A 55,790-nucleotide genomic window follows, 5' to 3' on the forward strand; every position below is an offset into this window, starting at 1 on the left:
TGCCCTCATGGTTCGAACACTACAACACCCTTCACCCGCATAAGGCATTGGGGTATTGCTCGCCTCGTGAGTTCTTAAACCGTCAAACCGAAACCTGATCCTGTCCGGTTTTTAAGGGGCAACTCCATCATCTTCTTCTTCAAAGTAAATAAGATCTGCCAAAGCGTCTAAGGCCTCTTTCTCAGAACTTTCGAAGGTGTCATCACCTTCGGCTTCGAGAAGCTTTATGTAAGCCTCCTTATTTAGAACCTTTGTCTTTTGTGCATTGAGCGTTAGCCCTTCTGACAGAAGGGTTTCGGCCACTAAAGAAAGAGCACGGTAAGGACTTTCGCCATTCTTGACGTAGATACGAATATCGTCCACGAAACGCGAAAAATGGTATTCTTCTGCTTCCATGGAATGGTCAAAATCAGAAAGTATTGCTTCAGCAATAAGTCTGGATGCAGTGCCACCAACAGGAATTCCGTATGACTGTTTTGCCCTAATTTTTTTAATTATTCCCTCGATAAGTCTCACCAACGGCTTCTTGGAAGTTGAGGATCGCAACATGGTTTTCGATCCGATGGAAATAAATCCGCTGATAAAAATCTGCGATATCAGTAAAAATCACCTCGTCGAATTCTTCGCTCTCCGCATATGTTGACTGAGCGCCAAGCCAATCGCGATAGGTACGTCCTTCAAGAAAAATCGAGCCTGCCTCTTTTTTCTCATACCGATAAGCGAACGCTCCTAGAGATGTCACAGGGCCTTTAATGTTTTCCAGATCCTCAGCGATCGCTATCACCGCCGCAGTAAACATAAGACAGTCAAGAAACATAAGTTGATTGGCGATGCGGAAGCCATATCGGCTCTTGGGCGCAAGCGCTTCTACAGAGTGAGAAGGCTTGAAGTTATTTACATCATAAGTGGAAATAGTTCCCACCACTTCCGTCTTTTTTTCGGAAAGAAACGCCAATTCTATCAAATGTGGAAATATATCAGTGTCACCGTATCGAGTAATGTGAAGGATTGCCTGCTCGATGCACTCAGCCTCAATATATTCAGCCATCATATTAACCCCTTGCAGATGACACTCTGTCACTTTTTACTTCTATAAAAACGACATCTGGCCACGTTGTAAAAACATGGACAGTCATTCGAAAACAGACTCCGAGGACCGCGTGGTATAAGAATCTCGAAACCGAAGTGATGGCGCTCAAAAATCAAGCCAAGATCGCATCAAAACATGGAAGCGCAATCAAGGATGTTGTCGCGGCTATCGCATCCGTTGCTCTCTGGTGTGTGCATATTTCTCCCCGCCTTCGATATCAATAATACTCAATCACCGTATCGCTCAGCACAACCCGCACCACCCGGTAGAGATAAAAGAACCCGGCAATGCCGAAGGTGATGAGGATCAGGATGCCCCAGATTATCACGTGGCCGATCGAGGAGATCAGGTCGAAATTGCAACGCAGCTTGCCGATCGGGCGGCCCTGCTGGTCGAGCACTTCGGTGCGGTTCAGCACCGCCCGGTTGAGGTAATAGGGAAAGACCAGCAGCGCGAGGCCGAAGGTGACGAGCGTCAGGATGACCCAGACGACGACATGGCCGATGGACTGGCCGATCGAAAATTCGCAGCGCAGACGCGCCGCCCGCGACCCGGTTTGAGCCGCCTGCAATACCTGGTTCATTCTGTCCTGTCCCCCGACACGATGATGCTTGCCCGTGGCCACAGTGACAGAACATGACAGAGTGTCAATTGCGGCGAGATTTACTTGCTTGAGATAGGGCCTGCTTCAACGGTAGATGTGAAACCCGGCGGCGTAACAACTTCCCCTCATTCCTGTGCCTGTCACAGGAATCCAGCCACGGCGCGTCCGCGCCGTGAATGAATCACGTCTCAAGGAGTCTTACGCGCCATGGACATGGCGCTGCTGGATCCCTGTGATGAGCACGGGGATGAGGGGAGCATGCCGCACGCGCAACGGACACACGCCCCTTTTCTGTGGACGTTCCTAGCGCTCTCATTCAGTAAATCCAACGGCTTGCACGAAACTCCGTCCCCTTTCATCCCCGCCCTCCACACCCATGCCTACAATCTCCCCGTTCCGTCACGGATACACCGGCAGGCGTGCCGGCGAGGCGGGATCGGCGCTGGTGGTGAAGGGACGACGTAAATCTCCACCACCGGGGTCCGCGGAAAATGGTCTCCCTCCGGCGACACGGGGGAAGCGGCAAGGTTTTCGGACCGGCCTGCCGCTTCTGATACCCGAACGGCGCGTCGGACGTGCCTGTGCGGCACACATGGTGGCCTAAAGGATGGTTTCGCCGGGCATTCAAGTCCGCTCGTGAAAGCGGGAAACCCGGCGGCGGCGACATGGAGGGTTGGCGATAAGTCGTTTCGCCCGTTTTCCATCAAGCCAGACGAACACCATCCGGCAAGGCAACGGCAGAGGGATCGGAGTCGCGGATAAAAACTGCCGAACGGGGCGCTGAGAGGTGTCACCTATAGATTAAACTCAAGAGGCAGCTTTCAGCGCCCCGTCCGTTCAAGCCTCTTCGAGTTGATCCTCGAGAGGAAAACAAGGATCGCCAAGGGGGAAAAATGTCTGACAGCAAGCCGCCATTAGATGCCCATCTTGCCATGTGCACCGCCGATGTCATGGCCATGCCGCAGATGGTCTGCCGCCGCCATAGCTGCCGTCGCGGCCAGCGTTGTCGCTGGTATTTCGAGACAAGCCGCGAACCCTGCTGCCTGCGCAATCTCGATCCCGGTCAGCGGGCGATCTTCGACCAGATCTATCAGGCGGCGCATTTCGCAAAAGGGTTTCTCGGCAGCGACGGTCCGTTCTTCGAGGCGCTGAGTGGGCCGGAGCGGCTTTCCAACGATCTGTCGATCGCAATCGCCCGCAATGTGGCGCATCGCTGGATGGTGGAGCGATGGGATAAAGCCAGGCGTGCCCGCGAAAAACGGATAGCGGCCGCCGATCGGCTGAGGGATGCGGAGGAATGAAGCAATGCGACGGGAGTTTCCACAAGACTTCCGGCCTGCGCCCTGCCCTCGCCGCCTGTCCTCATCCCCGCCTCATCCCCGCTTGCGGAAGGTCGGCACGCGGCGGATGCCGGACAGGACCTCTACTTCGCCCGCACTTTTCGGCTTGCCGAGCAGAAAACCCTGCAGCTGCTCGATGCCTTCCTCGATCACCATGCGGTGCTGGCCGAATGTCTCGATGCCTTCGGCGACGACCGGCAGGTCGAGGCTTTTGCCGAGCCCGATGATCGCCTTGACGATGGCGCGGGCGCTTTCATCCTCCTCCATCTGCCAGATGAAGCTGCGGTCGATCTTGATCTTGTCGAAGGGAAAGGCCTGCAGGTTGCCGAGCGATGAATATCCGGTGCCGAAATCGTCGATGACGATCATCACGCCGAGAGCGCGCAGTTTTTGCAGCATGGCAAGCACCGTCTCGCGGTTTTCGATCAGCGAGGTTTCGGTGATTTCCAGCTCCAGCCGGTGCGGTTCGAGCCCGCTGTCGGTGAGCGCCGATGCGACCGTATCGACCAGATCGGGGAAACGGAACTGTACGGCCGAAACATTGACCGCCACCGCCAGGCCATCATCCCAGGAGGCAGCGGTGCGGCAAGCCTCGCGCAGCGCCCATTCGCCGAGCGTGACGATGATGCCGGTTTCTTCGGCGACCGGGATGAAGGTTGCCGGCGAGACCTGGCCGAGGTCCGGGTGGTGCCAGCGCATTAGCGCCTCATATCCGGTGCAGGTGCCGTTGGAGGCATCGAACAGCGGCTGGAAGACGAGCGACAGCTGGTCGCGCAGAGCCGCGTGGCGCAGCTCGCTTTCGACGAGACGGCGCTGGCGCAGGTCGGCATCCATGTCGGCGGAATAGAAGGCGGCGGTGCCGCGGCCGTTGAACTTGGCGTTGTAGAGCGCCATGTCGGCGGCATTGCGCAGCTCGTCGGCGGTGCGGCCGTCCTCCGGGAAGATCGAAACGCCGATCGAGACGCCGACCGCCTTGGGGTCGAAATTGACGTTCATCTCCTGGCGGAACGTGTCGAGGATACGGTCGGCCAGGAGATAGGCGGCGGTCGGCTGCTCCAGGCCGGGCTGGAGGATGATGAATTCGTCGCCGCCGATGCGGGCCGGCGTGTCGGTCACTCCGACGCAGCGGCGCAGGATATCGGCGACCCTGATCAGCACCCGGTCGCCCTCGGCATGGCCGAACACGTCGTTGACGGCCTTGAAGCGGTCGAGATCGAGCGCCAGCACCGCCAGCCTTTCGCCAGTGCCGCCCGCGGCTTCGATCGCGGTGTCGAGCTTCTCGTTGAACAGCGAACGGTTCGGCAGATCGGTCAATGCGTCGTGGCGGGCCATGTGCTCGATCTTGAGTTCGGCGACGCGCTTTTCGGTCAGATCGCGGACCGCAAGCACCTGGCACTGGCGGCCGCGATATTCGATCGTGTGGACTGCAACTTCGAGAAAGGCCTCCTTGCCGAGCTTTAACGGTCCCGCCTTCAGGGGGGCTGCCTCGACCGCGCGGGTGCGCTCGACATCGATCAGCGAAATCCCGTCGGCGGCCACCATCAGCGCATCGGGCGAGCGGCCGATGACGTCGCGATCACGCAGGCCGAGCATGGCGGAGAAACGGGCGTTGGCCTCGATGATGACACCCTCGCGCACGACCGCGAGGCCTTCGAGCGTCGCATTGGCGAAACCGCGCAGGTCGGTGAGATAACGATCGAGGAAGCTCGCGATCGTGCCTGCCAACACGATCATGCCGACGACGACGGAGACCGCCCAGACCATCCAGATCCGGCCGACATCACCATCCAGAGACACCTCCTGCAGCGACGGATCTGGGACCAACGTGGTGGCCGACATGGCGGAGAAATGCAGGAGGCAGATCGACAACACGCTTGCCCCGACAGCTGCCCAGAGGCCGCGGCGCCCCTTGCGGCGCATCGACATTCGGAAGGCGAAGGTCACGAGGCCGACCGAAAGCAGGGCAGCGACCGGGATCATGCCGATATCGTGACGGATCGTCGCCGCGGCGCGGATCGATGCCGTGCCGGTGAAATGCATTGCCGCAACCGTCAGCGTCGCGGCAATGCCGGCAGCAATCTCGCTCTTCAGCGTGCCGCCCTCGGCGATCCTGAGGCTTGCCCAGAAACCGACAGCGGCGATGACGGCGGAAAGGATGGTGCGGAACAGTTCGAATTCGATGGCGACCGTGCCCTCATAAGCGAGCATGGCGACGAAATGGGTGGCCCAAACCGAAAGCCCGCCGGTGACGGCCGCAACGAGCAGCCAGATTTTTCTGCGTTTCTCGCTGCATTCGACTGCCCGGCGATGGATGAGAAAGAACGCCAGCATGCCGACGACGCAGATGCCGGCTGCCAGAGCCACCAGCGCGTGATCGTGCTGGACCGCGACGCATTCCAGAACCTTGAACATCATACACTACCAGATCCACGCGGTGATTGATTTCACCGTCACTGGGCTGGAACATTACGAGTACGCTATTTAAGAAATGTCTAATACGAAACAACGCAGGGCTGTTGCATTCTGACACATGCACCAATACCCATAAATTATTGGGGGTCTATCCCGCGATTCGTTCCGGCTCACGCTCAGCGTTGCCGGAAAGATCGACGGCGGCGAAGGCTGCCGTGATGATTTCCGTACCCACACCGGGTTTTGTCGCCTCGGACGACAGGATCTGGCGGAAACGCCGGGCACCGGCATAGCCCTGAAATAGGCCTACCATGTGGCGAGTGACATGATGCAGGCGTCCGCCGGAGGCGATGACCTCATCGGCATAGGCAATCATCGTGTCGCGCAGGCCCATCCAGTCAGTCTCACGGGTTCGAGCCCCGGCAGGTCCCGAACCATCCAGCATGGCATCCACCCCCGCCAGCAAACCGGTGTTCTGATAGGCGGCGCGGCCGAGCATGACGCCATCCATAACAGAAAGGTGGCTTTCAGCCTGCTCAAGAGTGGAGATGCCGCCATTGATACCGACAAACACGTTGGGGTTCTCGCTCTTCATGCGGTGGACGAGATCGTAGTCGAGCGGCGGGATCTCGCGGTTTTCCTTCGGTGACAGGCCCTGCAGCCAGGCCTTGCGGGCGTGGATCCAGATTGCATCCGCCCCTGCCCCGATCATGCGGGCCAGAAAGTCAGGCAGGACATCGCGCGGCTCCTGGTCATCGATACCGATGCGGCATTTCACCGTAACCGGAACGGGAGACACTTTCTTCATTGCAGCGATCAGATCGGCAACATGGCCGGGATCGCGCATCAGACAGGCGCCGAAAGTGCCCGACTGGACACGATCGGACGGACAGCCGACATTGAGCCCGATTTCGTCATAACCGTAATCGGAGGCTATACGGATCGCTTCGCAGAGCTTGCCTGCATCCGAACCGCCGAGTTGCAGTGCCACGGGATGTTCCTGCGCGGAAAACGACAGGAGACGTTCGCGCGGACCGTGAATGATTGCGTCAGCCACGACCATTTCGGTGTAAAGCAGAGCATCTGACGAAAGCTGCCGATGGAGAAAACGGCAGTGTCGGTCGGTCCAGTCGATCATCGGCGCGACGGCGAAGATTTTTTGGCCCGTTTCCAGCGCTGTCTCGTAAAAGCTCACGTCTTTTTCTCCGCGTGGGTGACACAATACTATGCCACACCCTTTCGCCTCGGGGATAAACCGGAGTTCATGACCCGATCTCCAGGCCGGGGCTTATCCGGGAAACCGCTCAGACCTTTAGAGCTGACCAGATGGCGGTGCTATACAGGCGATCGGCAGGGAAAGAAAGGTTCGAGGCCGTGCAAAGATATCAACGAGCAAGGAACAGTATCACGCGCTGACCGTTCATCATCACGTCAACGCCAACCGAGGACTATCAATGCACCGCGATCTGTCTAACGATATCGACCGCCTGACAACCCAGCTCGCAGATTTGCGTGCTGCCTTGGCAAAACAGGCCAGTGCTTCGGCAGACGACGCTTCGAGCTATATAATGCCGCGTGCTCGCCAAGCTGTACGTCAGCTTCGCCATGAAGGTTATCAGCTTTCAAATACAGCTCGGCAGAACCCGGGAGCAACGACCGGGGCAATTGTCGGAGCGCTGGCGCTGATCGCCGGCTTTGCATTTTTATTATCAAAGGGCGGTTCGGATCGCGGTTGAACGACGACAGCCCAGAGGCCTGAAGACTGCGGATCTATCGTCTGCAGTCTTGAGCGCAGACTCAATGTACTGAGGGGGTATCATCCTCTTCCAGAAAACTCTTCAGCCCGTCGCGCTCAGCCGTTGCCAGGAATTCTTCCCACGCCGCCTGATCGGTTTCGAAGTCTTCTTCCCAGGTGGTGACGATCTCCGTCTGGCTGATGACTTCCAGCGTCCAGTCACCATTGGTGCCGGCTTCCCGAAAAATATCAACCAGAACAGTGACGCCTTCATCCTCGAACTCGCCTGCAAATTCGGAGTGCTCAAGTTGAGGCTCCTTCGATTGTTTCGACTTCGGCTGGTTCGGTTTAGGCGGTTTCGACATTGGGTACTGACCTTCTAGTCCTGTTTTAGTCCACAATAGTCATTGGCCGGAAACGCGAGCCAGTGCAAGCAGCCTTCTGAACAACTGATCAACGGCTGATGGCCGTTGCTGTGCAGCATTCTCCCCGGCGATAAGACTTACGGGCTCGAAACACGCTTATCGTTTTCGACAAGTCCCTCATTCCCGTGTCACGGTCCGGGAATTTGCGGATCACTCATTCAGGCGCCGACCGCAATTCAGGTACCCAAGTCACACTGACACCCAAGACCACGCCCCCTCACAGACCAAAACAAAATAAACAACAGCTAACAATTTAATAAAAATGACAATTAAATTAATCATCCGAATAACATTCGGACACCAACCCCAAATAATACTGTAACAAACAACTAAATAATCATCTTAAACGCGCTTCACTGGAAGGTGTTCTGTGGGTTTTTCTCATTTCAAGCGAACTATTGCGCCCGTCGTCTACACAATTGCCGAACAGATTGGCTATTATCGGAACTGGTCGCGAGATGAGAGGCGCTTCAGCAGACACGAAGCTGTGAATTTTTCGGGCGAGATACCGCCGATGGCGGGCACGGAATTCAACCAGTACCGGCTGAAATACGATATTCCACGTAACGTGATCGGCAGTGCGTCGAATGTCATTTACACCGCAAAGGGCATGGGCTGGGTAAATGGCCGGCTTGAACGGCGCCTAAGCTTCCAGGAAGTAAATCTCAAACATCTTCTGGACAAGCCATCCAGACCGGCGCGGCGACTTGAACGCGGTACGATACTGCAGGCGCAAACGCCGAAGACATTTGGCGACTGGATGTCAGAACACGTATCGTCGCTTGCGATCGCCCTCAATCGATTGGGAACGCTCGATCCTCTGATCCTGCCGAGCCACTGGCTGGCGAAACCCTATGTAAAAAGAGATCTGGCACGACTGGGTATCGAGGCAATCGCAATCGATGAACCGGTCGAGATTGCGCAAGCAACCGTTCTGAGCAAGACACGTCCGGGACATTACTGGACCGCAGCGGAGACCGACAATCTTCGTAAAGCCCTGAAGGTGGCACCCAAGCCCGCCCGCCCCGGCAGCGCCATCTATCTCTCGCGACTGGGGGAAAAAGGCGAAGGGCCGCAACGGCAGATGAACAACATGCTGATCGAGGCAGCAATGACGGCTGCCGGCGTCTCCATCATCAGGACAGCGGGCCGTTCTCTGGAAGAATATCTCGCCGCAGCCGGAAATGCCGAGACGGTTTTTGCCGATCACGGAAGCGCCATGTACAATCTCGTCTATTGGCAGACCAAGCGGGTGGTGGAACTGCATTCGCCCGATTATTGGGACGGCTCGTTTCTGATGTTTGCCGATGGCCTGGGTATTCATGACTATCATGTCTGGATGGTTGGCGAGACGATGACTGTCGACGCCCTGAGAGACCGTGCCCTGTACCTGCTGGAAAAGCCGATCGACCACAATCAGGCACCGATCATGCTGGCAGGTTGATAACGCGGGCATCTGCTGACATGTGCTGCGCGTGGCCAGCCGGATACGGTCATTTCGGCCGTATCCATCTGACCGCATGTGAATTTATTTTCCTTCATCTCTAGGATTACCGGGCGAATTGATGGACAAAGGCCCAGCGTTTTTCCAGTGATGTAAGGATACCCCAGATGCGCGCTACAGTGATCCCTGCCCCCGAATCCGTGCTTCTCGATGTGGTCGGTGTAACCGAACAGTTTCCGGTGCGCCGGGTCTATTGCGTCGGCCGCAACTATGCCGACCATGCGATCGAGATGGGGCATGACCCTTCCCGCGAAGCGCCGTTCTTTTTCCAGAAAAATGCCGACAACGCCTATAACGGCGAAAGCTTTCCCTATCCGCCGCTCTCCTCCAACGTGCATTTCGAGGTGGAGCTGGTGATGGCGCTTTCGGGCGGCGGTGCGGATATTACCGCCGAAGACGCGCTGTCCAAGGTCTACGGTTATGGCGTCGGCATCGACTTTACGCGTCGCGACCTTCAGGACCAGATGAAGAAGATGGGCCGTTCCTGGGAGGTGGCAAAGGCATTTGAAAAGTCGGCTCCGGTTTCGGCACTCGTGCCGGCCTCGAAGATCGGCCATCCGCAGGAAGGCGCAATCTGGCTCGACGTCAACGGCTCCCGCAAGCAGGACGGTAACCTGAACCAGATGATCTGGAAGCTGCCGGAGATCATCGCAGAACTGTCCAAACAGTTCGTTCTGGCGCCGGGTGACATCATCATGACCGGCACACCGGCCGGGGTCGGCGCCATCGTCAAGGGTGACAAGGTCACCTGCGGCGTGGCCGGGGTCGGCGAGCTTTCGCTGTCCGTCATCTGACGGAAACACTCGGGGAGTGACGTGATGCCGATCTATGCGCTCGGAGACTTCCGGCCTTCGCTTCCCGCCCCCGACCGTTACTGGGTGGCGCCGGATGCCAATGTCATAGGCAAGGTCATTCTTCATGAGGATGTCGGCATCTGGTTCGGCGCGACCCTGCGCGGCGACAACGAGCCGATCACCATCGGCGCACGTTCCAATATTCAGGAAGGCGTGACGGTGCATACCGATCCCGCCTTCCCGGTCTCCATCGGTTCCGACTGCACGATCGGGCATCATGCCATCATCCATGGCTGCACGATCGGCGACAATTCGCTGGTCGGCATGGGGGCGACGATCCTCAACGGCGCGAAGATCGGCAGGAACTGTCTTGTCGGCGCAAATGCGCTCGTCACCGAGGGCAAGGAATTTCCCGACAATTCTCTGATCGTCGGATCGCCCGCCAAGGCGATCCGCGTGCTGGACGATGAATCTGCCGCCAAGCTCAAGGCCTCGGCTGCGCGTTACGTGGCAAACTGGAAGCGGTTTTCGCGGGATCTCAAAGAAATAAAGCCCTAATCAGGCCGCGCATTTTTCGCAAAGGCCGCGAATTTCGATCGTCGTCTTGGACGGCTTGAACCCTTTCGACTTGGCCCAGTCGCCGAGTTGATGATCGACCTTGTGATCGTGGAATTCGATCACCTGATTGCAGCTTTCACAGATGGCGAAGGCGACCGTGCCGTGGCCGTGCCCCTGGGCGCCGCCGCAGCACTCATGCTCGCGGTGGGCGCAGGCGACGAAGGCGTTGAGGCTTTCCAGCCGGTGAACCATGCCGAATTCGGTCAGCTTGTCGAGCGCGCGATAAACCTGAAGCGGCGCGCGAAAGCCGTGGTCGCGCAGCTTGTCGAGGATCGTATAGGCGCTCATCGGGCCTTCGGCGCGGTTCAACGCATCGAAGACCAAGGCCTGGTTTTTTGTCAGGGCCGGATTGACGATCGGGGCGTTCATCCTTGCACTCCCTTGTTTGCAGGCCGTTCGGCAGCGGTGCGACCGAAGGCAGGAATCAGACTTAATATGAAAAGTAGGAGTGCCGCGACCACGATGGAAGGGCCGGACGGCGTATCATAGGTGAGCGATCCGAAAAGACCGCCGACGACAGCAGCCGATCCGATGAGAGACGCGAACACCGCCATCCATTCCGGGCTTGCCGAAAAGCGGCGCGCGGTGGCGGCCGGGATGATCAACAGCGAGGTTATCAGCATGATGCCGACAATCTTCATGGCAATGGCGATGACAAGCGCCATCAGGAGCATGAAGAAGAGTTTCGTGCGCGCCGGGTTCATGCCTTCGGCCTCCGCCACATCCTCGCTGACGGTGGAGGCGACGAGCGGGCGCCAGAGATAGACGATCGCCGCGACGACAACGGCGCCGCCGCCCCAGATGAGGGCGATATCGGACGGCGTGACGGCGAGAATATCGCCGAAGAGGAAGGCGATAAGGTCGATCCTTACCCAGGTCATGAAGGCGACGAGAACGAGGCCGATCGCCAGTGCCGAATGGGAGAGGATGCCGAGAAGCGCATCGGCCGAAAGCGACTGGCGTCGCTGCAGCAAGAGCAGCACGGCGGAGACAAGGATGGCAACGCCGAAAACGGCAATCAAAAGGTTGACTTCGAAGAACAGCGACAACGCCACACCGAGCAGTGCCGAATGGGCCATCGTATCGCCGAAATAGGCCATGCGCCGCCAGACGACGAAACAACCGAGCGGACCGGCAGTCAGCGCCACACCGATGCCGGCGATCAGCGCGCGGATGAAGAAGTCGTCAAGCATGGCGGGTGCCCTCACCTTTCTGCGTGTCTTGGTGATGGGCATGATCGCCGTGGGCGTGATCATGAGAATGGCCGTGGTCGCGGCCTGAATGATCGTGGTGGTGGCCGTCTTCGGGATGGCAGTGTTCGGTGATCGAGCCGTCCGCATGACGCACCCGGCCATCTGGAAGATGGGTATGATCGTGATGGTGGTTATAGACGGCGAGCGAGCGGGCATTGCCGCCGAAGAGCTTCATGTAATCGGAACTCTGACTGACCGCTTCCGGCGTGCCGCGGCAGCAGACATGGCCGTTGAGGCAGATCACCGTATCGGTGCCGGCCATGACCATATGGAGATCGTGTGAGATCATCAGGATGCCGCAGCCGGTGGCATTGCGGATCGTGCGGATCAGATCGTAAAGGGCTGCCTCGCCGGCGAAATCCACGCCCTGGACGGGTTCATCGAGCACCATGAGATCCGGCTTGCGGGCAATGGCGCGGGCCAGCAGTGCGCGCTGGAATTCGCCGCCCGAGAGGTGGCGGACTTCGGAATTGGCGAGATGCGAAATGCCGGTGGCATCAAGAGCGGTCGCGATCTCAGCGTCCTTCAGCGGGCCGGTCAGTGTCATCAGGCGGCGGACTGAAAGCGGCATGGTCCAGTCGATGGCGAGTTTTTGCGGGACATAACCGATACGCAGATCGCGCTTGCGGGTGACGGAGCCTTCATCGGCCTTCAAAACGCCGATCGCCATCTTGGCGGTGGTCGATTTTCCGGCGCCGTTCGGGCCAATAAGGGTGACGACCTCGCCTCGAGCAATATCGAATTCGACGCCGCGTACAAGCCAGCGGCCATCGCGGCGGATGCCGGCATTGGAAAGAGAAACCAGCGTTTCTTTCGATTTCGGGCGGTTGTCTGCGGCCGGGGCGGCCCGCTTGCTCATCAGCATCTTGGTTCAAAATTCCTGTTACCGGCCCTCTTGCCGACCGTCTTGGCACACGTTATAGCATAACGCAATTGATGTAATAACATTACATCTCTAAACAAGGAAGAATGCCATGAAATTTGCCGCCGCCCTGCTTCTTTCATCTGCTGCGATGATAAGCGCACCCGGTGCCTTTGCCGCTACGCCGGACGTCGTCGTATCGATCAAGCCGATCCATTCGCTGGTCGCCTCGGTGATGAAGGGTGTTGCCGAGCCGAAGCTGATCGTCGAGGGCGCGGCCTCCCCGCATACCTACAACATGCGTCCGTCGAATGCGGCGGCACTACAGAATGCCGACCTGATCTTCTGGGTTGGCCATGGCATGGAGGCATTTCTGGAAAAGCCGCTCGAGGCGCTGGGCTCGAAGGCAAGCGTGGTGACGCTGGAAGATGCGCCGGGGCTGACGAAACTTAAATTCCGCGAAGGCGGCGTGTTCGAGCCGGAAGCAGAAGAGGAAGGCCATGACCACGGGCATAGCCATGGCGCCGCGCAAGAACATGCCGATGGCGAGGATGACGGCGATCACGACCATGAAGGCAATGACGTACACCTTTGGCTCGACCCGATGAATGCCAAGGCGATGGCGGCCGAGATCGAGAAGCAGCTGGTTCAGGCCGATGCGGAACATGCCGCCACCTATCAGAAGAATGCTGCCGAACTGATGGGCAAGCTCGACGCACTGGATGCGGAACTGAAAGCGGAGCTGTCGCCGATCAAGGACAAGCCGTTCATCGTCTTCCACGACGCCTATCAGTATTTCGAGCATCGCTATGGCGTGAAGGTGGCTGGTTCGATCACGGTCAGCCCCGAGACCATGCCAGGTGCCGAGCGGGTCAAGGAGATCCATCAGAAGGTCGAGGATCTGGGCGCCACCTGCGTCTTTGCCGAACCGCAGTTCGAGCCAAAGCTGGTGAAGGTGGTGACGGAGGGCAGCAAGGCGAAATCCGGCGTGCTGGATCCGGAGGCCGGCGCCCTGAAGGAAGGGCCGGAGCTTTATTTCGACATGATGCGGGGTCTTGCGACCTCGTTGAAGACCTGCCTGTCGCAGTGATGTGACGGACCGGGCAAGAGTTTCCCCTCACGACCGGTCTTCAGGCAGACGACCGGCGGGTGCTTAACGACACACCCGCCGGTCTCCTATTTTTGCTCTTAGCGAGCAGCGATGATGCTGGAGATGACGCCGGTGGCGATGCCGATCATCAGGTAGTCGTTATCGACCTTCACCCACTTGTAACCGCGCGGCGGAGCCGACAGGCGGTAGCGGCGGTAGTCGCGAACATCAGCCATACGGCGGCGTTCGGCTGCAGTCGCACGATGGCCCTTCGACCAACGCTGCTTGTGGATGACGACCTTCTTGTCGACATGAACGCGCTTGTCCACCCGCTTGTCGACGTGACGCTCGACCTGGCGGCTGCGGTCGTTGCGCCAGTCCTGCGCCTGGGCTGCGGTGGCGATCGGGCCGGCCAGAACGGTGGCGGCAACCAGTGCGACAATGAACTTCTTCATGACTAAATCCTCGCGTTGAACACACTCAAGATTTAGGGCTCAAGCGATGAATGACTTATGAATGCAAGATTAAATATGCGTAATGAAAATATGGACTTGCGGTAACGTTCTCACGACGGAAATTAACGATTTTGCAAGCCCTCCACCAGATCAGCAGAGAATCGCTTCGTAGGAGAAACGGCTGAAATCGGCGGGTTTCGCCCTTCCCGACGTATCGAAGGCGAACATGCCGGCAAAGGCACCGGTAAAGGAACCGTGCTCACCACGGCCGCCCTCATCCGAGATGACGCTGGCATCCAGTGTCGGGCCAATCTCCTGCCAGTCATTGGTTCCGCCTGAGCGCCAAGAAAATTGCAGGTCGTTATCGCGGATTTCCATGGCGAGTTCCACCGGGCCATCGGGGATGGCAACGCCGCTGCCGGCCGGGAACTGCATGCGGCCATGGGGAAAATCGCCGGGGCATGAAAAGATCGTCACCACGCGGCCAAGCTTTTCATGCAGGGTGACGACGAGAGCGTGGAACTTGTGGCGATTATAATAATGGGTCAGGCCGCAGGCCTGCTGGTAGGTGCCGGGATCGAAGGTCTCGACTGTGGTTTCCGCCCGGAACCGGTGATGCTCTTGGCCGCGGGCAACAAGCGCCTGCTCGAACCATGAGCCGATGCTTTCGCGGCCGATCAGGCGCAGATGGCCGGGATTTGCCGTGAGGCTGAAGATGCGATCCGGCTCGGGCGTGCGCAGCCACTGAAAGTCGATCGGCAGCGTCTCTCCGTCAAAGGCGTAGTCGATGCGGGCTGGTTTGGCGACCGGCTCGGCGTCGGTCGGGGCAGGCACTTCGACATCAGGAACCACGCCGCCCTGGGCGAGATAGAGCCAGTCGTCATCGCTCCAGACGCATTTCTGCAGGCCGGTTTCGCGGCCGAGCGGTGAGCGGCGGTTGGGCGCCAAGGGACGGCTGCAGAGATGGGTATGATAGACGTCACCATCCGGTGTCTCGACATATTGGCCGTGGCCGGAGCGCTGCAGGACGGCCTCGGTATTGTCCTTCGAGGTCAGGAGATGGGTGTTGGGATGAAGCTGATACTGACCGTCTATGGTGCGCGAGCGGGCCATTGTCACCGCATGGTCGTAACCGGTGCCACCTTCTGCCGTCGTCAGATAATACCAGCCATTGCGCTTGAAGAGATGCGGGGCCTCGACGAGGCCGAGCGGACTGCCGGGAAAGATGTTGGTGATCGGGCCTTTCAGCTCCTTCGCGTGAGTATCCCATTCCTGCAGCAGGATGCCATCGAAGGCCGGATGTTTCGGCGCACCGCCATAGCTCTCTGTGCGGTGGTTCCACTGCATGTTGACGAACCATTTGCGGCCATCGTCATCGTGAAAGAGTGACGGGTCGAAACCGGAGGAATTGGCATAGGCCGGATCGGACCACTCGCCTTCGATCGTTGGTGATGTGATGATGTAATTATGGGCATCCTTGAAGTTGCCGTCGTAGCGTTTGACGTCGGTATAGACGAGCCAGAACAGGCCGTCGGCGTAGCTCAAGCATGGCGCCCAGACGCCGCAACTGTCGGGATTTCCGCGCATGTCAAGCTGGGATTTTCGCTCTAGCGGGCGACGGACCAAGGTCCAGTTCACCAGATCGCGAGAATGGTGGATCTGCACACCGGGATACCATTCGAAGGTGGAGGTAGCGATGTAGTAATCCTCGCCGACACGGCAGATGGACGGATCGGCATTGAAGCCCGGCAGGATCGGGTTGCGGATCATGATCGTGTCTCCTCCCAGAGAATGTGTGAGGCGGCTCCTCAACCGCATGATGTTTTTTTGTCGGTGATTGGGGCCTGCCCCTCATCCGCCTGCCGGCACCTTCTCCCCGCTCGCGGGGAGAAGGACGCTAGCCGCACTCTCCCAGCCCCAATCTAGGCACGTCCCCTCTCCCCGTTTACGGGGAGAGGGTTAGGGTGAGGGGCAGATGCTTGCTCCAACGTGACGGGGCAATGCCCGCGCGGGAACGGCGGCTTACTTGGTTCGCGCCGGCCCCTGACGCTCGGCCGAGGCCGCCCAGATGTTGATGTCGGCCTCCTTGGCGAACTTGTCGATCTCGGCCAGCTCTTCCGCCGTGAAATCGCGCTTTTCGAGAGCCTTGACGCAATCCTCGACCTGTTCGGGGCGGCTGGCACCGATCAATGCCGTCGTGACGCGGTTGCCGCGCAGGACCCAGGCGAGCGCCATCTGCGCCAACGTCTGGCCGCGGCGTTCGGCGATTGCGTTGAGACCCTTCAGGTTCTCGATGTTCTTGTCGTTGAGGAAAGCCGGGCGCAGCGACTTGCCCTGGGCGGCGCGGCTGTCTTCCGGGATGCCGCCGAGATATTTCGAAGTCAGCATGCCTTGCGCCAGCGGCGAGAAGACGATCGAGCCGATGCCCAGATCCTCCAGCGTATCGAGCAGGCCGTCTTCCTCGACCCAGCGGTTGATCATCGAATAGCTCGGCTGATGGATGAGAACGGGCGTTCCCATCTGCTTCAAGATTTCGACCGCTTCGCGGGTGCGCTTGGAATTGTAGGACGAGAGACCGACGTAAAGCGCCCTGCCCGAGCGGACGATGTGATCCAGCGCGCCACAGGTTTCTTCAAGCGGCGTATCCGGATCGAAACGATGCGAATAGAAGATGTCGACGTAGTCGAGACCCATGCGCTTCAGGCTCTGGTCGCACGACGCGATCAGATATTTGCGACTGCCCCATTCACCGTAAGGACCCGGCCACATGTTGTAACCGGCTTTCGACGAGATGATCAGTTCGTCGCGCAGGCCGGAAAACTCCTCGCGCAGGATCTGGCCGAAGGCAAGTTCGGCGCTGCCGGGCTTCGGGCCATAGTTGTTGGCGAGATCGAAATGGGTGATGCCGAGATCGAAAGCCTTTTTGCAGATATCGACCTTGCGCTGATGCGGGGTGTCGTCACCGAAATTGTGCCAGAGGCCGAGCGAGATTGCCGGCAGCTTGAGGCCGGATTTGCCGCAGCGATTATAGGTCATGCTTTCGTAGCGGTTTTCCGCCGGGAGCCAAGCCATATGAAAAGTCCTCCAAATGAAACCGGCGCCGAACCTCATTCCCGGCGCCGGTTGCTGTTTTAACCGGTCAGGCGAGAAGCGCCAGTGCCTCATCTATGCCAAGTGCCGCAGGTTTGGTGCAGGTTGTCGTGGTGGCGACGAAATTGCCCTCGGCACCGGATTTCAGGATCGAGGTCATGACATCGACACCGTGAAGCGCGCGATCGATCGAGCAGCGGATATCTCGCCCTTCGATCAGCGCCATCGCCATATCGGCCAGACCCGCCGTGCGGTAGTTGGCGCGCGGGCCGTTCGGATGCTCCTGATTGGCCTTGCCGAAGGGATGGTCCCAATCCTTCAGCGGCTGGATATCCTTGTTCCGGCCGCTCGCCTCGACTACGCCGCCGAAGAAGTTCGGGTCGGGCACGTAGATCGAGCCTTCCGTGCCGTAGAGTTCCATATTGGCGTGGCGGTGAGACCAGACATCCCAACTGGCCGAGAGCGTGATCGTCGCGCCTTCCGCGAACTCCAGCAGCGCATGGATGTTGGTCGGGGTTTCGACCGGGATGATCGTGCCGTTCAACGGTTCGCTGGTGACGGTGCGGGTCTTGTTCGCCATCGAGGTTAAAGCCGCGACACGCTTTACCGGGCCGAGGAAGTTGATCAGGTTGGCGATGTAGTAGGGTCCGAGATCGAGGATCGGGCCGCCGCCATTGAGGAAGAAGAAGCCCGGATTGGGGTGCCACATTTCCATGCCGGGGCTCATGACGTGGCAGGTGCCGGAGGTGATGCGCCCTACCCCACCGCCATCGATATAGGCACGGGCCAACTGGTGCGCGCCGCCGAGAAACGTGTCTGGCGCGCAGCCGACAGCCAGACCCTTCGACTTCGCCAGCGCCTGTAGTTGCTTGCCCTCTTCCAGCGTCACGGTCAGCGGCTTTTCGGAATAGACATGCTTGCCAGCTTCGAGGATCGCCTTTGACACGGGGAAATGCGCATCCGGGATGGTCAGATTGACGATCAGGTCGATCTCGCTATTGGCGAGAAGCTCTTCGACCGTTTGCGCCTTGACGCCATATTCCTTGGCTTTCGCCTCGGCAGCGGCCGGGTTCAGGTCGGCGCAGGCCAGAACCCTGATGCCCTTGAACAGCGGTGACAGCGAAAAGTAGGTGGTGGAAATGTTGCCGCATCCGAGGATGCCGACGCCAAGTTCCTTGGTCATTGGGGAAACTCCGAATGATTACGTGAGATCAGTAGGTGTTGAAGGCGGCGATGGAACGGGAGGCAAGGCGCTCGATATCCTTGGGATTATCGTGCTCCAGAACATAGTATTTCGCCGAAGTCTTCGCCTTCAAGGCGGTGATCAGATCCTTCCACGGAACGGTGCCGTGACCGACATCCGCCCAGCCGTCCTCATCGGTGTTTTCACCGGCCGGCGCGATATCCTTAACGTGGACGGCGGTGATCTTCCGGCCATAGCTTTCGATCCAGGCGAAGGGGTCGGCGCCGCCGCGGATGACCCAGGCGATATCGGCTTCCCAGGTGAGATCCGGACCGCCGGCAAAAATCTGTTCCTGCGGGGTGGAGCCATCCGGCAATGCCTTGAACTCGAAATCGTGGTTGTGCCAGCCGAATGTATAGCCGGCATCCTGATAACGCTTGCCGGCTTCAGCCAGCCGCTTGCCGAAAGCGAACCAGCCGCCAGCGTCGGTCGGGCGCTGGTCGGCAACCAGATGCGGGCAATAGATTGCCTCGATACCGAGCGTCTTTGCAATCAGCAGCGCCTGTTCCGGCTCCTTTTCGAGAAGGTCGATGCCGAAATGGCCGGTCGGCATGGTGAGGCCGTTGGCGTCGAGTTCGGCGCGCATCGCCTTGAGGCCCGCCTCGTCCAGCGTCGCATAAAGAGCGCCATAACCTTCGACATGCTTGTAGCCATTTTTCGCCACGAGTTTCAGCACGTCCGAGAGCGGCGGGAAATTGCGGGCGCTATAAAGCTGGAAACCAAAGGTCGTCATGTCATCCTCCTTGAAATGAAATATCAGCCTGCGGACTGGCAGGATTGAAGATCGTAGATGCGGAAGCTCGGGGAGCCTCCAGGGCCTGCCGCCGGCTCGCTCGGGGTGAAGCGAACCTTTCGGTTTTCGCCGGCGGCAAGATCGAAAGCGTTGTCGGAATAACGGCCGGGCGTTTCGCTCTCTATTAGGACGAAAAGCGCGAGGCCGGCGGACTGGACGAGAATGTCGAATGCGCCGTCTCCGGATGGAGACACGGACATTTCCAGGCTCGCGGGCAGAAGCTCCAGCGCCTTGTAGCTGTCCATCACATGATGGCCCTCGCCGCCTGAACCGTTAGACGCCGTGAAGTTCCAGGAAAGCAGGCTGTCTCTCGGGATGGTGTCTGCGGGGATGGTCAGGGCAGTGACTGCCGCATCCGGTGAGCAGACTGCGTCGACGCTTTGGAGCGAGCCGCGCTCGCCCTTAAGGCTCAATGTCGAGATATTGAGCGTGACGGTGACGTTTTCTAGCGTGTCGTTGACCAGCGAGAAGCGGATTTCGCTTCCGTCCTCGGACGGGATCGCGGCGACCACGACCGGCTGGAAGAAGCGGCGCGCCATGTAGTGCAGCACTTTCCAGCCGCCGCCGTAATCGAGACTTGCCAAGGAGGCGACCGGCCAGGTGTCATTGAGCTGCCAGTAGAGCGTGCCCATGCAATGGGGTTTGAGCGAGCGCCAGTAATCGACGGCCGTCCTGATCGCGACGCCCTGCTGGACCTGGCTCAGATAGACGAAATTGGCGAAATCACCGGGAAAGCGGAAATTGCGGAACATGGTGGCGGCGATCCGCTCGTTCCCGCCGACATTGCGCTGGTGATGCTCCATCACCGGCGAGGCGATGTTTAGGTCCTTGTCTTCCGCATAGGTGTGGATCACCGGCAGCGACGTGTAGGACTGGAAGCCGAATTCGGAGCAGAAGCGCGGCTTGACATCGCGGTAGTGTTCGAACGGCTTGTTCTCGTGCCAGACCGACCAGAAATGCATGTCGCCGGAACCATCGGCATGCCAGGCATCGCCGTAATCGAGATAACCCGACGCCGGGCTCGACGGCCACCAGATCGCCTGCGGCACTGCCTTTTTCATCGCCCGCTCGATCGTGTGGTTGAGGCGATCGTAGGAGACGAGATAGCGGTCGCGATTATTGCGGGTCTCCTCGTACCAGAGAAGCGCGCCGACGAGTTCGTTATCGCCGCACCAGAGGACGATAGAGGGATGGGAGATCAGGCGCTTCGTTTGGTAGTCGACCTCGTGTTCGACATTTTCGAGGAAATCCGGCGTCGAGGGATAGATGTTGCAAGCGAACTGAAAATCCTGCCAGACCATCAGGCCGAGGCGGTCGCAAGTGTCGTAGAAATGCTCGTCCTCGTAAAAGCCGCCGCCCCAGATGCGGATCATGTTCATGTTGGCGTCGACGGCGGATTGCAGCAGATCTTCCGTCTTCTCCGGCCAGGTGAGCGAGAAGAGCGCGTCGGCGGGAATCCAGTTGGCGCCACGGCAGAAGATTTCGCGACCATTGATGCGGAAGGCGAAACGGCTGCCGGCCTCGTCCTTGTCGGTCAGGAGTTCGACGGTGCGCAGGCCGATCTGGCGGGTGATCGTCTCGCTCGGCGTATCGACGATCAGTGAATAGAGCGCCTGTTCGCCGCTTCCGGCCGGCCACCAGAGTTTGGGGTTCTCGACATGGAAGACGTGGGTGATGCTGTTTTCGCCTGGACGCATGCCGCAATCGAGACGAAGGCGTTCTTCGTCGAATTGCAGATGGATGGGGACTACGCCCTGTGTGTCGGCGTGGAAGGATACGGTGACGTGGAGATCGACGGAGCCATCATTGTGATGTCTCTGCTCGGTGACGACATGTTCGATGCGGGCGATATCCAGGCGTTTCAGGGAGATTTCGCCGTAGAGGCCGAGCGGTGCGATCGCGAGGTTCCAGTCCCAGCCGAAATGGCATTGCGGCTTGCGCAGCATGTTGCCATCGGGGATCGGGCAGTTTTTCGAAAACGGCAGATAGAAAGGCTGTTTTGCCTGCCGCTCTGCCCCCGCCTTGATGTTGGAATGGAAGAGGATGCGGACGGTATTTTCGCCGGGTTTCAGGGCTGCGGAGACATCCGGGCGGTAGCGGCGGAAGCAATTGTCGGCGGAAAGGACGGGCACGTCGTTGACGAAGACGATCGCCACCGTATCGAGATAGGTGATATCGAGATACCAGGAGCCATCGGGCTCATCAACGTTGAAACTCCGCTCGATCTGCCAGTCTTGATGCGCGACCCATTGGACGTCGTTTTCGTTACGGCCGACATAAGGGTCGGGGATGATGTCGGCGGTTTTCAGCGCCGTGTGGATGTCACCAGGGATGGATATGGTGGCGGCGTGGGTGCTGTCGGGGGATGTGAGGCGCCATTGGCCGGTGAGCGGGATGATGGTCATTGGTGCCTCCCCGGGAGACTACCAGTTGCGGCAGCGAGCCCCCCTCTGGCCTGCCGGCCATCTCCCCCACAAGCGGGGAGATCAGCTAGGCTCAACCGTCTGCCCAAATTTTTACCGGAACTCGTCTCACCAAGTTGATTGCTCTCCATTTGAAGGCTCAGCAAAGAGCAAGCGTAGAGCTTGGGCAAAGGGCGCGCCACTTGTGATCTCCCCCCTTGTGGGGGAGATGGCCGGCAGGCCAGAGGGGGGTGGAACGAGGGACGCAGGACGGCCATCAGATCCGTTCCTCCGTTTCCGCATCGAACAGCGAGGCCATGGTCATGTCGAAGCCGAGGCGGACTTTTGCGCCGACAGCGTAACGGCGGGCGCCGCCGATGCGGACGGAGATCGTGTGGCCGGCGAGTTTCAGCCAGATCAGGTTGTCGGCGCCCATCGGCTCCTCGATATCGACGATTGCGTCATGGGCTTCCTCGCCCGCCAGATCGCCGTCGACCTTGATATGTTCGGGGCGGACACCGAGCACGACCTTGCGGCCGGGCGTGAGCGTTTCTGTTGCCTCGTAGCCGGCGAGCGAAAAGCTGGTGCCGTGGGTTCTGAACACAGTGTGGCCGCCCTCCTCCGCCAGTTCGCCGGTCAGAAAGTTCATCGAGGGCGAACCGATGAAGCCGGCGACGAACTTGTTCCTTGGGCGGTTGTAGATGGTGATCGGGTCGTCGAGTTGCTGGATGACGCCGCTTTTCATGATGGCGATGCGGTCTGCCAGCGTCAGCGCCTCGATCTGGTCGTGTGTGACGTAGATCATCGTGTTCTTCAGCGACTGGTGCAGGCGCTTGATCTCGACGCGCAGTTCGGAGCGCAGTTTCGCATCAAGGTTGGAAAGCGGCTCGTCGAAGAGGAAGACATCGACATCCCGGACGAGCGCGCGGCCGATCGCGACGCGCTGGCGCTGGCCGCCGGAGAGCGCTGCGGGCTTGCGCTGCAGTAGCGGTTCGATCTGCAGGATGCTCGAGGCGCGGGCGATGCGTTTGGCGATCTCGTCCTTCGGCATGCCGGCGACGCGGAGCCCGAAGGACAGGTTCTTCTCGACCGTCATCTGCGGATAAAGCGCGTAGGACTGGAAGACCATGCCGATGCCGCGGTCCTTAGGCTCCTCCCAGGTGACATTCTTGTCCTTGATGAAGATCTGGCCATCGGTCGGTTCAAGCAGGCCGGCAATGCAGTTCAGAAGCGTGGACTTGCCGCAGCCGGAGGAGCCGAGCAGGACGAGGAATTCGCCGTCTTTGATGTCGAGATCGAGATTCTGAAGAACGGTCACCGCCCCGAAGTGTAGGGACAGGTCACGGATGGAAACGGAATTGGAGAGGTCGGTCATCAAGGCTTACCCCTTAACTGCGCCGGCGGCGATGCCGCGAACGAACAGCCGGCCGGAAACGAAATAGACGATGAGCGGAACAGCGCCGGTGAGCAGCGTCGCCGCCATGTTGACGTTGTATTCCTTCACCCCCTGGACGGAGTTGACGATGTTGTTGAGCTGGACGGTCATCGGATAGGTATCGGGCCGCGTGAAGACGACGCCGAAAAGGAAGTCGTTCCAGATGCCGGTGACCTGGATGATGATCGCGACGACGAAGATCGGCAGCGACATGGGCAGCATGATGCGGCCGTAGATCTGCCAGAAGCCTGCGCCATCGATGCGCGCGGCCTTGAACAGTTCCTCCGGCAGGCCGGCGAAATAGTTGCGGAAGAGCAGCGTCAGGATCGGCATGCCGAAGATCGTATGGACGATGACGAGGCCGGTCAGCGAGCCGTAGATGCCGATTTCGCGCAGGATGATAACCAGCGGATAGATCATCACCTGATAGGGAATGAAGGCACCGATGATGAGCACGGAGAAGAACAGCTCCGAGCCTTTGAAGCGCCAGTTGGCAAGCGCATAACCGCTGACCGAGGCGACCGCGATCGAGACGATAACCGAGGGCACGAGAATGCGCACCGAGTTCCAGAAGCCGCGGGAAAGACCGTCGCAGTTGAGGCCGGTGCAGGCCTCAGCCCAGGCCTTCACCCAGGGCTCAAAGGTGATTTCCATCGGCGGCGAGAAGATGTTGCCGAGACGGACTTCCGGCATGCCCTTCAATGAGGTGACGACCATCACGTAGAGCGGCAGGAGGTAATAGAGCGCTGCCAGACCGAGGATGCCGTAGATCATGATATTGCGGCGAGAGAGTACCTTTTTCGGCTTCTTGCCGCGTGGTCCCGCTGCGATTTCGGTTCTGACGGCATCTATTGCGGCGCCGGTCGCGTTGAGAGTGGAGACGTTAGCCACGCTTCTTCCCTCCGAATTCGAGATAGGCCCAGGGGATGATGATGATGGCGACGGTAAGCAGCATCATGGTGGAGGCGGCAAAGCCCTGCCCCAGGTTCTGCGCCTGGAACATGTAGTCATAGACATATTTGGCAGGCACTTCCGACGCATTGCCGGGGCCGCCTGACGTCTGCGCCACGACCAGATCGTAAAGCTTGACGATGCCGCTGCCGATGAGCACGAGCGTGGTGATGAAGACCGGGCGCATCATCGGGATGACGACGAAAAGATAGGTCCGCCACATCGGGATGCCGTCGACGCGCGCCGCCTTCCAGATATCCTCGTCGATGCCGCGCAGGCCGGCAAGCATAAGGCACATGACGAGCCCTGTCCCCTGCCAGAGACCTGCGATCAGGATGCCGTAGATGACGATATCGGGATTGTAGAGCGGGTCGAAGGTGAAGCTTGTCCAGCCAAGCGAACGGACGATGCCCTGCACGCCGAATTCCGGATTGAGGATCCATTGCCAGACAAGGCCGGTGACAATGAAGGACAAAGCGAAGGGATAAAGGAAAATGGTGCGGAAGGCGCTTTCGAAGCGGATCTTCTGATCCATCAGCGCTGCCAGCACGAAGCCGACCACGAGCGAGAAGATCAGGGACAGGATGCCGTAGATCAAGAGGTTCTGGATCGAGATGATCCAGCGGGACGAGGCCCAAAGGCGCTCATACTGGTCAAAACCGACAAAGCTTGCCCGCGGCAGAAGTCTGGAATTGGTGAAGGAATATATCACCGTCCAGATCGTGCCGCCGAAGAATACGACAGCGGCAACTAATATCATGGGGGTGAGCGCAATCTTGGAATTGAGATTGCGGAAGAGCTGATTAGGCCGGCCGGACGATTTCGGCAGCGGTCTGGATGGTGTAGCGGACGGCACGGTACGAGACATTATTCCTCCTCGATCGGCGCGCTCAAGGCGCAGCCCTTCCTTCCGGCCCCGCCCCTCTTGCGAAAGGGCGAGGCCAGTGCGGTTCAGGATCGTGATGGAGTGATCAGTCCGCCGAGCCGATGATGGAGGCGAAGCGTTCCTGCGCCTGTTTCGGCGTGATCGACGCATTGGCGAAGAATTCGGACATCAGGTCCTCCTTCTGCTTCTGCGTATCGGCCGAAACGAGCTGGTCGGTACTGGTTGCCGTGCTGCCCTTCGAGATGATCTCGATGCCCTTCTTCATGCAGTCGTTTGCAGCAGCAAGATCGACGTCACTCCGGATCGGCACGGAGCCCTTCTTGAGATTGAAGGCGACCTGTACCTTGGGATCGACGATGGTTTCCGCCAGCACTTCCTGCGCCTTGGACTTTGCTTCGTCCTTCAGAACCGGGAAGTAGATGGCATCGCCGCCGGTGGTCAGGGTCTGGTTGAGACCAAGGCCCGGAAGGCAGGTATAATCCTTGCCGGCAACCTTTCCGGCCTGTTGGAACTCGCCCTGCGCCCAGTCACCCATGATCTGGCCGCCGGCCTTGCCGGTGATGACCAGATTGGTGGCCTGGTTCCAGTCCTGCACGTTGGAGCCCTTGGCAAGCTTGCGGGCATCGTCGGCCGCCGCAAAAATCTTTGCCATTTCAGGACCGGCCGCGGTTTCCTCGTCCTTGTCCTTGTAGACCTTGTTGTAAAGCTCGGTGCCGCCCAGCGCGATCACCAGCGTGTCGAACAGGCCGTTGACCTGGAAGGCGGAACCGCCCACGGCGAGCGGTTGAAGGCCGGCTTCCCGCAGCTTGGGGCCGGCTGCGACGAACTCGTTCCAGTCTTTCGGGACCGGTACGCCCGCCTTTTCGAAGGCCGCATTGGAAAGCCACAACCACTGCCAGGAATGGATGTTGACCGGGGCGCAGTAGATCTTGCCCTCAAAGGTGCAGCTGTCGAGCAGGCTCGCGGGTTTGATGATATCCTTCCATTTGCCCTTTTCGGCGACGTCGCTCAGGTCGCGCATCAGACCGGACATGACCAGTTCTTCGGCCTGGCGTCCGTGGTTGAACTGGGTGGCGCCCATCGGGTCACCACCGGTGATACGGCTGATCATGATCGGGCGCGCCGTGCTGCCTGAACCGGCAATTGCACCATCGACCCATTTATTGCCGGTTGCATCGAATGCGGTCGCCAGCTCTTTCACGGCTGCCGCCTCGCCTCCCGATGTCCACCAATGCGTGACTTCCAGATCGGCGGCCATAGCTGCACAAGGCAGCGCCGCGGTGGCAGCCAGAACGGCTGCAAATGCACGGATACGCATGAGTCTCCTCCCTCACTGAAACGTTGCAGTAAAAAGCTAGGGCAAAGCCAGAGGGGTGGCAAGCCTGCTTCTCCAAATTATTGCATGACCCATCACAATAACAACTTACAAGGGTACTAAATTCAGAATTATCAGGTATATAATTCCATGAAATGCCGCCATGAGATCGATCCAAGGCGATTTTATTTCGCATATGCACAAAATCGATGTGCGATTGCGTAATGCCAACACATGGTTGCGGATCGAAATGTTTTCATCGGAGGCGGGTTGAAAATTACCTGTAACGTTTCAGTTTTTTCTGTAATAACCGGACTGCGTCATTCAAAAGCCAATGGCGGCAATCGATGCGAGCAGCAAGATGGACGAGATCAGAAAAACATCCACGAGCAGCGCGGCGGCTAACGAACGCCCTACCCTCAAGACGATCGCCTTTATGACGGGTCTTGGGATCACGACCGTATCGCGCGCGCTGAAAGATGCGCCGGATATCGGGTCCGAGACCAAGGAGCGCGTACGACTGGTGGCGCGCCAGCTCGGCTACCAGCCGAACCGGGCGGGTGTGCGCCTGCGGACCGGCAAGACCAACGTGATCGCGCTGGTGCTGAGCATCGAGCAGGAATTGATGGGCTTCACCAGCCAGATGGTGCAGGGAATTTCGGAAGTGCTGGGGGGAACCCAGTATCACCTTGTGGTGACGCCGCACTCCTTCGAGAAAGACCCGATGGTGCCGGTGCGCTACATTCTCGATACCGGTTCGGCGGATGGGGTGATCATCTCGCGCATGGAACCGGAGGATCCGCGCGTGCACCTGATGACGGAACGGAACCTGCCTTTCGTTACCCATGGGCGAACGGATATGGGCATTGTTCACCCATTCCACGACTTCGATAACGAGGCCTATGTCTATCAGGCGGTGCAACGCCTCGTGCAGCGTGGAAGACGGCGCATCGCGCTCCTGGCGCCGCTCAGCCGGTTTTCCTACCAGATACATAGCCGGATAGGTTTCGAGCACGGCCTGAACGATTTTCAGGTGACGGAAGTTTCGATGGGCCGGATGACCACGGAGACGCCACTTGAGGAAATCCGCGCCTATGCGGAGCGCCTGTGTCGCCTTACTGAGCCGCCGGACGGTATCATCTCGCTCAGCGGATCCGCATCGATCGCACTGGTTGCCGGAGCCGAGGCAGCCGGACGCCGGCTAGGCAAGGAGATCGATATTGTCTCGAAACAGTCGGCCGAATTCTTGAACTGGATCAGGCCGGAAATGCTGACCGTGACGGAAGACGTGCGTCACGCCGGCCGGGAACTGGCAAAGGCGGTACTGGCCCGTATCGACGGTGTAGCGCCCGAATTGCTGCAGAGTATCGATGGTCCGGTCTGGTCGCAGATGGGACCGAAGGATTAGGCACTACCTGCAAAAAAGCCCGGCACTTGGCCGGGCTTTTTCATCTAGTTTATCAAGCGATCAGGCGAAATCGGCGAGGCCGCTGCCCCAAGGGCCGTGATGCTTGTCGACGCCATCGAGGCGGTCGAAACCGTGCGCGCCGAAGAAGTCGCGCTGGGCCTGGATGAGGTTGGCCGTGCCCCTGCCCCGACGGTAGGCGTCGAAATAGGAAAGAGCCGAGGTGAGCGCCGGAGCCGGCAGGCCGTTCAGTGCTGCATAGGAGACGATGCGGCGAAGCGCGCCGTCGGTTTCCTTGACCAACTGCGAGAAGGCCGGGGTGACGATGAGGTTTGCCACATTCGGATCCTTGGTGAAGGCCGAGGTGATCTCATCGAGGAACTGCGAACGGATGATGCAGCCGGCGCGCCAGATCTTGGCGATCGTCGGCATAGGCAGGTTCCAGCCGAATTCCTTCGAGGCTTCCGCCATGACGGCAAAGCCCTGCGCATAAGCGCCGATTTTGGCGGCCAGAAGCGCGAGTTCCAGATCGGCGAGGAAGGCCATGCCATCCTTCGGGCGATCTACCAGAGCCGGCTTGCCAAGGATCTTTTCGGCGGCCTGACGCTCGGACCGGAGCGAGGAGATGACGCGGCCGGCAACGGCTGCTTCGATGGCGGTCGCTGCAACGCCCATGTTCTGGGCCTCGATGACCGACCACTTGCCGGTGCCCTTCTGGCCGGCACTGTCGACGATGATATCGACCATCGGCTTACCGGTGATCGGGTCGTTGGCCTTCAGCACCTTTTCCGAGATTTCCATGAGATAGGAATCAAGGCGACCTTCGTTCCAGCGGCCGAAGACGCCGCCGATCTCGGGTGCGCTCATGCCGAGGCCATCACGCAGGATGCCGTAGATTTCGGCGATCATCTGCATGTCGGCATATTCGATGCCGTTATGGATGGTCTTGACGAAGTGGCCGGCACCGTTCGGGCCGAGCCAATCGACGCAGGGTTCGCCGTTGAATTTTGCCGAAATCGAGGTCAGGACCTTTTCGACGCGCTTCCAGCTGTCTTCCGTGCCGCCGACCATGATGGACGGTCCGTGGCGCGCACCTTCCTCACCGCCGGAAACGCCCATGCCGATAAAGGTCAGGTCGCTGCCTTCGAGGCTCTTGAAGCGCCGCATCGTATCGCGGAAGTTGGCATTGCCGGCGTCGATCATGATGTCGCCGGAGGACAGATAGGGCTTCAGGAGTTCCATCTGCTGGTCGACCGGATCGCCGGCTTTGATCATGATGATGATCGGGCGTGGCGGTCGGATGGCCTTGATGAAATCTTCCATCGTTTCGCACGGAATGATCTGGCCCTGGAGGGCGCCTGCATCCGCGTAGAATTTTTTCGTGACTTCGACCGTACGGTTGAAGACGGCAATCTTGTTGCCTTTTTCAGCGATATTGAGGGAAAGGTTGGCGCCCATGACGCCAAGGCCGATTAGGCCGATTTCTGCCTGTTCCACGGGAGGAGCCTCCGATTTTGTTGCGCCTTCTTTTGGCATTGGTGCGCCATGGGGGCAAGGGAGCGATTGTCTAAATCGGTGACATTCTGCATTTGTCTGCCCCCATAGCCTGCCCCTATAATTCGGGCCTGTCAGCCGGGGCGATCCTCGCCATCGTCAATGATGCGCCAGGCGGCACCGTCGAGATCGTCATACTGGCCGTTCTTGAGAGACCAGAGGAAGGCCGCAAGCCCGAGGCCGCCGAGAAAGAGCGCGACCGGGATGAGGTAGATGAGCATGTTCATGCGGCGCGCATCTTTCCTTTTTCAGCCGTCTTCTCGGCCCCCGCCTGTGCCGCCAGATCCTCGCTGCCGATCCGGTTCAGGCGCAACGCGTTGACGACGACGATGATCGAAGAGGTGGACATGGCGACGGCGGCGATCAGCGGCGTTGCATAGCCGGCAAGCGCGATCGGCACGGCGATGATGTTGTAACCGATGGCGAGCCCGAAATTCTGCCGGATCAGGCGGCTTGAGCGGCGCGAGATATCGATCGCCAGCGGCACGGCATTGAGGCTTTCATGCATGAAGACGAAATCGGCGGCCTTGCGGCCGATATCCGCCGCGGTAGCCGGCGCCATCGAGACATGGGCCGCGGCGAGCGCCGGTGCATCGTTGATACCATCACCGACCATCAGCACCTTGCGGCCTTCGCCGGCAAGCGAGGCGCAATAATCGGCCTTGCCCTTGGGCGAGACTTCCGCCTTCCAGCGGGCAATGCCGAGTTGAGCGGTCAGCGCCCTTACCGGCCCGGCGCGATCACCCGAGACAAGGTCGACCGGCATGCCGTCGGCTTCCAGAGTGCGGATGGCCGAGGCGGCGTCCTGACGAAGCGCATCCTCGAAACGGATGCAGGTGACCTCGTGGCCGTCGCGCGACAGCACGACTTCGAGATCGGCGTTTTCGCTGCCGCTCACGTCCCCACAGGCAAAGCGGCGATTGCCGAGCCTGTAGAGCCCTTCGGCACGGCGCGCCTCAAGCCCGCTTCCGGGGATTTCTATCACGTCGTCGAAGAGCGGGAACGGGCCGGATGCCACGGCGCAGATCGCCCGCGACAGCGGATGGCGCGAATGGGCTGCCAGGCCGGCTGCGAGCGACAGGACCGGCCCCGGAATATCGCTGCCATTGACGAGTCGCGGACGGCCGAGTGTCAGAGTTCCGGTCTTGTCGAAAATGACGCTGTCGGCCTGGGCGAGCCGTTCCATGGCTGAGCCGTCCTTGACCATGATGCCGTTCTTGAACAGGCGACCGGCCGCAACGACCTGGACGACCGGCACGGCCAGACCCAAGGCGCAGGGGCAGGTGATGATCAGGACCGCGATGGCGATAAGCATCGCACGCTTCCAGTCGCCACCGGCAAGCCCCCAGGCGACGAAGGCGGTGAGTGCCAGAAGGTGGACGGCGGGCGAATAATATTGCGCGGCGCGGTCTGCGAGACGGCGATAACCGGCCTTGGCGCCTTCGGCCACTTCCATCAGCGAGATGACTTCGGCGAGGAAGGATTCCCTTGCCGTCGCTGTGACCTTGATGATGAGCGAGCCCGTGAGGCTGAGCGTGCCGGCATGGACGGCGGCACCGGCTGCGACTGCCTGCGGCACGCTTTCACCGTTGACGATCGAGACGTCGAGATCGCTTGCGCCCCACTCGACCGTGCCATCGACCGGAATACGTTCGCCGGCGGCAATCGCGACGCGATCACCGGGTTTCACATCCTCGACGGGGCGGTATTCGCGCGTGCCGTCAGGCAAAACGACCATGGCACCGCGCGGTGACAGGCGGGCAAGACCGCTGATCGCCGCCCTCGCCCGGTCACGCATGATGTGATCGAGCGTGCGGCCGATCAGCAGGAAGAACAGGAGTGAGACGGTGGCATCGAACCAGGCATGTTCGCCGTGATGCATGGTTTCCCACAGCGACACCGCATAGGAGAGCGTGATCGCAAGAGCGATCGGCACGTCCATGTTGGTGCGGCCGCGTTTCAGGACGGCCCATGCAGAGGAGTAGAAAAACCGGCCGCCATAGATCAGCGCAGGTGCGGCGATGAAGGCGGAGATCCAGTGGAACATGTCGCGCGTGGCATCATCGGCACCGGACCAGACGGAGACCGACAGAAGCATGATGTTTGCGGCGGCGAAACCGCAAAGGGCGACTGCGCGCACGAGATCACGCTGCAGCTTGTCGCCATCATCGAGCGAGGCATCGAAGAGATAGGCATCATAGCCGGTTGCAGCAGCGATCGAGCCGACGAAATCGGCGGGATCGACGGCCGATGCGTCGAGGTTCTGATGCCAGACGATGGAGACGCGTTTGGTGGAAAGATTGACGCGGGCTTTTTCCACTGCGGGCATGACCTTCAGCGCATTTTCGATCGAGACGATGCAGGCGCCGCAATGGACGCCGGGCACGCTGAGATCAACCTGCCGCCTGCCCTCGCCGAGATCGCGGCTTGCCAGCAGCATTTCTTCGGAAGACGGTGCGGATCTGACGATCTCGCCTTCCGTTCCGGGTGCGCAGCAGCTCATTACTTTGCTCCGTGGACAGAGACACGCTCCGCATGGTGGAGGATGCGTTGTCCGCCGCGCTCGGCGATTGCCTCGACAATCCAGTGACCCGGCAGGATCTCATGGGAAGCGCTGAAAGCTCCCTTGCCTTCTGCGGTCATATCGATGCTGAAATCCTGATGCTCGCCGACAGGGCGCTTGAAATTGAGGACAAGGTGGTCTGCCTCAACCGGCTGGCCGTCGGGGCCGAGCACTTCATAGCGAGCTCCATTGGCGGCAACGGCGAGCCGGCCGTTGACACCCGTCGCGGCAAGCGCCCTCGCTTGGGCCACCTTGCCGTTGAACTGCTGGCTGGCGACATAGGTGTTCGGGACGACGAGACCGCTCCAACTGGTAATGGCGTTATAGGCCATGAAGACATTGACCGATATGATCGTGCCGAAGAAGAGAACCATGACGCCCGCCATGTGCCAGCCCGTGAAAACGAAGCCCTTTTGCGATGCCGTGCTCATCTTTTGCCTCCTGGTACGAAAAAGTTAGCCGAGTAACTGTTGCGCTCGTGACTGGAGCGGTCTTCGGCGATGAAATGGAAGGATGCTTCGCTTTTGGCTTCATCCTTCGGCAGCGTGACATAGACCTTCAGCGCCATCGCCTTGTCCGGCGCGGCCTCGATGGCGAATTCGCGTCCGGGCACGTCCGAAATGCCGATGATCTTCATCGTCGCCTCCGGCATGCCGTCAAGCGTCAGCATGATCGTGCGCGGTTCGGGGATCATGTTGAGGAGGCGAACGGTGTAGCCATTGCGGATGGAACCATCCGACTCCATGACGAATTGCGGATTGCGGTCATGCAGCACGTTGATTTCCAGCCGGTCGCGGGACAGGAGCGCAACGACAAGGCCGATGCCGACCGCAGTCCAGACGCCCATATAGAGCAACGTGCGCGGGCGAAGCAGGATTTTCCAGTTGAAATGGCGGACGCCTTCAACAAAACCACCATCCGGCTTGCGGGTTCGGGTGGGATTGATCGACGAGGTACCACCGGCCGTCGCCAGCGCCATGTTGGTATCGTATTCGTCGAGCGTCGCATAAGCGATCAGGCCGCGTTCCTTGCCGATTTTGTCCATCACGCCATCGCAGGCGTCGATACAGAGCGCACAGGTGATACAGGCCATCTGCTGGCCGTCGCGAATATCGATGCCCATGGGACAGACTGCTACGCAGGCGTTGCAATCGACGCAGTCGCCGACGATCTGGCCGCTCGCTGCCGCCTTCTTGGCGTGGCGGCTGCGCGGTTCACCGCGCCAGTCGTTATAGGTCACGACCAGAGAATGCTCGTCGAGCATGGCGCCCTGAATACGCGGCCAGGGACACATGTAGATACAGACCTGTTCGCGCATCAGGCCACCGAGCAGGTAGGTAGTGGCGGTCAGGATGGCAACGGTGGAATAGGCAACGAAGGCGGCCTGACCGGTGATAAAATCAAAGGCAAGAGATGGCGCGTCGGCGAAGTAGAAAATCCAGGCGCCGCCTGTAGCGATTGCGATGGCAATCCAGATCGAATGCTTGACGACGCGCTTGGCGATCTTGTTCGCTGTCCAGGGGCCGGCATCGAGTTTCATCCGCGCATTGCGATCGCCTTCAATGAAGCGTTCGACGACGAGAAAGAGATCGACCCAGACCGTCTGAGGACAGGCATATCCGCACCAGGCGCGACCGACGGCCGAGGTCAGCAGGAAAAGGCCAAAGCCCGCCATGACCAGCAGCCCGGCGACAAAGATGAATTCCTGCGGCCAGATCTCGATGAAGAAGAAATAGAAACGCCGGCTGGCGAGATCGACAAGCACGGCCTGATCGGGGGCGAAGGGGCCACGGTCCCACCTGATCCACGGTGTCAGATAATAGATTCCGAGCGTGACGAGCATCACCAGCCACTTGAACCGACGGAAACGTCCCTCGGCACGCTTGGGAAAAATCTTCTTGCGTTTTTCATAAAGCGGCTGGCGTTTTTCGCCAGGCGAATGCACCGCCTTGACATCAATCCGTTCGACAGATGCGTCACCTGCGGCAACGCTTTCGGCGGTATAGAGATTCATCGGAACATTCCTTTGCACCATGCCTTTTCCCACCGCGCGACCCTCAATTCCTTGACGCAAGTCAAGGCATGCGGCATTCGCAGACCGTTTCACGCCCCTCGCCCATGCGGACGACAGAACGGAGATTACAATGACGCCAATGCCCGCACGCATCATTCACACGACGATCGACAGGCCATGGCGTGACGTCTACGCCTTCGCATCCCAGCCGGAAAACATGCCCCGATGGGCTGCCGGCCTCGCCGCGGGCTTGAGCCGAGAAGGCGAAGACTGGATCGGCGACGGTGGGCCGATCGGCAAGATTCGTGTGCGGTTTACGCCCCGAAACGATCTTGGCGTTATCGATCATACCGTCACGCTGGATACAGGGATGAGTTTCGAAAATGCACTGCGGGTCGTACCGAATGGCGATGGCGCGGAAATCATGTTCACCTTGCTCCGACAGCCAGACACGGACGATCAGGCTTTCGAGGTGGATGCGGCGGCCATCCAAACTGACCTAGGCACTCTGAAGCAAATCCTCGAACAATCCTAGTCGGTCGCAACCTCCTGCCATAGCGGATATTCGATGGCCGGGACCCAAGGATCCCGGCCCAAGAGAGTTTCTGCCCGGAAGGGCTGAAACTCTACTCCCCGCCTCCCAGGGAATGGACATAAACAGCCAACTGCTTGACGGTGACGTCACCAAGACGGGTGGTCCAGGCTGGCATGACGCCGTGCTTCGGTGCGCGGATCTGGCCGGCAATCTGATCTTCACCATGCACCTTCAGCCAGATGGCATCGGCTAGGTTCGGGGCGCCCAGATCGCGATTGCCCTCGGCATTTTCGCCGTGGCAGGACGCGCAGTTATCCATGAAGATCTGCTTTCCGGGTTCGACCATCGAAGGATCGCGAGGCTTGCCGGTGAGGCTGACAACATAGGCTGCTGCCTGACGTATTTCGTCCGGCTGAAGTACATCCGCAAAAGCGGTCATCTCGCCGATACGAGTATCGGGATCGACCGCATCGCGAATTCCATGCGCGACAGTCTGGTAGATCGCATCTACGCTGCCACCCCAAAGCCAGTCATCGTCGTTGAGGTTGGGATAACCTTCACCACCGGCTGCACCGGTTCCGTGACAGGGCGTGCAGTTGACGCGGAAAGCCGCCGCGCCGCCGGCCATGGCAAACTGGTTGAGTTCAGGGTTGGCGATGATTTCTTCCGGTGTCGCAGCCGCGATCCGTTCAAGGATTGCGCCCTGAGCTGCTTTTGCTGTCGCCATTTCGTCCAACAGCGCACCACGGCTGGAATAGCCGAGAACACCGCTGGTCGCATCGTTTACCAGCGGCCATGCAGGATAAAGGACGGTGTATCCGAGGGCCCAGACAATCGTGGCATAAAACGTCCACACCCACCAGCGGGGCATGGGATTGTTCAGTTCGCGGATGCCGTCCCACTCGTGGCCGGTGGTTTCGACGCCGCTGATCTCATCGATATGTTTGTCCGCCATTTTAGTCCTCCTTCAGAGGGATCTGGGCGGCATCGTCTGCATGAGACTTCGAGCCCGGGCGCAAAGTGAACAGGATGACGCCGGCGAAGAACAGGGTCATGGCGAGCAGGCCCCAACTGTCGGCGAATTGGCGGAGTGCGGTATAGGTTTCCATATCGCGCCCTCCTCAGCGGTAACCGGTTGTGTCGTCATAGGTCGAGAAATCGACCAGCGTGCCGAGCATCTGCAGATAGGCGACCAGCGCATCCATTTCGGTCAATTTGGTCGGATCGCCGTCGAAATCGCCGACCTTTGCCTTCGGATACCGTGCCAGCAAAGCGCTGGTATCGGCATTCGGATCAGCCTGCGCCTTCAGATCGGCATTCGCCTCGGCGATCATCTCGTCCGTATAGGGAACGCCGACGGTGCGGTTTGCCTTCAGATCCATGGAGACGTCGGTCACTTCGAGCGTATTTTCCTTGAGGAAGGAATAGCTCGGCATCACCGATTCCGGCACGACGTCGCGCGGTTCGATGAGATGCTGAACGTGCCACTCGTTGGAATAACGATCGCCGACGCGGGCCAGATCAGGCCCGGTTCGCTTCGACCCCCACTGGAACGGATGGTCGTACATGGATTCCGCCGCAAGGCTATAGTGACCGTAACGCTCCACTTCGTCGCGGAACGGGCGGATCATCTGGCTATGACAGACGTAACAGCCCTCGCGGATGTAGATGTTGCGACCGGCAAGCTCCAGCGGCGTATAGGGCCGCATCCCGTCGACTTTCTCGATGGTGTTTTCGAGATAGAAGAGCGGTGCGATTTCCACGATACCGCCGATGGAAACGACAAGCAGGGAGCCGACAAGAAGGAGCGTGGCATTTCGCTCGATGAATTGGTGTTTATCGAGAAGAGACATGCTGTCAGCTCCTTATTCAGCCGGCTGCAGACCGGCGGGGGCGACACCGGGGGTGCGCTCCTGCCGTTCGTGGCCGAGAATTGTCATTGTGACGTTGAATGCCATGAGCAGTGCGCCGGCGAGGAACATGAGGCCACCGAGGGCGCGCAGCAGGTAATAGGGGAACATGGCTGCGACAGTTTCCGCGAAGGAATAGACGAGGAAGCCCTGGTCATCATACTCGCGCCACATCAGGCCCTGCTGGATACCGGCAACCCACATGACGGCGGCATAGAGAACGATACCGAGCGTTGCGAGCCAGAAGTGCCAGTTGACCAGCTGCAGGCTGTAGAGCCGCTTGCGGTTCCATAGTTTTGGCACGAGGAAATAGACCGCGCCGAAGGTGATCATGCCGTTCCAGCCGAGTGCGCCGGAGTGGACGTGACCAATGGTCCAGTCGGTATAGTGGCTGAGCGAGTTGACGGCCTTGACCGACATCATCGGACCTTCGAAGGTCGCCATGCCGTAAAAGGCGACGGCCATGACCATCATGCGGACGATCGGGTCAGTACGGATACGGTCCCAGGCGCCGGAAAGCGTCATCAGACCATTAATCATGCCACCCCAGGACGGCATCCACAGCATGATGGAGAAGACCATGCCGAGCGTTTGCGCCCAGTCGGGCAACGCTGTGTAATGCAGGTGGTGCGGGCCTGCCCAGATATACATGAAGATCAGGGCCCAGAAGTGGATGATCGACAGGCGGTAGGAATAGACCGGACGGTTCACCTGCTTCGGGATAAAGTAATACATCATGCCGAGGAAGCCGGCCGTCAGGAAGAAGCCGACCGCGTTATGGCCGTACCACCACTGGGTCAGGGCATCCTGCACGCCGGAGAAGGCCGAATAGCTCTTGATGCCCAGGAAAGAGACCGGCATCGCCAGATTGTTGACGATGTGCAGCATGGCAATCGTGACGATGAAGGCCAGATAGAACCAGTTCGCCACATAGATATGCGGCTCCTTGCGCATGAAGATCGTGCCGAGGAAGACGACGAGATAGGCGACCCAGACGATGGTCAGCCAGATATCGACATACCATTCCGGCTCCGCATATTCCTTGCCCTGGGTGATACCGAGCAGATAGCCGGTTGCCGCCATGACGATGAAAAGCTGGTAGCCCCAGAACACGAACCATCCGAGATTGCCGCCAAACAGGCGGGCCCGACAGGTGCGCTGGACAACGTAGAATGATGTGGCGATCAGGGCGTTGCCGCCGAAGGCGAAGATGACGGCTGAAGTATGCAGCGGGCGCGTGCGACCGAAATTGAGCCATGGCTCAATGTTCAGATCAGGGAAAGCCAGTTGCAGGGCAACGACAACGCCGACCAGGAAGCCGACGACACCCCAGAAAACAGTTGCGATCGTGCCGTATTTGATGACTTCGTCGAAATATTCCGACTTTGCCGGGACGGCTCGTGGTGCACCTGCGGGTGCGAAAGAGACGCGGCGCAGCATGACGATGCTGCTGATGCCGAGTGTCAGGAACAGCACCCACATATGGGCGGCAAACAGACTGTCATGCGCGTAAGCCGCGCCAAGCAGCGCCAGGAATGTCCCGATTACCAGCGCTGCAGTTTCCAAAGGGTAGTTCATTGTTGGTATCCCCCAACGGCGTGATTGGCCGTCGCGAGGGTGGCTAAACAACGATTCCGAACGAATCCCCCTGCCACTTTCCGTCGCGACCACCGCGACAGATGGCAGCAGGCCACGTCAAATGCCTTGATTTGAATCAACGCAAGTAAGCCGGGCATGATGGAACTTTGCGCGATCAACGGTCATGCAGCTTCCGGAGGTCAGACTTGAGACACGATATCGATCTGACGAATGCAGTTCTGTCTGCTCAGCCCGTCCGACAATACGATCAGGACGTCATCATGTCGTGGATCCGGCAGGCGCATGGGGAACAACTCGCGCTTTGCGTCGAACTTGAAGAAATCGCCGACTCGCTGCCGGCGAGCATCAACAAACAGAAGTGCATCTATGCCGCCAAGGCACTCTGTCCGCTGATCCGCAGCATCCACCATTACGAAGAGAGCGTTCTGTTTCCGCATATCGCACGACAGCACGCCCATTCCGGACCGATGCTGGCAACGCTTTCACGGCTCAAATTCGAACATCTCGAGGATGAAGGCTATGCGGAGGAACTGACGGAAGCGCTCTTGCGCCTCGGCTCAGGAGAACCTGTCAATGACGAAGCAGTGGGATATATGTTGCGCGGCTTCTTTGAGGGCGTAAGGCGGCATATCGCCTTCGAAAAGGCCTATCTGCTACACGACTACCTGCCGTTCAGCCCGATATCTGAGTAACGACCGGTCAGTCGGCACGTCGCCGCCGGCGATCTTCCTTCTCCTGCATCACCACCAGCGCTCCGATCAATGTTCCCGATCTGCTTATCGGCGACATGCGGCAATGAATGACGACTGTGCGGCCCTCAAGCTTGTCAGCATAGGTCAAGGTCAGGCTCTCGCCCGCAAAACAACGATCAAGGCTGGGCTGCAGATCATGACGGAAATGATGCAGTCCGACAAATTCGGCGAAATGGCGGCCAATGAGAGTATCGCGCGGCACATCCATTCGCTGCGCATTGGTTTCGTTACTATAAAAGATGCGATAACCGGGCGCGACAACCATGACCCGTTCCGGCAGGCTATTCAGCAGCGCATCATCGAGATAACCGTCGGCGATGGCCTGCGGGATATCGACGGGCTGAGCCGGATCTTCGGTGGTTTTCGTTTTGGAAGGCAGCGACTGGTCGGTTATCAGATAACGCTCGACCAGCATCTGCAGCAGGTGGCCATTGCGCCTGACGCAGCCCCCATCATCGGCTTCCTCATTCAACAAATCGAGTGCGAATCGGAACTGCACGCCAATCGCCGACTGATCGCGCCCCTGGCTTCCAAGTATAGCCTTGACGAGCGGATCAATTTCCCGGTCGATCCGAGAAACAGCATCGTCGTCTTCCTGCTCGACCGCCTGGCGAAGATCAGAATATTTCGCCCAGAACAGATCAATCAATGCCTTCAAAATCGACCCCTCTCAAAACAACGCGAGAAGTGGCGCCTTCTACTGATGCGAGCCTACCCTGCATAAGATATGATTATAATTAATCATTTCGTCTAGTGCGGCCCCAAATAATGCCCCACAAAATACCATAGGATCACAAGCTATCGAAGGCAGATCAGCGCTCGACTGTTCCTTTGATGTTCCAGCGATCATGATACCACAGCCATTGTTCGGGATATTCGCGAACCCAGGTCTCAACCTTGTCGTTCAACACCTGAGCCGTACCCTGAACATCAAGGTTGCCCTTTTCATCGCGCGGCAGATCGATTCTCGGTTCGATCTCCAGGCGGAAGCGATTGTCGGGAAGGCGGATGCAGCGGGCCGGGTAGACCTCCGCATCGAACTGACGGACCAGTTTGGCCAGAAGCGGATTGGTTTTGACCGGCTGCCCGAAGAAAGAGGTCGACAGGCCCTTCTTGAATTTCTGGTCGACCAGAACCCCTACTCCGCCGCCGGCCTCGAGGCGGCGGGCAAGCGCGAAGGACGATCCCGCATGCGAGGGGACGAGGCTTCCCATCCGGGCCGCACGGAAGGAAAAGACCTTGTCGGCAATGTAAGGGTTGTTCGGCGGACGGAACAGCACCATGACCTCAAGACCGAAGGCCTTTCCAGCAACAGGCAGCAGTTCGAAATTGCCGGTATGCGCGGTAAAGACGATAAAAGGCCGCGGATTATCGCGTAGATCGAGGAAGATCGGTATGCCCGAGACTTCCACCCTGCCCGCTTCCGTCTTTTCCGGATCGAAATCGAAAAGCCGGTCGAGGAACACATATTCGGCAGCCATGCGCCCCATATGTCCCCAGCTGGCGACCGCGATCTCCTGGAGATCATTCTCCGACTTTTCCGGGAAAGCGTTGCGCAGATTGGTCATCATCAGCTTGTGACGCCACAGCTTCGGACCAACGAAACGCGCAATGCGATCGGCAAAACGTATGGCGGGATCCGCCGGCAATACCTTCAACAGGTTGAGCAAGCCAAAGGTCGCCTGCGCCACCAGCCACTGCCGGAAATGCATGAGCGCCAGAACGATGCGGGTGATGACCATCTTCATGGCCGATCAATCCATGCGCAGGACGATCTTGCCGAAGATCTGGCGACCTTCCATCCGCTCGAGCGCGCGGTCGATCTCGTCGAAGGTGACTTCGGTATCGATAACCGGATGAACGATGCCCTGCGCCATCTTCTGCATGGCGTCGGCCATGTTTTCCATGCGGCAACCGAAGGAGCCGAGAAGCTTGAGCTGCTGCTGGAAGAGCATCATCAGGTTGACGTCGGTCGAGACGCCAGAAGTCGAGCCGCAGGTGACCAATCGGCCGCCGCGCTTCAGGCAGAACATCGAGGCGGCGAATGTATCCTTGCCGACATGTTCGAAGACGACATCAACGCCCTTCTTCTTCGTCAGCTTGCGCACGACGCCTTCGAAGCGGTCCGTGCGGTAGTTGATGACGTGATCGGCACCAAGCGCCTTGGCCTTTTCGATCTTATCGTCGGAACCGACCGTGGTGATCACGGTGCAGCCGATCTTCTTGGCGAGCTGGATGGCCGCCGAGCCGATGCCTGAGCCGCCGGCATGAACGAGAATGGTTTCGCCCGGCTGCAGTTTTGCATTGTCGAACAGCATGTGCTCGACCGTGCCAAAGGTGACCGGAGCAAGAGCGGCTGCCACCGCATCGACGCCCGGAGGAGCCGGCACCAGCTGGCGGGCCGGAATGTTCGCCTTTTCCTGGGCAAAACCGTCGAGGTGAAAGCCGTGGACGCCCGAGACGTGCTCGCAGAGATTGTCTCGTTTTTCGCGACAGGGCTTGCAGAGACCGCAGGTGCGGGCGCCGTAGATCGACACAAGCTGGCCGGGAAGGACGTTGGAAACGCCCGGGCCGATGGCTTCTACGACGCCGGAGGCTTCGGCGCCGATCGTCAGAGGCATCTTGCGCTTGGCGAATGCCATGCCGCGCCAGCCCCATACGTCGATGTGGTTGAGAGCAACAGCCTTGACGCGCAGCGTCACCTCACCGGGACCCGGGGCATCCGGCTCGGGAATATCGACGGCTTCGAGCTTGCGGTCATCGATCAGTTGCAGCGCGCGCATGTTCTTCTTTTCCTTCCGGATGCATGAGGCGGGCGCCGACGTTCAAAAATGCGTCATGCCCGGGCATGTCCCGAGCATCTGCCAACACTCAATTTCACGTATCAACGTCAATAGATCCTCGGGACAAGCCCGAGGATGACGTCCTTTTTCTGTGGCGCAGGCCTTAGACCGGTTCCAGCGTCATGACAAGGCTGGCGTTCTGGCCGCCAAAGCCGAAGGAGTTGGACAGGACCGCCTTGGGCGAGCCGTCCCGCTTCACATTCGGCACCACATCGAGCTCGATCGTCGGATCGGGATTGGTATAGTTGATGGTCGGCGGCAGCGTGCCGGTCAGCATGGTCTGGATCGAGAATACGGCCTCCACGGCACCTGCCGCAGTCAGCGTATGGCCGATCATCGACTTGTTCGACGAAGCCGGGATGTTCTTCATGCGGTCACCGAAGACGGCGAGCATCGAGCCATATTCCATCTTGTCGTTTTCGGGCGTCGAGGTGCCATGGGCGTTGATATAACCAATACCGCTTTCATCCATACCCGCGTCTTCGAGTGCGGCGCGAATGGTGGCGATCGCCGGGCCGCCATCCGGCGAGGACCGAGTACGGTGGAAATGATCGGCCTTCTCGCCAAGACCCTTGATGATGCCGAGCACGGTTGCGCCACGCGCAAGCGCCGATTCGACCGATTCAAGCACCAGTGTCGCAGCACCTTCGGCGATGACGAAACCGTCACGATCCTTGCTGAACGGTTTTGATGCCTTTTCCGGCGGGTCGTTTTGCGTCGACAGGGCCGAAAGCAACGAGAAGCGCACCAGCGCCTCCACGCTGACGGAGCCGTCAGTGGCGGCAACAAGCGCCCGGTCGGTGCGACCCTGGCGGATTGCCTCGACACCAAGCTGGATTGCCGTTGCGCCAGATGCACAGGCGGTCGACAGCGTTACCGGCAGACCGCGCGTGCCGAACATGTCGGCAAGACGCTCGGAAATCGAGCCGAACTGAACGGCTTCGAGGAAGACCGGATCTGGACGTTCGCGCATGGCAGTCAAGAAGCGATCATAGGCATCGCCCTCGGTCTTCGACGGCGGCGAACGATCGGCAAGCGCAAAACGGTCATGCCATTCGGGCTCGACGGGCGGCGCAGCGAGGAAGAGCGGGCCTTCGAAATCACCCGAAAGACCGGCCTGCGCCAGCGCTTCCCTTGTCGTTTCGCGGGCAAAAGCGAAAGAACGTTCGACGGAATTGTTGGCAGGAACGGCGATAAAATCCACCGTGCCGCTGATGCGGGTCGACAGACCATCGGTCGGGAACCGTGTGATCTTGTGGATGCCCGAAGTACCGGAGGTCAGCGCCGACCAGTTATCGGCAAGCCCCTGACCGAGCGAGGTGATGACGCCCATACCGGTAACGGCTACGAGCGGGCGGCCAAGGTGGTCGGTGAAGCGGTTGTCACTCATCGTCTACTCCTTCACGCGTTCGCCGAGAGGACGGCAACGCCCTCACCGCGCGTGTAACCGACCGTTGTCACCACGGCGTGATTTGCCGGCTTGGACATTGGCTTTTCGTGGTCCGTATCAAAGACTGGGACAAGGCTCTTGCCGTCGAGCGAGAGGGCCGCAAGGATCAGGCCGAGCGGGAACTGGGCTTCCAGCGCGTGACCGGTGACACCACCGAAACCACGGATCGCAGCGCCGTCGAATTCCTTTTCCAGCACGATCTTTTCGCGGGCTGCCAGATCCACAAGGCCGCTTGCGCCGGAAAACACCACCGTGTCGCCGCGCTTGAGGCCGGAGGCGGAGGCTGCGAGACGCGACAGGCGTGTTTCCAGCTTGCCTTCGTCGCGGTTGCCGCGATCACCTTCGACCGCATCGATGACGGCATAGATATGGGCGCCGCGGCTTTCAGCACGGGCGCGGGATTCCAGCACCAGGAATGCGCCGACCGACCCAGTAATCATTCCGCCGCCATTGTCACCCGAACGCGACCAGAGCGGTTGCCATTCGCCTGTCGCATGGGCACCGATGCCCTCGACGAGAAGCAGGATATCGGCGCGCTCGGCGATGAAGGCACCGCCGACGAGGCTGTGGCTCGACTGGCCTGCCTTGATACGATGAAATGCCGTCTCGACAGCCGAAATGCCGGCAGCCTCTTCACCCATGAAGGTGCGCGAGGAACCGGTGACCTTGTGGACGATCGAGATATTTCCGGCCATCAGATTGGAAAGCTGCGCGAGGAAGAGCGTCGGCCGCAGTTCCGTGGTCAGCTTCTCGTTCAGCAGAATGTCGCGGTCGTTGCGCTTCAAGGCTTGATCGACGATCAGCGAATCGACCTTGATGTCGCGCTCACCGCCACCGGCGGCGACAATCATGTCCATCGAGGCGCATGCTTCGGCATCTTCTTTGAGACCGGCGTCATCAAGCGCCAGACCGGCGGCAAAGACGCCGAGGCGCTGCCAGTTTTCCATCTGGCGCTGGTCGCGCTTGACGATCTGGGCGGACCAGTCGATTTCCGGAAGCGGATGGACCGGATAAGGCGTGAAACGCTCGGTTTCCACGGTCGGCTTGCGGGTGGTGGCCGCAGACAGAAGCGCGACATGCGCATCCTTGCCGACGCCCTGACCGGTGACAATGCCAATACCGGTGATCACAACATCATTGTCAGACTTCATCTCTGTCCTCTTTCGCGGACTTGCAGCTTTCGCCGCGCCTTCAAAGCAAACCGCGACCCATCAGGATCGCGGTTCAAGCTTCTGTTTCATTCCATGCCGTGGCCACAAGGCCGCCGCGCGTTTCCGCGCAACAGTCTTCACCTGCCGGCATTCATCGCCGCGACCAGACCGACTTCTTCCGCACGCTTGCGCACGATCGGCGCCAGCGGGATTTCGGAAAAGGGCATGGTGCGCAGCTTCAGCTGAGCGTCGCAGACCTTTTTGCCACCGGACGAAATCTTCGCCTTGGTGACAGCATAGCCAGAACCTTCGTGTTCGAGATACGCCTCGATGTCGAGAACGGCTTCCGGCTCTACGAAAGCGCGCATCTTGGCACCGTCGACGGACATCAGGAACGGCATGGCGGCGAAATCGGTGGCGGCAAGCACGAGCATGCCCGACGCCTGCGCCATGGTTTCGATAAGAAGGACGCCAGGCACGAGAGGCATGCCGGGAAAGTGACCTTCGAACACGGGGCTTTTCGCCGGCACGGTAGACCGCGCCGTCAGCGTCTTTCCTTCGAGATCGAGCGTTTCCACCCGATCAATCATCTGGAAATATTCAAGCAGCATCTGGTTTACGGCAGGAGCTTAGCCCTTGGCCGCCTTCAGCTCGTCGATCTTGGCGCAGAGGTTTTTCAGAACGAAATACTCTTCGGTCGAAACCTTGCCTTCATTGACTTCCTGGGTCCACTGCTCGAGCGGAATCTTGATGCCGAATTCCTTGTCGATCGCAAACACGATATCGAGGAAGTCAAGGCTATCAATGCCGAGATCGTCAATCGTGTGGCTTTCCGGGGTGATGGTTTCCCGGTCGATTTCGCTGGTTTCAGCAATGATGTCGGCAACTTTGTCGAATGTAGCAGTCACGCCCATGTCCTTTGAGAATAGGTAATTCGTAGCTCCACATAGGGAAAATGGTTCCAAATGCCAATGGCTTCGTTTTTTCGGACGCAAAATTTGCACCGAAACTGTTGCCTAAACAGCAATCGTTAACACCGCAATCATGAAGGCTTGCGACTTATACCGCAATAGAGTGCCTGCCACGCCCGCTCTCAAGATAACGATCGAAGACCGCGGCGATCGTCCGGGTAAACGGCCGCCCCTCCGGCGTAATCGTGAAGGAGGCGTTGCCGACGCGACAGATGTCATCCGGATTGCTGCGGGCAAAAGCGCGGGCCTCGGAAATCAACGCGTGAGCGCCGGCCGGAAAATTGGCGAGCAAGGGCATGAAATCGAAGCCGAAATCGCACATCAGCCGCTCGATGACATAGGCGCGCATACGATCATCTTCAGACAATTCCACGCCCCGGACTGCCGCCATCGCCTCGACTTCGACCATGCGCTGATACTCCCCGGTAGCCGGCATATTCTGCACATATCCCTGCGGCAACTGACTGATGGAAGACGCGCCGAGACCTATCAACGCATCAGCGCTATCGGTCGTGTAGCCTTGAAAGTTGCGCCGCAGCCGGCCTGTCCTTGCCGCAACGGCCATCGAATCAGACGGCTTTGCGAAATGATCGATACCGATCTCCTGGTAACCCGCTTCAATAAGAAGCCGACTGGCAAAATTGCTCTGACGGAAGCGTTCGCCGATATCCGGCAATGCGGATTCGGGTATCATCGTCTGATGTTTCTTCATCCACGGAACGTGAGCATAGCCGAAAAGCGCCACGCGATCGGGCGAAAGGGACAAGATGTCGGAAAGCGTGCGCCCGACGCCTTCCAGCGTCTGATGCGGAAGCCCGTAGAGCACATCACAATTGACCGAACCGACGCCACGTGCACGGACGGCATCAACGACGGACTTGGTCTGTTCGAAGGTCTGGATGCGATTGATCGCCTTTTGGACGGTCGGATCGAAATCCTGAACGCCGAGACTTGCGCGCGTCAAACCAATCGCCGCCAGCGCGTCATAACGGGCTTCGTCCAGATCGTTCGGATCCATTTCGACGCTGATTTCGGCATCGGCGGCGACATTGAATGATGCCCGCAGACAGGCCATCAGATCGGTCATGTCCTCAGGCTTCAGCATTGTCGGCGATCCGCCGCCGAAATGTATGGCCGTGACCTTTGCACCTTTCGGCACTTTTGCGCCGACAGCAGCGATCTCCAAGCGGAGTGCGGCGAGATAGGTTGTTATCGGATCATAGCGGAGCGTCTGCTTGGTATGGCAGGCGCAGAACCAACAGAGCCGATCGCAATAGGGGATGTGAAGATAGAGCGACAGATTGTTGCCGGTATCCAGTTTGGACAGCCACTGCGAATAGATGTCGCAATTTACACCAGTGTGAAAATGCGGCGCAGTCGGATAGCTAGTGTATCGCGGCACAGAGCCTGAATATTTCGCAAGCAATCTTTCGCTCATCGCACACCTCTTCTCATGTGCCTCAAGAGCTACCTGCGGAATATTTTAGCGACTTTGACTTGGATCAAGCATGAGAAGGGCAACTGAACCAAGTTCGGACCATCGATCGCCGCCTGCAGCGCCGCACCTTTCGTCAGGTGAATGAGGAGTGCTGTAGCTTTTGAGCAGTGTATCAGGTTTGCGAAAATCAATTCCGATTTTCGGGCCAGGTGTGCCGGCGTGGGGGAATGGGAATGGATGCGCAGCTAAAGATTCTGGACATTCACGAGGTGCCGCTGGTGTGTCGCGCCTGCGACGCCCGTCATAGCGGTATCTGTTCGACGCTCACCCCGCTTCAACTCACAGAGCTGAACAAGCATTCGCAACGCAGGGCGGTAGAAGCTGGTACGGAGCTTATCGGCCAGGGCCAGCAGGTTCATTCCTATTCGAATATACTCAGGGGCGTCATAAAGCTTTCGAAGATCATGGCGGACGGACGCCAGCAGATCGTCGGCCTGCAATTTGCGCCGGATTTCATGGGCCGGCCGTTTCTCGGCGAAAGCCTGATGGCAGCGGAAGCCGCAACAGATGCCGAACTTTGCGTGTTGCCGCGAAAAATTCTCGAACGAATGATTTCCGAATCATCGGAACTCGGCAGCCGTCTTCACAACCAGGCACTGACGGAACTGGACGAAGCGCGGGACTGGATGCTGACGCTGGGGCGCAAATCCGCCCGCGAGAAAGTCGCAAGCCTTCTGGTTCTGGTCGCAGCACATGCCGACCCCGACCGGCTTGGTGCCTGCGCCTTCGAACTGCCGCTGTCGCGCGCAGATATCGCAGACTTTCTCGGATTGACGATCGAAACGGTCAGCCGCCAGATGACCAAGTTGCGCAAAGACGGCCTCATTCACATAGAAAACAACCGGCAGGTTTATGTGCCGGATCTCGACAAGCTGGCGGTGACCGCGGGCGGCGACTGACCGCCCGCACACACCACGGTTACGGCGTACGTCCTTCGACGAGAACAGCGCGGATTGCTTCGAGTACCGCATCCGGCTGAATGCCGGTGCAAACGTCTTGGCTCGGCACGCCATCCCAGGCGCTGCCGACATATTTGCGGCCGTGATCCGGTGCCTGGATAGTCTTTCCATCCGCAAGGCCGCCACAAACGACACGAACCGGACCGGTGCGAACTTCAAAGAGATGCGGCTCGGTGAGGTAAACGCAGGCGCAGCTGTCGTGCAACGCCATGCCGTCGAGACCGACGCGCTGGCGATAAAAATCGATGTAATATTGCGACAGGTCGGAAAGGAGCCTTAGCTCCGAAGGCCCGGCCTCCACCATTTTCGCCAGATAATCGGAAGACATGGTTGTTTTCAGAGTCACGTCGAGACCGATAATCGTGACTTTCCATGACGCGGTGAAGACGACATCCGCGGCTTCGGGATCGCCATGGATATTGGCCTCTCCCGCCGGAGTGACATTGCCGTTAACGTCGAAAGCGCCGCCCATGATCACCACGTCCTTGACGAGGGCCGCGATTTCCGGATCGGCCTTCAGGGCGAGCGCCAGGTTGGTCATGCGACCGACGGCGACCAGCGTGACATTGCCGGGATCGGCTCTCACCGTATCGATGATGAACTGCGCCGCCGAACGCTCGTCAATCGGATGGTCGACGTCCAGCGGCACGCCAATATTGCCAAGCCCGTCCTCGCCATGCACGACCGGGGCGAAATGTGCGGCATCGCGGCCATCGTCATAGGCCCGCCCCGCCCCCTTGGCGATGGGCGCTTCGATCTTCCACTGCTGATGCAGATACTGTGCGTTTCGGGTCGTGATCTCGATCGGAGCATTGCCGAACACTGTCGTGACACCGACGAGATTTATGCCTGGATGGCGGTGCAGGTAGAGGAGTGCCATGGCGTCGTCCACGCCGGGGTCGGAGTCGAATATCACTTTAAGCATGCGGGCTTATCCAGTCTTTCAATCGAATGCGAGGCCGCGCACCATAAGGGCATTCGGACGCGGCGCAATCCCGAGGCACACGGCAGAACGGCTGCAGTGCCGGGAGGGCTTGTCGGACCGGCCGTTCCATGGAAGAAGGCGGCACCTTCCTGAAATTGCCCTCCTCCGAGCCTGATCCCGTGCCCGATATCGCATTCGAACTTCTGTTCCTCCTGTTTCTTGCCGCCGTTTTCGCCGGCTTCGTCGATTCAATCGCTGGCGGCGGCGGGCTGATCACCATTCCCGTCCTGCTGATCGCCGGCATACCGCCGCTGGAGGCGATCGCGACCAACAAGCTGCAAGGCCAGTTCGGCGCGGCGTCGGCAACGATTGCCTATGCGCGCAAGGGACATATCAACCTGCGTAACCAGTTGCCCATGGCGCTGATGGCAGCCGCGGGCGGCGCTGTGGGGGCAGTGCTTGCTTCGGTCGTTCCGGCTTCGGCGCTGGCCGCCGCCATCCCTTTCCTGCTGATTGCAATCGCGCTGTTCTTCGCCTTCAAGCCCAGCCTGTCGGACACGGATGGGCGGCGGCGGGTGACACCGTTCGTTTTCGGCCTGACCGCCGTGCCGCTCGTCGGGCTTTATGACGGCCTGTTCGGGCCGGGCGCGGGCTCGTTCTATATGCTCGGCTTCGTGCTTCTCGCAGGCTTCGGCATGCTGAAAGCGACGGCACACACCAAGCTCATCAATTTCGGCTCGAATTTCGGCTCGTTCCTGGTCTTCGTCGCGACAGGATCGATCCTGTGGAAAGTCGGCTTGCTCATGGGGGTCGGCCAGTTTATCGGCGCGCAGATCGGTTCGGGACTGGCGATGAAAAAGGGCGCGAAGATCATCAAGCCGCTGCTGGTGCTGTCATGTCTTGTGCTGGCGACAAAGCTTCTTGCGGACCCGAACCACCCTGCCCGGCTCTGGCTCGGCTGGTGAGAGGAAGATTACCCCTTCATCCGAAGGGGCAGCCCAGCGGCCACGAAGAACACTTCGTCAACCGAGGCGGCAATCTGCTGGTGCAGGCGCCCGGCGTGATCGCGGAATTCACGCGCCATCCTGTTCTCCGGCACGATCCCCAGACCGACTTCGTTCGAGACAAAAATGATCCGGGCGTCGAGGCTGGAGAGTTGTGCGGCGAGTTCGGCGCAGCGCATCGGGATATCTTCGCCCTCCATCATCAGATTGGTGACCCAGAGCGTCAGGCAATCGACAAGCACCACGCGTCCCGGCCTGTCGATTGCGCCAAGCGTATGGGAAAGTTCGACCGGCTCTTCATGCGTCACCCAGGATGCCCCACGATCCTCCTGATGGCGGCCAATCCGTTCGCGCATCTCGTCGTCATAGGCTCGACCGGTTGCTATATAATGGCGCTCGAGGCCTGTCGCCTCAGCCAGGCGTTCGGAAAAGGCCGATTTCCCGGAGCGGGCGCCGCCGAGCACAAGAGCTGTTTTGCCGGATAGGATCATGGAGGAAGGTCGCATAGAGGCCAGACGAAACCGGACGATTCGTAGATGTCAGAGGCGTCCGGTCCGTGTTCGGGTTTGTCTGGATTCGTATTGCACGCAGATCGTCGGACATGCGGAGCTTGAAGTCAACAGGTCCCGCAAATCCGAACCGGATTGCCGCCTGCCTGCGCATTTGGACGCACTATTCATTTTGCGACATCGCGTGACGAATTACAGAGGGGCGTCGTGGGTTTGTGAGGCGTATTGGATCGACAAAACATAAGGCGTCGCGACGAGATCGCAGCCACTGAGGAAACACCCAAATGCTCTACGTGTTCAAAAACAGCAATGGCCTGCAGATCGCCTGGAATTCCGAACCCCCCAAGGCATTCCGTCAGACGCGCCCGTCGGACACCGCACGCCGCATGTCGCTGTTCGGCTTCATCAGAACATCCAATTCCGGCTGAAGCCGGCACTGCCGATATTCCGGGCTTTCCGGCACATCACGCTGACGATCGGCAGATCGATGGATCACAAAGTCGCCTTGATGCCACCTAGGAGAGCATCCTTGCTGCATCAAAGCTCTGAAATATCTTAGAATGATGAACTAGCCCGAGGCCTATAAAGAGGCAGCCGGTACGCATTACCAAAATTCCGGCGCCACTGGCGGAGCTCTTGTCCGCGTCACGAAACTTAGCGACACTTCCTTACCGGATGGTTATTGAGGAGTGCGAGAAGCAAACAATATTCACCGGTCATACGTTTTTTCGGTGCACCGCACTTTTTTCTGAAATTTTTTCGCGCCGCTAATCGGCTACAAAAGGTCAAATCTCGGGCGTGACTTTATCGCCATTTATGATCGCGCCGAAGTTGCGCCTATACGGACAGCGCAGATAGGCGGCAATTGATCGTTTTTAGGCCTTCCAAGCGGCACAAATCACGTTCTTCCAAGGAGTTACGAGAAACTCTCGGATAAGCAACGCTGACAGCTGCTGTTGATTTATTTGATTTAAGCCGTACGCTGCCTGCGCTGACAGAAAAATGCGCCCTATCTGTGGCTGTTGACAGGTAGCAAAAAGACGCATGGGGACAGCGACCATTGAGAGGGTGCGGCCTCGTCGCTCCCAGGCGCTTTCATCACGGATTTCGGTAACACCGGCTCCACGTATCGATTGTCAACACCAAGACTGGGAGGTCTTACGATGAAAAAACTCCTCGCTTCCACCGTCTTCGCAGCCGGTCTTTATGGGTTTGCCGGGGCAGCCTATGCCGACTGCGGCTCAGTCTCTATTGCTGAAATGAACTGGGCTTCGGCCGGCGTTGCCGCGAATGTCGACAAGATCATCCTCGAAGAAGGTTATGGCTGCAGCGTTGAACTCGTTACCGGCGACACGATGCCAACCTTTACCTCGATGAACGAGAAGTCGCAGCCCGACATGGCACCCGAATTCTGGGTCAATGCCGTGCGCACCCCGCTCGATGCGGCGGTCAAGGAAGGCAGATTGATCGAGGCCGCCGAAATCCTTGCCGATGGTGCCGTCGAAGGCTGGTGGATCCCGAAATTCCTGGCTGACGCCCATCCGGACATCAAGACCGTCGAGCAGGCGCTCAAACATCCGGAACTCTTCCCTGCCCCGGAAGATCCGTCCAAGGGCGCAGTAACCAACTGCCCGTCCGGCTGGAACTGCCAGGTTTCGACGGCCAATCTCTATCGCGCCCTCGGCGCCAAGGATAAAGGTTTCGATCTGGTCGATACCGGGTCGGCTGCGGGCCTTGATGGCTCGATTGCCAGCGCTTTCGAGAAAAAGACCGGCTGGCTGGGCTATTACTGGGCACCGACCGCCATTCTCGGCAAGTATGAGATGGTGAAGCTATCCTTCGATGTGCCGCACGACAAGGCAAACTGGGACGCCTGCACCGCGGTTCCGGACTGCGCCGATCCGAAGGTCAATTCCTATCCGACATCGCAGGCCTTCACAGTCGTGACCAAGCAGTTCGCCGACAAGGCGGGTGTTGCGATGGACTATATCAAGGCCCGAAAGTGGACCAATGCGACGGTCAACGGCATTCTCGCCTGGCAGACTGACAACCAGGGCACCAATGCGGACGCAGCCAAGCATTTTCTGGAGACCCAGCCGGACGTCTGGACCAAGTGGGTTTCACCGGAGATCGCCGAAAAGGTGAAGGCATCGCTTTGATGCGGACAAGGGAGGCGGCGGATTGCTGCCGCCTCTCCTCCGGATGACCTCACAGAAGCGCGCAGCATAAGATCCCTTATGGGCGTGCGACGCGCCAGGTCATCCGCGATGATTGCCAGCCCGAGCATGAAGCGATGCCGGGAAGATGCAAACAGGCACAACAAGGGGAAGAGCATGGCAATCTGCGAGTTCCTGCCACGAGCCTTCTGTCGGTTCCCGGCCATCAGCGACAGTTATATTCGCCAGGCACGCCAAGTTATCGATGACGGTTTTAGAGGCCTCGTGCGGGAATACGGATATATAATCGATGCGCTGAAAGCTCCGCTTCAGTGGTTCCTGAACTATCTCGAGAGACTGTTCACCACCTCGCCCTGGACGGTCGTTCTGATCGTCATGCTGGTGGTCGTCTATTTTGGCAGCCGAAGCATCCGCATAACCGTCGGCACTGCGATCGGGATGCTGCTCATCGGCCTTGTGGGACTGTGGGAAGATACGATGACGACGCTTGCCATCGTGACCGTGTCGACATTGATTGCCATCATCATCGGCCTGCCGATCGGTATCCTGATGGCGCGATCGGAACGCGTGCAGGGCGTGATAAATCCCATTCTGGACGTGATGCAGACGATGCCCAGCTTCGTCTATCTCATCCCGGTGGTTGTTATTTTCGGTATTGGCAAGGTACCGGGACTGATTGCTGTCGTTATCTATGCCGTGCCGCCGATGATCCGCCTCACCAATCTCGGGATCAGGCTTGTCGACAAGGAGGTGCTGGAGGCGGCGGATGCTTTCGGGTCTTCTCGCGGCCAGAAACTCTGGAACGTGCAGATGCCGCTGGCGCTGCCGACAATCATGGCCGGCATCAACCAGACGATCATGATGTCGCTTGCCATGGTGGTCGTCGCCTCCATGGTCGGGGTCGGAGGGCTTGGCCGCAATACGCTGCAGGCGATCAACAACCAGTTTTTCACCTACGGCTTCCTCAACGGTTTTGCGCTTGTGGCGATCGCCATCATCTTCGATCGCACCAGCCAGGCCTTCGGCATGCGGCTTCAGCGTCATTCGGAGGTGGTGCATGGCTAGTCACGGCATAGAGATAAAAGGCCTCTACAAGATCTTCGGGGCCAATGCCCGACAGCATGTGGAGGCGGTGAGGAACGGCCTTTCCAAAGCGGAACTGAATGAACGCTACGGCCATGTTCTGGGGCTGAAGGACATCAACATTTCCATGCCGGCCGGTGGCATTACCGTTGTCATGGGACTTTCCGGCTCCGGCAAATCGACGTTGATCCGTCATATCAACCGGCTGATCGAACCGACATATGGCGAGGTCGTTTATGACGGTGTCAATGTCTGCGGCATGAACGAGCGGGACCTGCGCGAATTCCGTCGTCACAAGACGGCGATGGTATTTCAGAAATTTGCGCTTTTGCCACATCGTACAGTGATCGAGAACACCGTTTACGGGCTCGATATTCAGGGCGTTCCCCGCTCGGAAAGCCTGAAGAAAGGTCAATACTGGATCGAACGCGTGGGGTTGACCGGGTTCGAGAACCATTATCCGAACCAGCTGTCGGGCGGCATGCAGCAGCGCGTCGGCCTTGCCCGTGCACTGACCAACGATGCAGACATCCTGCTGATGGACGAAGCCTATTCGGCACTCGACCCCCTGATCCGCGTCGACATGCAGACCGTTCTTCTCGACCTGCAGGCAGAACTGAAGAAGACCGTGGTTTTCATTACTCACGATCTCGACGAGGCTTTGCGGCTTGGTGACAAGATCACCATCCTGCGCGATGGCCAGGTCGTGCAGCAGGGAACCGGCCAGGAGATCGTTTTGTCACCGGCCGATGACTACATCACCGCCTTCGTCAAAGAGGTAAACCGCGGCCGGGTGATCCAGGCGAAAACGGTGATGAAGCCGTTCGACGGACTGGCGGATGGGGTGCGCATAGAGGCGACCACCACGCTCGAAGCTGCAGCCAAGGCTATGACCGAGAGTGGCCAGACAAAGGCGACGATCATCGACGAAGCAGGAACGCCCACCGGCACGCTCGACCTGCAGACGATGATGGCGGCCATGGTGACACCCGCCGGTTCCGACACCTCCAAGATGGCGGCAGAGTGAAGACGGAAACAGAAGCGCCGGCGTCGCAGCCGGCGCATATCCTGTTGGTTGAAAGCATATAAAGAGATCCTTATATCTTACTTTCAGCTTCAGGAGGGCGCCATGCCGACAGCCAATCCATTGACCGCGCTCATTGCAGAAAAGGGCGTTCTGCTGGCGGATGGCGCAACCGGAACCAACCTGTTTGCCGCAGGGCTCGAAGCAGGCGAAGCGCCGGAACTCTGGAACGAGGCGCATCCGGACCGGATCACCAAGCTGCATCAGGATTTTGTCGATGCTGGCGCCGACATCATTCTCACGAACACATTTGGCGGCACTCGCCACAGGTTGAAGCTGCATCATGCGCAAGACCGGGTGCCTGAACTCAACAGGCGGGCAGCCGAGATCGCGCGCGCCGTGGCCGACAAGGCTGGTCGAAAGGTCATCGTCGCAGGTTCTGTCGGGCCGACCGGCGAATTGCTGATACCGCTCGGAGCATTGTCCTATGAGGATGCGGTTCAGGCTTTTGCCGAACAGATGGAAGGATTGAAGGCCGGCGGTGTCGATGTCGCCTGGATCGAGACCATGTCGGCAGCGGACGAAATCCGAGCCGCGGCAGAAGCGGCGGTGAAAGTCGGCCTGCCGTACACCTATACCGGATCGTTCGACACGGCCGGCAAAACGATGATGGGGCTTAATCCCAAGGATATCCATGGTGTTGCCGCCGATGTCGGCAGCGGGCCGGAAGCAGTCGGGGCAAATTGCGGCGTCGGTGCGTCCGACATTCTTTCCTCGCTTCTCGACATGACCGAGGCCAACCCGGATGCGATCACCATCGTCAAGGGCAATTGCGGCATTCCGGAGTTTCGCGGTTCTGAAATCCATTATTCCGGCACACCGCCGCTGATGGCGGAATATGCGCGGCTGGCGCGCGACGCGGGCGCAAAAATCATAGGCGGCTGCTGCGGCACCTCCTGCGAGCATCTTTCGGCCATGCGTGTAGCGCTGGACAATTATACGCCGCGCCCGCGCCCGACAATCGAAGAAATCGTCGACAAGATCGGCCCGCTCCGCAATAAGACGGCGAGCGAATCCGGTGGCGATTCCGGCCAGGAGCGCCGTCGTCGCCGGAGTTAAGGCAACGGGGACGAACAGAATGACCAGTGTATCGCCAATAGGCAGCCGCGAAACCGTAGCCGAAGGGCTGGCCAGCCTTTCCGAAGATAAGCAGAGCTGGCTTAATCTTCTGATGGAAAATCCGGCCCAGGACGACCTGATCCTGGCTGGTCTGCATCTTTATCTCGATCAGGCTTCGGAGGCGCGTTTCCTTAATACGCTGAAGCTCGAAAAATGCGGTGAGTGGCTCGGCAACATGGCGCCGGACCGCCTGCAAATCCGTCTGTCGGAAGCAGGGAAATCCAGCCAGCATCCCGCCTATCTGGCCTTCAAACAAGGCTTGACCCGCTCCGGTGGCCTGGAGCGGGCCTATCCCAAGGCGCCGGTCTGATCAGCGCGCCAAAGCACGTCGTGATGCTCAAGATTCGCTTCCCGTGCTTTAGCTCTCTGTTTTTGCGCATGTCTTTAT

At 59.2% G+C, this 55,790-nt stretch carries 56 protein-coding genes; 18 read left to right on the forward strand and 38 right to left on the reverse strand.

The genetic code is table 11. The features are described 5' to 3' along the window. Positions 1–98, forward strand: a 98-nt coding sequence (locus MRBLMR1_RS29980; RefSeq protein WP_148148372.1) for an integrase core domain-containing protein, incomplete at its 5' end; no start/stop codon positions are given. Between the two features lie 13 nt (positions 99–111). Here MRBLMR1_RS29980 and MRBLMR1_RS29985 read toward each other — a convergent pair. The 3 genes from MRBLMR1_RS29985 to MRBLMR1_RS29995 all read right to left on the reverse strand — a co-directional run bounded on the left by MRBLMR1_RS29985 (position 112) and on the right by MRBLMR1_RS29995 (position 1,673). After that, positions 112–516, reverse strand: coding sequence for an RNA-directed DNA polymerase (locus MRBLMR1_RS29985; protein WP_500067235.1), 405 nt, complete (start codon positions 514–516; stop codon positions 112–114). Further along, positions 491–1,048, reverse strand: a complete 558-nt coding sequence (locus tag MRBLMR1_RS29990; RefSeq protein WP_500067236.1) for a hypothetical protein — start codon at positions 1,046–1,048, stop codon at positions 491–493. Before MRBLMR1_RS29990 ends, MRBLMR1_RS29985 begins: the two co-directional genes overlap by 26 nt. 259 nt (positions 1,049–1,307) lie before the next feature. Next, complete coding sequence (locus MRBLMR1_RS29995) at positions 1,308–1,673, reverse strand: DUF6693 family protein (RefSeq protein WP_148148532.1); 366 nt, start codon at positions 1,671–1,673, stop codon at positions 1,308–1,310. 914 nt (positions 1,674–2,587) lie between these two features. Here MRBLMR1_RS29995 and MRBLMR1_RS30000 point away from each other — a divergent pair. Continuing rightward, positions 2,588–2,995 carry a hypothetical protein gene (locus MRBLMR1_RS30000; RefSeq protein WP_148148531.1) on the forward strand — a complete coding sequence of 136 codons (408 nt, stop codon included), beginning with the start codon at positions 2,588–2,590 and terminating at the stop codon, positions 2,993–2,995. A 72-nt stretch (positions 2,996–3,067) separates the two neighbouring features. Here the strand turns inward: MRBLMR1_RS30000 and MRBLMR1_RS30005 are convergent, their stop codons facing one another. Both MRBLMR1_RS30005 and dusA read right to left on the reverse strand, forming a co-directional pair. Beyond that, positions 3,068–5,446: an EAL domain-containing protein gene (locus MRBLMR1_RS30005; RefSeq protein WP_148148536.1), complete on the reverse strand. Its 2,379-nt coding sequence runs from the start codon at positions 5,444–5,446 to the stop codon at positions 3,068–3,070. Positions 5,447–5,594: 148 nt separating this feature from the next. Continuing rightward, positions 5,595–6,641 (reverse strand): tRNA dihydrouridine(20/20a) synthase DusA, encoded by a 1,047-nt coding sequence (gene dusA, locus MRBLMR1_RS30010; RefSeq protein WP_183686924.1) that lies wholly within the window; start codon positions 6,639–6,641, stop codon positions 5,595–5,597. A gap of 259 nt (positions 6,642–6,900) precedes the next feature. Between dusA and MRBLMR1_RS30015 the strand changes: the two genes are divergently transcribed. Next, complete coding sequence (locus tag MRBLMR1_RS30015) at positions 6,901–7,182, forward strand: hypothetical protein (RefSeq protein ID WP_148148875.1); 282 nt, start codon at positions 6,901–6,903, stop codon at positions 7,180–7,182. 61 nt (positions 7,183–7,243) lie between these two features. On the opposite strand, the gene MRBLMR1_RS30020 is transcribed toward MRBLMR1_RS30015, so the two are convergent. Then, a complete protein-coding gene (locus MRBLMR1_RS30020) occupies positions 7,244–7,546 on the reverse strand; it encodes a hypothetical protein (protein WP_148148874.1) in 303 nt (100 codons plus the stop codon). Between the two features lie 574 nt (positions 7,547–8,120). Here MRBLMR1_RS30020 and MRBLMR1_RS30025 point away from each other — a divergent pair. From MRBLMR1_RS30025 to MRBLMR1_RS30035, 3 genes are all read left to right on the forward strand, one after another. Next, positions 8,121–9,050: a glycosyltransferase 61 family protein gene (locus tag MRBLMR1_RS30025; protein WP_500067237.1), complete on the forward strand. Its 930-nt coding sequence runs from the start codon at positions 8,121–8,123 to the stop codon at positions 9,048–9,050. Positions 9,051–9,217: 167 nt separating this feature from the next. Continuing rightward, on the forward strand, positions 9,218–9,904 hold the full coding sequence (locus MRBLMR1_RS30030; RefSeq protein ID WP_148146498.1) for a fumarylacetoacetate hydrolase family protein: 687 nt from the start codon (positions 9,218–9,220) through the stop codon (positions 9,902–9,904). A 24-nt stretch (positions 9,905–9,928) separates the two neighbouring features. Beyond that, a complete protein-coding gene (locus tag MRBLMR1_RS30035; RefSeq protein ID WP_148146497.1) occupies positions 9,929–10,462 on the forward strand; it encodes a gamma carbonic anhydrase family protein in 534 nt (177 codons plus the stop codon). On the opposite strand, the gene MRBLMR1_RS30040 is transcribed toward MRBLMR1_RS30035, so the two are convergent. From MRBLMR1_RS30040 to MRBLMR1_RS30050, 3 genes are read right to left on the reverse strand one after another with little or no spacing between them, the layout of a single operon-like run. Next, positions 10,463–10,879 carry a transcriptional repressor gene (locus MRBLMR1_RS30040; RefSeq protein WP_183686938.1) on the reverse strand — a complete coding sequence of 139 codons (417 nt, stop codon included), beginning with the start codon at positions 10,877–10,879 and terminating at the stop codon, positions 10,463–10,465. It abuts the gene before it with no gap. An 8-nt stretch (positions 10,880–10,887) separates the two neighbouring features. Beyond that, the gene (znuB, locus tag MRBLMR1_RS30045) at positions 10,888–11,715 is read right to left on the reverse strand and encodes a zinc ABC transporter permease subunit ZnuB (protein ID WP_148146495.1); all 828 of its coding nucleotides are present in this window, start codon (positions 11,713–11,715) and stop codon (positions 10,888–10,890) included. Beyond that, positions 11,708–12,640 carry a metal ABC transporter ATP-binding protein gene (locus tag MRBLMR1_RS30050; protein WP_183686920.1) on the reverse strand — a complete coding sequence of 311 codons (933 nt, stop codon included), beginning with the start codon at positions 12,638–12,640 and terminating at the stop codon, positions 11,708–11,710. The genes znuB and MRBLMR1_RS30050 overlap by 8 nt, the downstream gene beginning before the upstream one ends. 109 nt (positions 12,641–12,749) lie before the next feature. On the opposite strand from MRBLMR1_RS30050, the gene MRBLMR1_RS30055 reads away from it, so the two are divergent. After that, positions 12,750–13,727 (forward strand): metal ABC transporter solute-binding protein, Zn/Mn family, encoded by a 978-nt coding sequence (locus MRBLMR1_RS30055; protein WP_148146494.1) that lies wholly within the window; start codon positions 12,750–12,752, stop codon positions 13,725–13,727. Between the two features lie 98 nt (positions 13,728–13,825). On the opposite strand, the gene MRBLMR1_RS30060 is transcribed toward MRBLMR1_RS30055, so the two are convergent. From MRBLMR1_RS30060 to MRBLMR1_RS30105, 10 genes are all read right to left on the reverse strand, one after another. Then, on the reverse strand, positions 13,826–14,182 hold the full coding sequence (locus tag MRBLMR1_RS30060) for an RcnB family protein (RefSeq protein WP_148146493.1): 357 nt from the start codon (positions 14,180–14,182) through the stop codon (positions 13,826–13,828). A gap of 150 nt (positions 14,183–14,332) precedes the next feature. Beyond that, positions 14,333–15,952: a glycoside hydrolase family 43 protein gene (locus MRBLMR1_RS30065; protein WP_500067238.1), complete on the reverse strand. Its 1,620-nt coding sequence runs from the start codon at positions 15,950–15,952 to the stop codon at positions 14,333–14,335. Positions 15,953–16,204: 252 nt separating this feature from the next. After that, positions 16,205–17,254 (reverse strand): L-glyceraldehyde 3-phosphate reductase, encoded by a 1,050-nt coding sequence (gene mgrA, locus MRBLMR1_RS30070; RefSeq protein WP_148146491.1) that lies wholly within the window; start codon positions 17,252–17,254, stop codon positions 16,205–16,207. 67 nt (positions 17,255–17,321) lie between these two features. Continuing rightward, positions 17,322–18,455 carry a Gfo/Idh/MocA family protein gene (locus MRBLMR1_RS30075; RefSeq protein WP_148146490.1) on the reverse strand — a complete coding sequence of 378 codons (1,134 nt, stop codon included), beginning with the start codon at positions 18,453–18,455 and terminating at the stop codon, positions 17,322–17,324. A 28-nt stretch (positions 18,456–18,483) separates the two neighbouring features. After that, positions 18,484–19,248, reverse strand: coding sequence for a sugar phosphate isomerase/epimerase family protein (locus tag MRBLMR1_RS30080; RefSeq protein WP_148146489.1), 765 nt, complete (start codon positions 19,246–19,248; stop codon positions 18,484–18,486). A gap of 23 nt (positions 19,249–19,271) precedes the next feature. Continuing rightward, positions 19,272–21,713, reverse strand: coding sequence for a beta-mannosidase (locus tag MRBLMR1_RS30085; RefSeq protein ID WP_500067239.1), 2,442 nt, complete (start codon positions 21,711–21,713; stop codon positions 19,272–19,274). A 274-nt stretch (positions 21,714–21,987) separates the two neighbouring features. Continuing rightward, entirely contained in the window at positions 21,988–23,085 is a 1,098-nt protein-coding gene (locus tag MRBLMR1_RS30090; protein WP_148146487.1) for an ABC transporter ATP-binding protein, read from the reverse strand. Between the two features lie 6 nt (positions 23,086–23,091). Further along, positions 23,092–24,036 carry a carbohydrate ABC transporter permease gene (locus MRBLMR1_RS30095; protein ID WP_148146486.1) on the reverse strand — a complete coding sequence of 315 codons (945 nt, stop codon included), beginning with the start codon at positions 24,034–24,036 and terminating at the stop codon, positions 23,092–23,094. Further along, positions 24,029–24,964 (reverse strand): carbohydrate ABC transporter permease, encoded by a 936-nt coding sequence (locus MRBLMR1_RS30100; RefSeq protein WP_148146485.1) that lies wholly within the window; start codon positions 24,962–24,964, stop codon positions 24,029–24,031. The genes MRBLMR1_RS30095 and MRBLMR1_RS30100 overlap by 8 nt, the downstream gene beginning before the upstream one ends. A 103-nt stretch (positions 24,965–25,067) precedes the next feature. Continuing rightward, positions 25,068–26,300 carry an ABC transporter substrate-binding protein gene (locus MRBLMR1_RS30105; protein ID WP_148146484.1) on the reverse strand — a complete coding sequence of 411 codons (1,233 nt, stop codon included), beginning with the start codon at positions 26,298–26,300 and terminating at the stop codon, positions 25,068–25,070. A 358-nt stretch (positions 26,301–26,658) separates the two neighbouring features. On the opposite strand from MRBLMR1_RS30105, the gene MRBLMR1_RS30110 reads away from it, so the two are divergent. Next, the gene (locus MRBLMR1_RS30110) at positions 26,659–27,705 is read left to right on the forward strand and encodes a substrate-binding domain-containing protein (RefSeq protein WP_148146483.1); all 1,047 of its coding nucleotides are present in this window, start codon (positions 26,659–26,661) and stop codon (positions 27,703–27,705) included. A gap of 60 nt (positions 27,706–27,765) precedes the next feature. Here the strand turns inward: MRBLMR1_RS30110 and gnd are convergent, their stop codons facing one another. From gnd to ccoG, 5 genes are all read right to left on the reverse strand, one after another. After that, positions 27,766–29,199 (reverse strand): NADP-dependent phosphogluconate dehydrogenase, encoded by a 1,434-nt coding sequence (gnd, locus tag MRBLMR1_RS30115; protein WP_148146482.1) that lies wholly within the window; start codon positions 29,197–29,199, stop codon positions 27,766–27,768. Positions 29,200–29,330: 131 nt separating this feature from the next. Then, positions 29,331–29,483 (reverse strand): cbb3-type cytochrome oxidase assembly protein CcoS, encoded by a 153-nt coding sequence (gene ccoS, locus MRBLMR1_RS30120; protein ID WP_112455538.1) that lies wholly within the window; start codon positions 29,481–29,483, stop codon positions 29,331–29,333. Further along, positions 29,480–31,759, reverse strand: coding sequence for a cation-translocating P-type ATPase (locus MRBLMR1_RS30125; protein WP_148146481.1), 2,280 nt, complete (start codon positions 31,757–31,759; stop codon positions 29,480–29,482). Before MRBLMR1_RS30125 ends, ccoS begins: the two co-directional genes overlap by 4 nt. Beyond that, positions 31,759–32,250 carry a FixH family protein gene (locus tag MRBLMR1_RS30130; RefSeq protein WP_148146480.1) on the reverse strand — a complete coding sequence of 164 codons (492 nt, stop codon included), beginning with the start codon at positions 32,248–32,250 and terminating at the stop codon, positions 31,759–31,761. Before MRBLMR1_RS30130 ends, MRBLMR1_RS30125 begins: the two co-directional genes overlap by 1 nt. Beyond that, complete coding sequence (gene ccoG, locus MRBLMR1_RS30135; protein WP_148146479.1) at positions 32,247–33,833, reverse strand: cytochrome c oxidase accessory protein CcoG; 1,587 nt, start codon at positions 33,831–33,833, stop codon at positions 32,247–32,249. The genes MRBLMR1_RS30130 and ccoG overlap by 4 nt, the downstream gene beginning before the upstream one ends. Before the next feature lie 130 nt (positions 33,834–33,963). On the opposite strand from ccoG, the gene MRBLMR1_RS30140 reads away from it, so the two are divergent. After that, on the forward strand, positions 33,964–34,368 hold the full coding sequence (locus MRBLMR1_RS30140; RefSeq protein ID WP_183686918.1) for an SRPBCC family protein: 405 nt from the start codon (positions 33,964–33,966) through the stop codon (positions 34,366–34,368). A 91-nt stretch (positions 34,369–34,459) separates the two neighbouring features. On the opposite strand, the gene ccoP is transcribed toward MRBLMR1_RS30140, so the two are convergent. From ccoP to ccoN, 4 genes are read right to left on the reverse strand one after another with little or no spacing between them, the layout of a single operon-like run. Then, positions 34,460–35,323 carry a cytochrome-c oxidase, cbb3-type subunit III gene (gene ccoP, locus MRBLMR1_RS30145; RefSeq protein ID WP_183686916.1) on the reverse strand — a complete coding sequence of 288 codons (864 nt, stop codon included), beginning with the start codon at positions 35,321–35,323 and terminating at the stop codon, positions 34,460–34,462. A 1-nt stretch (position 35,324) separates the two neighbouring features. After that, a complete protein-coding gene (locus tag MRBLMR1_RS30150; RefSeq protein ID WP_148146476.1) occupies positions 35,325–35,477 on the reverse strand; it encodes a cbb3-type cytochrome c oxidase subunit 3 in 153 nt (50 codons plus the stop codon). 12 nt (positions 35,478–35,489) lie between these two features. Then, positions 35,490–36,221, reverse strand: a complete 732-nt coding sequence (gene ccoO, locus MRBLMR1_RS30155) for a cytochrome-c oxidase, cbb3-type subunit II (protein ID WP_148146475.1) — start codon at positions 36,219–36,221, stop codon at positions 35,490–35,492. A gap of 12 nt (positions 36,222–36,233) precedes the next feature. Then, positions 36,234–37,856: a cytochrome-c oxidase, cbb3-type subunit I gene (gene ccoN / locus MRBLMR1_RS30160; RefSeq protein ID WP_183686914.1), complete on the reverse strand. Its 1,623-nt coding sequence runs from the start codon at positions 37,854–37,856 to the stop codon at positions 36,234–36,236. A gap of 206 nt (positions 37,857–38,062) precedes the next feature. On the opposite strand from ccoN, the gene MRBLMR1_RS30165 reads away from it, so the two are divergent. Continuing rightward, positions 38,063–38,569: a hemerythrin domain-containing protein gene (locus tag MRBLMR1_RS30165; protein ID WP_246435748.1), complete on the forward strand. Its 507-nt coding sequence runs from the start codon at positions 38,063–38,065 to the stop codon at positions 38,567–38,569. A gap of 7 nt (positions 38,570–38,576) precedes the next feature. Here MRBLMR1_RS30165 and MRBLMR1_RS30170 read toward each other — a convergent pair whose 3' ends face one another. The 8 genes from MRBLMR1_RS30170 to hemN all read right to left on the reverse strand — a co-directional run bounded on the left by MRBLMR1_RS30170 (position 38,577) and on the right by hemN (position 46,482). Continuing rightward, the gene (locus MRBLMR1_RS30170) at positions 38,577–39,044 is read right to left on the reverse strand and encodes a PAS domain-containing protein (protein WP_500067255.1); all 468 of its coding nucleotides are present in this window, start codon (positions 39,042–39,044) and stop codon (positions 38,577–38,579) included. 397 nt (positions 39,045–39,441) lie between these two features. After that, the gene (locus MRBLMR1_RS30175; protein WP_148146472.1) at positions 39,442–40,377 is read right to left on the reverse strand and encodes a lipid A biosynthesis lauroyl acyltransferase; all 936 of its coding nucleotides are present in this window, start codon (positions 40,375–40,377) and stop codon (positions 39,442–39,444) included. Between the two features lie 6 nt (positions 40,378–40,383). Then, entirely contained in the window at positions 40,384–41,412 is a 1,029-nt protein-coding gene (locus tag MRBLMR1_RS30180; protein ID WP_148146471.1) for a zinc-binding dehydrogenase, read from the reverse strand. A 163-nt stretch (positions 41,413–41,575) separates the two neighbouring features. Next, on the reverse strand, positions 41,576–42,862 hold the full coding sequence (locus MRBLMR1_RS30185; protein ID WP_148146470.1) for a beta-ketoacyl-ACP synthase: 1,287 nt from the start codon (positions 42,860–42,862) through the stop codon (positions 41,576–41,578). A gap of 11 nt (positions 42,863–42,873) precedes the next feature. Further along, on the reverse strand, positions 42,874–44,073 hold the full coding sequence (locus MRBLMR1_RS30190) for a beta-ketoacyl-ACP synthase (protein ID WP_148146469.1): 1,200 nt from the start codon (positions 44,071–44,073) through the stop codon (positions 42,874–42,876). Between the two features lie 137 nt (positions 44,074–44,210). Next, positions 44,211–44,684 carry a 3-hydroxyacyl-ACP dehydratase FabZ family protein gene (locus MRBLMR1_RS30195; protein ID WP_148146468.1) on the reverse strand — a complete coding sequence of 158 codons (474 nt, stop codon included), beginning with the start codon at positions 44,682–44,684 and terminating at the stop codon, positions 44,211–44,213. An 18-nt stretch (positions 44,685–44,702) separates the two neighbouring features. Next, positions 44,703–44,987 (reverse strand): acyl carrier protein, encoded by a 285-nt coding sequence (locus MRBLMR1_RS30200; protein WP_092662234.1) that lies wholly within the window; start codon positions 44,985–44,987, stop codon positions 44,703–44,705. 145 nt (positions 44,988–45,132) lie between these two features. Beyond that, complete coding sequence (gene hemN / locus MRBLMR1_RS30205) at positions 45,133–46,482, reverse strand: oxygen-independent coproporphyrinogen III oxidase (protein WP_148146467.1); 1,350 nt, start codon at positions 46,480–46,482, stop codon at positions 45,133–45,135. Positions 46,483–46,715: 233 nt separating this feature from the next. On the opposite strand from hemN, the gene MRBLMR1_RS30210 reads away from it, so the two are divergent. After that, complete coding sequence (locus MRBLMR1_RS30210) at positions 46,716–47,441, forward strand: Crp/Fnr family transcriptional regulator (RefSeq protein ID WP_148146466.1); 726 nt, start codon at positions 46,716–46,718, stop codon at positions 47,439–47,441. A gap of 19 nt (positions 47,442–47,460) precedes the next feature. On the opposite strand, the gene MRBLMR1_RS30215 is transcribed toward MRBLMR1_RS30210, so the two are convergent. Next, complete coding sequence (locus tag MRBLMR1_RS30215; RefSeq protein ID WP_148146465.1) at positions 47,461–48,426, reverse strand: nucleoside hydrolase; 966 nt, start codon at positions 48,424–48,426, stop codon at positions 47,461–47,463. A 128-nt stretch (positions 48,427–48,554) separates the two neighbouring features. Between MRBLMR1_RS30215 and MRBLMR1_RS30220 the strand changes: the two genes are divergently transcribed. Next, complete coding sequence (locus MRBLMR1_RS30220; RefSeq protein ID WP_148146464.1) at positions 48,555–49,391, forward strand: TSUP family transporter; 837 nt, start codon at positions 48,555–48,557, stop codon at positions 49,389–49,391. Positions 49,392–49,399: 8 nt separating this feature from the next. Here the strand turns inward: MRBLMR1_RS30220 and cobU are convergent, their stop codons facing one another. Then, positions 49,400–49,921, reverse strand: coding sequence for a bifunctional adenosylcobinamide kinase/adenosylcobinamide-phosphate guanylyltransferase (cobU, locus tag MRBLMR1_RS30225; RefSeq protein ID WP_148146463.1), 522 nt, complete (start codon positions 49,919–49,921; stop codon positions 49,400–49,402). Between the two features lie 302 nt (positions 49,922–50,223). Here cobU and MRBLMR1_RS30230 point away from each other — a divergent pair, with 302 nt between their 5' ends. The 6 genes from MRBLMR1_RS30230 (at position 50,224) to MRBLMR1_RS30255 (ending at position 55,712) form a co-directional block, all read left to right on the forward strand. Beyond that, the gene (locus tag MRBLMR1_RS30230) at positions 50,224–50,367 is read left to right on the forward strand and encodes a hypothetical protein (RefSeq protein WP_183686908.1); all 144 of its coding nucleotides are present in this window, start codon (positions 50,224–50,226) and stop codon (positions 50,365–50,367) included. A gap of 735 nt (positions 50,368–51,102) precedes the next feature. Next, positions 51,103–52,098, forward strand: coding sequence for an ABC transporter substrate-binding protein (locus MRBLMR1_RS30235; RefSeq protein ID WP_148146462.1), 996 nt, complete (start codon positions 51,103–51,105; stop codon positions 52,096–52,098). Positions 52,099–52,272: 174 nt separating this feature from the next. Further along, on the forward strand, positions 52,273–53,181 hold the full coding sequence (locus MRBLMR1_RS30240) for an ABC transporter permease (protein ID WP_148146461.1): 909 nt from the start codon (positions 52,273–52,275) through the stop codon (positions 53,179–53,181). Beyond that, a complete protein-coding gene (locus tag MRBLMR1_RS30245; RefSeq protein ID WP_148146460.1) occupies positions 53,174–54,226 on the forward strand; it encodes a quaternary amine ABC transporter ATP-binding protein in 1,053 nt (350 codons plus the stop codon). The genes MRBLMR1_RS30240 and MRBLMR1_RS30245 overlap by 8 nt, the downstream gene beginning before the upstream one ends. A 102-nt stretch (positions 54,227–54,328) precedes the next feature. After that, the gene (gene bmt / locus MRBLMR1_RS30250) at positions 54,329–55,342 is read left to right on the forward strand and encodes a betaine--homocysteine S-methyltransferase (protein ID WP_148146459.1); all 1,014 of its coding nucleotides are present in this window, start codon (positions 54,329–54,331) and stop codon (positions 55,340–55,342) included. 19 nt (positions 55,343–55,361) lie between these two features. Further along, positions 55,362–55,712 carry a hypothetical protein gene (locus MRBLMR1_RS30255; RefSeq protein ID WP_148146458.1) on the forward strand — a complete coding sequence of 117 codons (351 nt, stop codon included), beginning with the start codon at positions 55,362–55,364 and terminating at the stop codon, positions 55,710–55,712. The last annotated feature ends 78 nt before the right edge of the window (positions 55,713–55,790 follow it).

The organism is Neorhizobium sp. LMR1-1-1.1, assembly GCF_040675795.1.
Lineage (GTDB): Bacteria > Pseudomonadota > Alphaproteobacteria > Rhizobiales > Rhizobiaceae > Neorhizobium > Neorhizobium cellulosilyticum.

Coding starts and splice junctions, on each gene's coding strand:
- MRBLMR1_RS30110 (WP_148146483.1), top strand. CDS start 26,659: ATGGACGAGATCAGAAAAACATCCACGAGCAGCGCGGCGGCTAACGAA.
- MRBLMR1_RS30005 (WP_148148536.1), bottom strand. CDS start 5,446: ATGTTCAAGGTTCTGGAATGCGTCGCGGTCCAGCACGATCACGCGCTG.
- MRBLMR1_RS30190 (WP_148146469.1), bottom strand. CDS start 44,073: ATGAAGTCTGACAATGATGTTGTGATCACCGGTATTGGCATTGTCACC.
- MRBLMR1_RS30055 (WP_148146494.1), top strand. CDS start 12,750: ATGAAATTTGCCGCCGCCCTGCTTCTTTCATCTGCTGCGATGATAAGC.
- MRBLMR1_RS30255 (WP_148146458.1), top strand. CDS start 55,362: ATGACCAGTGTATCGCCAATAGGCAGCCGCGAAACCGTAGCCGAAGGG.
- MRBLMR1_RS29995 (WP_148148532.1), bottom strand. CDS start 1,673: ATGAACCAGGTATTGCAGGCGGCTCAAACCGGGTCGCGGGCGGCGCGT.
- MRBLMR1_RS30130 (WP_148146480.1), bottom strand. CDS start 32,250: ATGAGCACGGCATCGCAAAAGGGCTTCGTTTTCACGGGCTGGCACATG.
- znuB (WP_148146495.1), bottom strand. CDS start 11,715: ATGCTTGACGACTTCTTCATCCGCGCGCTGATCGCCGGCATCGGTGTG.
- MRBLMR1_RS30185 (WP_148146470.1), bottom strand. CDS start 42,862: ATGAGTGACAACCGCTTCACCGACCACCTTGGCCGCCCGCTCGTAGCC.
- MRBLMR1_RS30125 (WP_148146481.1), bottom strand. CDS start 31,759: ATGAGCTGCTGCGCACCCGGAACGGAAGGCGAGATCGTCAGATCCGCA.
- ccoN (WP_183686914.1), bottom strand. CDS start 37,856: ATGAACTACCCTTTGGAAACTGCAGCGCTGGTAATCGGGACATTCCTG.
- mgrA (WP_148146491.1), bottom strand. CDS start 17,254: ATGGCTTGGCTCCCGGCGGAAAACCGCTACGAAAGCATGACCTATAAT.
- MRBLMR1_RS30220 (WP_148146464.1), top strand. CDS start 48,555: ATGGAAGAAGGCGGCACCTTCCTGAAATTGCCCTCCTCCGAGCCTGAT.
- MRBLMR1_RS29990 (WP_500067236.1), bottom strand. CDS start 1,048: ATGGCTGAATATATTGAGGCTGAGTGCATCGAGCAGGCAATCCTTCAC.
- MRBLMR1_RS30210 (WP_148146466.1), top strand. CDS start 46,716: ATGGATGCGCAGCTAAAGATTCTGGACATTCACGAGGTGCCGCTGGTG.
- MRBLMR1_RS30085 (WP_500067239.1), bottom strand. CDS start 21,713: ATGACCATCATCCCGCTCACCGGCCAATGGCGCCTCACATCCCCCGAC.
- MRBLMR1_RS30035 (WP_148146497.1), top strand. CDS start 9,929: ATGCCGATCTATGCGCTCGGAGACTTCCGGCCTTCGCTTCCCGCCCCC.
- MRBLMR1_RS30195 (WP_148146468.1), bottom strand. CDS start 44,684: ATGCTGCTTGAATATTTCCAGATGATTGATCGGGTGGAAACGCTCGAT.
- MRBLMR1_RS30200 (WP_092662234.1), bottom strand. CDS start 44,987: ATGGGCGTGACTGCTACATTCGACAAAGTTGCCGACATCATTGCTGAA.
- MRBLMR1_RS30150 (WP_148146476.1), bottom strand. CDS start 35,477: ATGGAAACCTATACCGCACTCCGCCAATTCGCCGACAGTTGGGGCCTG.
- MRBLMR1_RS30140 (WP_183686918.1), top strand. CDS start 33,964: ATGACGCCAATGCCCGCACGCATCATTCACACGACGATCGACAGGCCA.
- MRBLMR1_RS30065 (WP_500067238.1), bottom strand. CDS start 15,952: ATGATCCGCAACCCGATCCTGCCGGGCTTCAATGCCGATCCGTCCATC.
- MRBLMR1_RS30175 (WP_148146472.1), bottom strand. CDS start 40,377: ATGAAGATGGTCATCACCCGCATCGTTCTGGCGCTCATGCATTTCCGG.
- MRBLMR1_RS30050 (WP_183686920.1), bottom strand. CDS start 12,640: ATGCTGATGAGCAAGCGGGCCGCCCCGGCCGCAGACAACCGCCCGAAA.
- MRBLMR1_RS30245 (WP_148146460.1), top strand. CDS start 53,174: ATGGCTAGTCACGGCATAGAGATAAAAGGCCTCTACAAGATCTTCGGG.
- MRBLMR1_RS30015 (WP_148148875.1), top strand. CDS start 6,901: ATGCACCGCGATCTGTCTAACGATATCGACCGCCTGACAACCCAGCTC.
- MRBLMR1_RS30030 (WP_148146498.1), top strand. CDS start 9,218: ATGCGCGCTACAGTGATCCCTGCCCCCGAATCCGTGCTTCTCGATGTG.
- MRBLMR1_RS30000 (WP_148148531.1), top strand. CDS start 2,588: ATGTCTGACAGCAAGCCGCCATTAGATGCCCATCTTGCCATGTGCACC.
- MRBLMR1_RS30100 (WP_148146485.1), bottom strand. CDS start 24,964: ATGTCTCGTACCGTGCCGTCCGCTACACCATCCAGACCGCTGCCGAAA.
- cobU (WP_148146463.1), bottom strand. CDS start 49,921: ATGATCCTATCCGGCAAAACAGCTCTTGTGCTCGGCGGCGCCCGCTCC.
- MRBLMR1_RS30230 (WP_183686908.1), top strand. CDS start 50,224: ATGCTCTACGTGTTCAAAAACAGCAATGGCCTGCAGATCGCCTGGAAT.
- hemN (WP_148146467.1), bottom strand. CDS start 46,482: ATGAGCGAAAGATTGCTTGCGAAATATTCAGGCTCTGTGCCGCGATAC.
- MRBLMR1_RS30170 (WP_500067255.1), bottom strand. CDS start 39,044: ATGCTGGTCGAGCGTTATCTGATAACCGACCAGTCGCTGCCTTCCAAA.
- MRBLMR1_RS30075 (WP_148146490.1), bottom strand. CDS start 18,455: ATGACCAAGGAACTTGGCGTCGGCATCCTCGGATGCGGCAACATTTCC.
- ccoG (WP_148146479.1), bottom strand. CDS start 33,833: ATGAATCTCTATACCGCCGAAAGCGTTGCCGCAGGTGACGCATCTGTC.
- bmt (WP_148146459.1), top strand. CDS start 54,329: ATGCCGACAGCCAATCCATTGACCGCGCTCATTGCAGAAAAGGGCGTT.
- ccoP (WP_183686916.1), bottom strand. CDS start 35,323: ATGGCGGACAAACATATCGATGAGATCAGCGGCGTCGAAACCACCGGC.
- MRBLMR1_RS30090 (WP_148146487.1), bottom strand. CDS start 23,085: ATGACCGACCTCTCCAATTCCGTTTCCATCCGTGACCTGTCCCTACAC.
- ccoS (WP_112455538.1), bottom strand. CDS start 29,483: ATGAACATGCTCATCTACCTCATCCCGGTCGCGCTCTTTCTCGGCGGC.
- MRBLMR1_RS30240 (WP_148146461.1), top strand. CDS start 52,273: ATGGCAATCTGCGAGTTCCTGCCACGAGCCTTCTGTCGGTTCCCGGCC.
- MRBLMR1_RS30235 (WP_148146462.1), top strand. CDS start 51,103: ATGAAAAAACTCCTCGCTTCCACCGTCTTCGCAGCCGGTCTTTATGGG.
- MRBLMR1_RS30025 (WP_500067237.1), top strand. CDS start 8,121: ATGGCGGGCACGGAATTCAACCAGTACCGGCTGAAATACGATATTCCA.
- MRBLMR1_RS30105 (WP_148146484.1), bottom strand. CDS start 26,300: ATGCGTATCCGTGCATTTGCAGCCGTTCTGGCTGCCACCGCGGCGCTG.
- MRBLMR1_RS30060 (WP_148146493.1), bottom strand. CDS start 14,182: ATGAAGAAGTTCATTGTCGCACTGGTTGCCGCCACCGTTCTGGCCGGC.
- MRBLMR1_RS30080 (WP_148146489.1), bottom strand. CDS start 19,248: ATGACGACCTTTGGTTTCCAGCTTTATAGCGCCCGCAATTTCCCGCCG.
- MRBLMR1_RS30020 (WP_148148874.1), bottom strand. CDS start 7,546: ATGTCGAAACCGCCTAAACCGAACCAGCCGAAGTCGAAACAATCGAAG.
- ccoO (WP_148146475.1), bottom strand. CDS start 36,221: ATGTCTCTTCTCGATAAACACCAATTCATCGAGCGAAATGCCACGCTC.
- MRBLMR1_RS30180 (WP_148146471.1), bottom strand. CDS start 41,412: ATGCGCGCGCTGCAACTGATCGATGACCGCAAGCTCGAAGCCGTCGAT.
- MRBLMR1_RS30215 (WP_148146465.1), bottom strand. CDS start 48,426: ATGCTTAAAGTGATATTCGACTCCGACCCCGGCGTGGACGACGCCATG.